Genomic DNA, 54,123 nt, shown 5'->3' on the forward strand with positions numbered 1-54,123 from the left:
CAGGATTTCATCAAATAATGGAGTTATTATGCATACTATCCGAGTTTGGCTGAAAGCCTCTCGTCTTCAATCTCAAAGTTATATTTTCCTCCCTGTTTTGGTTGGTCAGGCTTTTTTTGTCTTTCAGGGAAGCCCATTGAACTGGCCTGTTTTTTTTATCATGGTTTTATTTGGGCTTTTTAACCAGCTTTATATCATTTTTGGAAACGATTATGCAGATATGGAAACAGATTGTCAGAATAAAACATTTAATATTTTTTCAGGGGGATCACGGGTTTTAGCTGATAAAGATCTTATGCCCGCTCAGCTTAAAACCGCTGCCATTATTATGGCTTTATTATGTCTTTTTTGCGGATTTTTTCTAACAGTTTTTTTTCACAGACTTTTTGCCATGCCCATTGTTGCAATTGCTCTGGTTTTTTTATGGTTGTACAGCTATAAGCCTGCAAAGTTGTCTTATCGGGGTGGCGGCGAATTTTTACAGGTGTTGGGCATTGGATTTGTGCTGCCGTTTTTTGGTTATTATGCACAAGCAGGTGATATTTCCGGGTTGCCATGGACCTTATTACTTGCAATGTTCCCCACACAGCTTGCCTGTGCCATGGCCACTTCCCTGCCTGATGAACCCTCGGACAGATTAAGTGGTAAACACACAATAACTGTACTTTTAGGGGAGAAAACAACCAAGAAGCTGATTATTATTTTGAATTTTATCAGTATTGTTTTTTTTGCCTTTGCAGGCCGGTTTTTAATAGGGAGACCAGCGGTTTATATCATTCTTTTGTTACCCTTTTTAGCCGAAATTGCACAATTTTTTTTCATGGACAGCAAACCCGGCAGTATCCGACTGACAGTTTTCAACTTTTTTTCTGTACTGATAACCTTGAGCTTAATGGGAGGGCTGGCAATTTTTTTGCTATGCTGATCTATGACCTATAATTTTTTAGTATTATCATTGTTTTTTCTTTTGCCCGGGATGATTATCTATTGGTTCAGAAAAGATTTGCGCAAAATGATTCATATCATGGCATTGTGTTCTATCCCGTTTGCTTTTACAGAACGTTTTTTTTATCCTTCATACTGGGAGCCGGTATTTTTGTTTAATTTGGTTAAAATACTTGGTTTTGGTATTGAAGATATTCTCTTTTTGGTAGGCTTGTCTGCCTTTACCTCAACTGTTTATGCTTTTTGTTTCAGGCTTTTGTATGTCGTGAAAAAAGGGAGAACTTTATTTAAAATTGTTTGTAGATTCCTGGGTGTTTTTAGTCTGACCTTTATTGGGATTGGCATTGCTGTTTTTTTTAACATTCAAATGATTTATGGTTCCTTTGGTATTATGTTTAGTATTGGACTTTTTATTGTTTTTTTACGTAAAGATTTGATTCTGCCCGGAGTAGCAGGAGGAAGTTTGTCTGTAATTGTTTATGCTCTGCTCTGTTTTTGTCTTCAATGGGTTTTCCCTGATATTTTTAAACTGACCTGGCATACAGAACAATTTTTAAATATTTTTATTGCAGGGATTCCCCTTGAAGAACTGATTTATGGTTTTGCAGCGGGTTGGGTTGCCACAGTTTTTTATCCTTTTGTTTTTTGTATGGGTTTTGAACCCCGCTGATTTTTTTCTAAAACAAAATTTGTAAAAAAATATTTTCCGGGTTTAATAATTCTATTTTTTATAAATCAGCAATTACAATTGTGTTTTATTATTTTGGATAAATCGGCAATTTTTTTATCAAGTTCTTTTAAACTAATTTTAACAGAATCTAAACTTTTATCACCGGTTTTTGAAAGTTCTTCTCTTTTTAAAAGGCCTTTTTTTATGGTATCTTTAAAAGCTCCTGAGCAACAATGGCCTGTAGGGTTGTTAATTCTGCAGTTTTCTCCAAGGGAGTTTTTAAGGTAAAAGGTTATTTTGTTTATTTCATCAAGGCCTGTTTTAACAACAGTTTTTATAATATCTTCTTCTTTTATGTTTTTGCAATAACATATAATTACAGGATCTGCTCCTGTTTTAAACCAGATTGGTCTTTTAAAATCGTTTTTGTGGATTTTTGTATTTATATCATTATTAAAATAGCCGGTTTCACAATCAGGGTTTCTGCATAAAGAAAAATCTTTTTTTCCTATTTTTTCTTTGAAACTTTTTTTTACTGCAAAAAGAACAGTTTCATTTTTTATTTTCTGGCCTGGCTCACCGCAGTCCGGGCATTTGTCTATTTTTTGAAGAATCTGCATTAAATAGTTCCTTTTAATTTTTTATTGTAATAAAAGTCCTTTTATTCCTTCGGCAATAAACTGGATTGCAAGGGAAGCAAGGAGTACTCCAAGGAGTCTTTTAAATATATTGTTTATTGTCTTTCCTGCAATCCTTACAATTGTTTTTGAAAAAATAAATGAAAAAAAGGTTATAAGATAAACTGTAAGGATGGATAAAACTATTGGAAGATGATTTGCTCCGGTATCTTTTGCATTGGAAAAAATAATTACTGTCATGGTAAGACATCCAGGACCGGCAATAAGAGGAATTGTCAGCGGAAAAACAGAAATATCTTCATATTCTTTTGATTCTATGTTTTCCTGATTTTCATCGGGTTTGGTAATCATGCCAAATGCTGCATAAAAAATAAGAATACCGCCTGCAATCTTAAAAGATTCCATTTGTATTCCAAGGTTTTCTAAAAGTCCTATTCCCCAGAATCCAAAAACCAGAACAAGAAATGTGGATAAAACAACAGAACGAAGAGCCATTTTTTTTATATAGGATCTTGGCTTGTCATTGGTTAATGCATTAAAAATCAATGAAGTTCCAATTGGATCGACAATAACAAAATATGCAATAAATGTATTAAGAATTGATTCCATAATAAACCACCTATTTTCTTTAAAGAAATTGGATGATTTATATAGTCTTGTGTAAAAAAATGAAATATAAAGTTTTTTAATTTTTCAATATCGATAAAGGAGTAACTATGCCAGAACTGGTGTTTATAGTGGCAGGATGGTTTGCAGGTGGTCTTATTAACGGTGTTGCAGGCTTTGGAGCTGCCATGATTGCAATGCCCCTGATTGCACCGTTTATTGATTTGTCGGTGGCAGTGCCAAGCTGTACCTTAATTGTACTGACTTTAAATTTTCAGGTTGGCTGGACATTTCGAAAATATATTCAATGGCGTTATGTCAAAGGGATTTTTATCGGGGCAATTCCCGGTGTAATTTTAAGCGTGTTTATCCTGGAGTATGTTTCTGAAACCTATCTTAAAGCCGGGATGGGGGCATTTATAACGCTCTACGCACTTTGGGGGTTGTATTCAGATAACCGGGGTATTAGGATCCTCAGTCCTGTATGGGGTTATCTGGCCGGCCTCTTGTCTTCTGCCCTGGGCATGGCGTTTGGCTTTAACGGACCGCCATTGGCTGCCTATATTGCCTATAGCGGCTGCTCGGCACAAGCTGTAAAGGGAATTCTTGGTGCAGGCTTTATTATCACAGGCACTTTTATAGTAACAGCCAAGGCAGTGACAGGTGAAATGACACAAACTGTTTTGCTCACCTACGCTTTTTCTACCCCGGCGGTGATAGTGGGCAGCAAACTTGGCATATGGGCTTCATCATATTTGAACGAGACTTCTTATCGCAAAGTGCTGTTTGTGGCTCTTGCTGCAATGGGACTAAAAATTGTGTGGTCTGTTTTTTTCTAAGAATTTATTACCAACTAACCCGTCAAGTCATCCAGGCCCTTTAATAAAAAGGATCATCAGTGAGATTACTCTGACTTATTTTGAAATTAAAGCAAATTTGTTTAGCTATACCCCAATCAATCTCTCCAAAAAGCAGGAACAAAAAGAATAATTACAGTATAAATTTCAAGTCTTCCAATAAGCATACAAATTCCAAGAAGCCATTTGCCAGCATCGGGAATGGAAGCATAACTTTCTGTAGGCCCAACATATCCAAAACCAGGGCCGATATTTCCTATGGCGGAAGCTGAAGCACTGATTGTGGTAAGAAGATCAACACCCATTGAAGCAAGAAGAATTGCTGCAATTACAAAAATCCCAATATACAAAACCATAAATCCCAAAATGCTGTGAACAACACCATCATCAAGGGATTGACCACCGATTTTAATCTGGCTTACAGCCCTTGGGTGAATAAGTTTAAAAATTTCTTTATAACAGTATTTGGCACAAATCATTATTCTTATAAACTTCATACCTCCGGCTGTTGAGCCTGCTGAAGACCCCACAAAAAAACAGAAAAAAATAATCACCTGGGACATTCCAGGCCAAAGCTCATAATCTGCAGTTGCATATCCTGTTGTGGTAATTATTGAAACAATCTGGAAAGAACCATACCTGAAAGCATCAAAAACATTGTCATAAACTGAACCAAAAAGATTGAAGGTTACAATAAGAGATAAAATCAAAATAGTAATAAGAAAAACTTTGGCTTCAGGATCGTTAAAAGCAGTTATTTTTCTGCCCCTGAGAAATTGAAAATGAAGAGTAAAATTAAGACCGGCCAGAATCATAAAAAATATAAGTACAAAATCTATATAAGCACTGTCATAATGGGCAATAGATGCGTTTTTTGTTGAAAATCCGCCACTTGGCAGGGTTGTTAAGGCATGACATAAGGAATCAAAAAAAGTCATTCCACCCAATTTTAAAGCTATAACTCCCAAAAGAGAAATTAAAGCATAAACCCACCATAAAAGTTTTGCTGTTTCCTGAAGCCTTGGCTTGAGTTTATCTGGCAAAGGAGTTGGAACTTCAGCTTTAAAAAGGGCCATTCCCCCAATTCCAATAAAGGGAAGAATTGCAATTGAAAACAAGACTATTCCCATTCCTCCAACCCATTGAAGAAAACTTCTCCAAAAAAGCAAAGATTTGGGCATGGCTTCAATATCAGTAAGAATTGTTGAGCCTGTGGTTGTAAGACCTGAAACAGACTCAAAAAAAGCTGAAGAAAAACTTGGGATTGAAGATGAAAACCAAAATGGCAAAGCACTGAAAAAAGATACTGCAGCCCATCCCAAAGTAACCATTGCCATTCCTTCTCTGGCACTCACAGGTCTTTTTGTTTTTCTCCTCAATCCAAACCTTAAAACTGCACCCATGGTTACTGAAAAAAGCATTGAATACAAAATTGAAACAGCTATTCCATCATTATAATATAGAGACCATAAAAGCGGAAAAATCTGGGCAAGCCCAGCAAAAACTATAAGAACTCCGCAAACCTCAAATACAAATCCCCATCTCATTAAAAGAACTCCAGTTTTACGCTTAGAATTTTTTCAATTTTTGAAACAGCTTTTCGTTCAGCAAAAATTATCACCCTGTCGTTTGGATAAATTATACTTGAACCTGTTGGAATTTCAATTTTATCCCCATGGATTATTCCTATAATCAAAGCTCCTTTTGGAAAGTCAATTTCATGAATAGGCTTATCTACAATTCCAGAGGTTTCAAGAGCAATTGCCTCCATTACTTCTGCCTGTTCGCCATTAATTGAAATAGCAGACAAAACCTTTCCCCTTCTAATGTGCTGTAAAAAAGAATCAATGGCTGAAAGTCTTGGATTTACCACTTTTTCAAGTCCGATAGCAGGCATTAATCCAAAATAACTAAATTTTAAAATTTTTGTTATTGTGCTGCCAGCACCCATTTTTTTTGCCAAAAGAGAAGAAAGAATATTTGTTTCCTCATCTCCTGTAAGACTTATCACCATATCCATGCTACCAATATTTTCTTCAAGAAGAAGAGACTGATCAGAGCCATCTCCATTTAAAACAATGGCTTTGTTTAATATATCTGCAAGATAAAGACATCGTTGCTTATCTATTTCAATGATTTTTGTGTTTATATTTTTTTCTTCAAGCTCAATGGCAAGTCTTCTTCCAAGCTCCCCTCCTCCCACAATCATTGCTTTTTTAACAGGTTTGTGTTCTTTCCCAAAAGCTGTAAGGGCAGGTCTTAAATTTTCCTTATCTGTAATAAGATAAATCAAATCACCTTTTTGCAAAGGGGTTTTACCCTGGGGGATAATAAGTTCTTCATCCCTGACTATGGCTGCCACAAGAGCCCTGGTATTTCCTAAAATGTTTTTCAAATCAAAAAGTTTTACTCCGTCCATGACAGAATCTTCATCAAGACGAAATCCAACAAACTTAACCCTTCCACCTACAAATTCTCCTGATTCCACAGCACCGGGTACATTCATCAGCCTGACAATTGATTTAACTGCTTCCATTTCAGGGTTAATTATTGCTTCAATAAAAGGAGGGCTTTCTTTTAATGCTTTATGATAATTATCAAAATCAGGGTTTCTTAATCTTGCAAACTTTCTAGTATTAGGTGAAATCATATTGGCAGTAAGACATGCCACAAGATTAACATCGTCTGAATCAGTTACCGCCAAAAGGGATTCCGCACCTTTAATCCCGGCTTCTTCAAGAACAAGAGGACTATTTCCATCACCTATGATTCCCTGAACATCTATTTTATCAGAAAGTTTGTTAATTGCCTGTGGGTTTTTATCTATGACCACAACATCTTTGTGCTCATTGGCAAGCCGGCTTGCAATATGGAATCCAACCTGTCCTGCACCCACAATAATGATTTTCAAAAGATTCTCCTGATATATTTTAGTTTTTTATTTTTTTACCGAATTAGACTATAGTGTTTTAACTACAATATTTCTTTTTACAAAATATAAGATTGACTTGCAACTTATATAAATTTTCACCGGAGGAACCTGTGGAATCAAATAAAATTAAAGTAGAAACAACTCGTTTTGGAGAGGTTGAAATTCTAAAAGAAAAAATATATTCTTTCCCTGACGGAATACCCGGGTTTCCAAAATGCAAAAAATTCTGCATTTTAGACAACAATAAAAATACTCTTTTCAAATGGCTTCAGTCAGTAGAAAAGCCTGAACTTGCCTTTGTTATTTTCGACCCTTTTCTTTTGAAAAAAGATTATGATATTTTTATTGATAATGAAGCCCTGAAAACACTTCAGGTTGATAAAAGAGAAGAAATAATTGTTACTGTAATCCTTACAATTCCCAAAGGAAAACCAAAGGAAATAACAGCTAACCTCAAAGCTCCTCTTATATTTAATATTGTCAAAAAAATTGGAAAACAAATAATTTTAAATGATTCTAAATACCCTCTTGAATTTCCTGTGTACAATTCTTTATCAGAAAATTCGGAAAAAGGAGATAAATAATGCTTGTCCTTGCCAGGCAGAAAAATGAAGCTATTATGATAGGGAATAATATTGAAATAAAAGTTGTTGAAATAAAAGGCGGCAAGGTAAGACTTGGAATATCTGCACCCTCAGATATCCCTGTTCACAGGAAAGAAGTTTTTGAAGAAATAATGGAAAAGAACCTTAAAGCAGCAGAGTTTGATATGGCCGATTTTGAAATTACTTCAGTACAAACCAAAGGAGAAATGGACAAACTTTGACCTGGGTCAAATTGTTTTAAATCAAACTTCTTTACTTAAAATAACACCTTCAAGACTGCCGTTTACACGAAATTTTTCCATAAGTTTTACAAGATGTTCTGGTGGAAGTCCTCTTATCACCTCTCCTGTAACCCTATCTTTAACCTGGACCATCATTTGATTTATTGTCTCATTAAATGAAAATTCAATTGAAGTATTTTGGTGTACCAGGTCAGAATTAATAAACTTTAAAACTTCCTCAAGAGTTTCTTTATCTTCTACCAGATTTTTAAAATAATCCTGGACATCCTGAGCAGTTTTTTCAATATGCTCAGTTTTTTTAACCAAAAGCTCAGATCTGGCAGTTTCCATATTTTTTACTGATGGATTTGAACTTTGAAAATTTTTTATATCGGCAACCTTAGAAACTTCAATAGGTTTTTCTGTTATTTTCATATTTACCCTCCCTAATTATTTGCCCAGGCTTTTCCATAGGCATTCAGGGCGTTTTTCCCCTGTCTCATTTTTCCAAGACGAGTGGAAAGAAGTTTTTTATATTCGGTTAAAACCTCTTCAAGATCGTCCTCTCTTTCAATAATAAACTTAAGCTTTTCAACCATTTCTTCAAGATAAATTTTATTTTCCAGATTAATTTTGCTTTCTTCAGAAAAGATATTGTCAAAATAACTTTTAATTTCCTTAAAAAACAAATCTCTTTCAATTCTTAAAACTTCAACATCAGTTAAAAAGCTTTTACCATTTTTTAACATAGAAATATTGTTTTCAACAGTTTCTCTGTGAACATCCTGCATTGATATATATCTATCAAACAATTCTTCCATGATATCTTCTTTCATAAAAACCTCTTTTTTAAATTGCAACGGAAAAAGACTTTCTTTCCTTAAGCTTTTGTGGAGCAGCCTCTTTTTTTTCAGAGGAAACATCCTTATTTATTCCCATGACTCTTTCTTCCCAGAGTTTTTTAAGCTCTTTCATATAATTCATTGAGCGTACAATAATTTCAGTATCATGGGTAAGATTAGCTTTGGGAAGCTCTGAAAGCATATAAAGATAAAGATCTCTTAAGTATTGAGCTGTTTCTCCGCCTTTTTCAATATCAAGGCAAGAATTTAATTCAGTTATTATGTTAAGGGCTTTGCCAAGATTTTCACCCCTTAATTTGGGATCTTTTCTTTCAGTTCCTATTCTTGCTTTTTCAAGAAACCTTAAAGCCCCGTCATAAAGCATCTGAATAAGTTTATTTGGATCTGTTACTGTGCTTACCTCTGTTTTTCTATAAGCACTCGCTCTATTTTGATAAACCATAAAAGCCTCCGGATTATTTGTCTTTTGCAGAATTCATTGAATCTATCTGCTGTGAAAGATATGAAGACATGGAGCTCATTCTGCTCATATACTTATCAAGCTCAAGAAATTGCTTTGCCATTATATCATATCTTTTATCAAGTCTTTCCTGATCACTTGCAACTTGAGCTACAAGCTTGTCATACATTGACTGAGCTGAATTTTTTTCAACAAAAACTATACCGTTTGCAGCACTTGTTGCAGTTCTAAACCTGTCATTGACTATATCTGCCCAGCCAGTGACATCATTTTCACTATCTCCAAGAAGAAAGTTTTTTAAATCTTCAAAGTTATTTTCAATTGCATTTTCAAGAGTGCTTTCATTGATTATTATCTCACCATCTCTTGTGTATTCAATTCCAAGATCAACCATTGAAGTTATACTTCCATCAATATTTATTGGATTTATAACATCGTTTATCAGCTGGGATCTAAAGGTTCTTAAAGAAGAAAGATTGTAAAACGAGCCTTTTTCATTTGTTTCTGTATTGTAATTGCTGTTTATTTTAATTTCAGAAAGAGATTCCTTAAGGCTTTCCACAAAAGATAAAATCTGATCTTTAATTGAAGATTTGTCAGTTTCTATTTCAAAAGAAGTTTCACCAGATTTCTGAAGATTTAAGGTTGCTCCCTGTATTATGTCACTTATTGAATTAGAAGCCCTTTTATAACTGACTCCATCAACTTCAACTTCAGCATCAAGACCTGACCCGCCTGCTCCGGCTTCCTCTGCAAGTTTAAATCCTGAAAGTTGATCTAAAATAGTAATTCTTCCTTCTTCACCTATTGTTTCAGATCTTAAAAGAAGCTTGTAAGAATCTGCTCCGCTTCCGTCTTTTATAACACTTGCCTTTACTCCGGGATTATTTGAGTCTCCATTTATCATTGAAGCAAAACCAGAAAGCCTGGTTCCACTTGCCACCTGAAGGGAAACAGATTTTCCATTCATTTCATAGGTAAATGTTTGAGCTGAACCAGTATCATTTACAAAGGAATCTCCTGAAGCCATTCCTGATTCTGATTTCCAGGAGCTTTTCTGGGCAAGGGAATTGACTTTTATATTGTAAGTTCCAAGTTCTGCACCTTCAAGGGTGTTTACACTTAAAACAGAAGAGTCTGATAAATTTGACTCTCTTCCCATATAGGTTGACTGAAGACTTAAATTAAGGGCAATATCTTTTGTTTTTAAAAACTTTGATTGCAAAACATCAAATTTTTCAATTCTCTCTTTATATTCTAACTGCTTTGATTCTTTTTGTCTGATGGGAATTCTGTCCGCTTCTTTAAGCTGATCAAGAATATTTTGAAGGTCAAGACCAGAGCCTATTCCCAATGTTGAAATTGAACCTGCCATTTTATGCCTCCTTTTAACATCCTGCATCAGGTTTTAAGATAAACTCAAAACCTGAAACTGAATGTTAATTATGAGGGGATTGAATCCCCCCATTTTTAGTTTAATTTACTGAAGCAGTCTCATAACGTTCTGAGCTGTAGCATTTGCCTGTGACTGAGCATAGGTTCCTGCCTGCATCAATACCTGCATTTTTGAGAACTGTGTACTTTCAGCTGCAAAGTCAACATCTCTCATTGCACTTTCTGTTGCCTGTACGTTTATTTTTGTAACAGAAAGGTTTGCAATTGTACTTGTAAGCTGATTTTGAGTAGAACCAAGTCCTGATCTTATTTCATCAAGACGCTCAAGAGCATAGTCAGCAGTACGGATTGCCATTTCTGCACCTTCCTGAGTTGTCACATCAACATAAGCAATGGCTGTAGAGTAGTTAAGACCGGCAAGAATTGTACCGTCGCCTTTCAGGTCAGATGTGGCTTCTGTTGAAGCACCACCGCCTGCAAGACCTACTTTACCAAGACTAAGCTCTCTTTGACCGGCATTACTTCCTGCACCATCAACTGTGAAAGCTTCATTGGCTACAAGACGTATATTACCCATGTATACTGAATCCTGAGCAACACCTACGTTACCGAAATCAGAAGCAAACTTAACGTTTTTGTTTCCTGTTGCTGTTGACTGAACATGAATATTTCTTCCGTCACGGGCATTAAGAACAAGAGCTCCGTCTTTATCAATGCTTGCCATTACACCTGTTTGATCTTTATATTCATTTATTGCATTGATAAGAGTATGGTCGGCATCGCCGTTTTTAAGCTGCATTCCGTTTCCACCGGTATTATCTCTAACTATATCAACACCGTTGATTTTAAGGTCACCCTGCTGAAGAATACCAGCAGTTACAGTACCTGCACCTGTTTGCTGTGCCTTGATAATATCAGCTTCAACACCTGTGTGCTTTGATATACTGTTAATTGCTTCTGCCCAGGCAGCAGCACTTCTGTCACCTAGAGCATGGGAAATACCATCATCTGAAGGCTGACCTATGTTATAGCCGTTTATTGCTATATCCCCGGAATCATAGCGCATACGATCATTTCCAAAGATAAGGACATCGTTTCCACCGCTGTTTTCTGATCCGTCAGCTTCTGAAGTACCGTTAATACTTCCTGAAAGCCCTATTTTACTCAGGTAGTTATCATTACTCTTATCTGAATCAACAGCAGCTCCTTCAATCCTCATTTCAGTTGTAGTTATACCTTCTGTTGTGCCTTTTACAAAGTTAAGCTTGGATGGATCAGTACCTGAAATTGTTATATCATCATTGGCTGAAATAAGCCTTATCCTGTTTGATACTCCGTCATCTGTACTATAGTATTCTGCACGGATTCCCATCTGCTGGAGTTCTGTGTTGTCATTAATTGCATTAAGAAGGGTGTGATCGTTATCATTGTCTTCAATGTTAAGAGCTCCTCCTGATGCAATATCAACACCGTTAATTACAAAATCTCCACTATTAACGGCAACTTTTTCTATTTTATCTTCCGAACCTACCATTGCTCTTGCGTTGGAAAGGGTTAAGGTCCCCTGGGCTTTAAAATCTGAACCACTAGCATGCTGCCCATTTACTAGAATAGAACCTTTAGCATTTGAAAACGTAACTTCCTGACCATACATACCCACTACTTTTAAAGCACCGTTAGTAGTACCATTGGCTATATATTCAGCTCTGATACCAAGTTGCTGTGCAGAAAGATTATTATTAATGTCATTAGCAACAGCTTGAGCACCACCTGAAGTTGTAAGACTAACTCCATTGATCTCCATATAACCATTAGCATCACCGAATGTGAATATTGTTTCTGTTGTTGCCTTTGCCTGAACACCGGTTTCATTTACCTTGGCGTTTATTGCTGCTGCCTTTGCAAATGCTGTTGTTGATGTTGTTACTGCTGTTGCTCCTGAATGAACAAATTGTCCTCCAGCTGCACCAATTTCAATACCATTTATTCTGATATCACCTTCTTCAAGCTTAGCTGTAGAAACAGCATCGGTTTTAAGATATGCACCTGAAAGAACAAGCAAATCGTTTCCAGATTGATTACCAACCCCACTTGGCTCAAAAGAACCATATTGAGCACCTGAAAAACCTATTTTACTCAAATAGTTATCATTAATTTTATCAGTATCTGTTGCAGAACCTTCAAGAACAATACCATTTGTCTGGATTCCCTGGGTTGCACCTTTTTCAAGGTTAACTTTACCAGGATCTGCTCCTCCAATAACTATTTGATCATTTTCTGATATAATTCTGATTCTGTTGGCTAAACCATCATCCATACTTACATATTCGGCTCTTACACCCATTTTCTGGAAAGTGGAATTATTGTTTATTGCATTTAAAAGAGTGTGATCGCTGTCATCTTTTTTAATAGAAAGAGCACCGCCTTGAGCAACATCAATTCCATTAATGGTTAAATCACCTGCACTAAGTGAAACTTCAGATATTCCTTCAGTTGACTGAGTCATTGCTCTTGCGTTGGAAAGGGTTAAGGTTCCCTGGGCTTTAAAATCTGAACCACTAGCATGCTGCCCATTTACTAGAATAGAACCTGTAGCATTTGAAAACGTAACTTCCTGACCATACATACCCACTACTTTTAAAGCACCGTTAGTAGTACCATTGGCTATATATTCAGCTCTGATACCAAGTTGCTGTGCAGAAAGATTATTATTAATGTCATTAGCAACAGCTTGAGCACCACCTGAAGTTGTAAGACTAACTCCATTGATCTCCATATAACCATTAGCAGCACCGAATGTGAATATTGTTTCTGTTGTTGCCTTTGCCTGAACACCGGTTTCATTTACCTTGGCATTTATTGCTGCTGCCTTTGCAAATGCTGTTGTTGATGCTGCTGTAGTACCAGTAAAAACAAACTGGTCACCAGCTTTTCCAATTTCAATACCATTAATTCTTAAATCACCTTCTTCAAGTTTATCAGTTGTTACTGCATCACCCTTAAAAAAAGGCTTGGAAACAGAAGCTTCAGCCTGTCTTGCAGTATTTGCATAAGCCATGGCACCAACAACTTTACCACTTGCATTTCCAATATTTACATTGGCGGTTTCATCTTTGTAAGCACCAATATGAAACTGCTTGTCAGTAAAAGTGCCGTCAAGAAGATTGATTCCATTATATGCTGTTGTTTCAGCAATCATATTAAGTTCTTCAAGAAGCTTGGTAACGTCAGCCTGGATGGCTTTTCTTGAAGCAGCACTTTGGGCGTCTGAAGCTGCCTGAATTGCCTTGGTTCTGATTGTGTTAACTATATTTGTTGATTCTTCAAGAGCTCCGTCTGCTATCTGAATAATGTTAACACCATCACTTGCGTTTGAAATAGCCTGACCAATACCTGTATGCTGAGCTTTCAATGTATTAGCAATAGCAAGCCCTGAAGCATCATCAGCTGCCTTGTTGATTCTTAAACCACTGGAAAGCCGCTCTAATGATGAACTTAGTGCATTATCAGTTTTGATAAGGTTTTTGTGTGCATTCAATGCCTGAATGTTTGTATTAATTCTTAGACCCATGAGTTTCCTCCTTGAAATTGATTAAAATAAATGCATCCTTGCATTTGGCTTTGAGTTGTCTGACTTAAAATTTAAGTTAATTTGAGCCATTACCTCCTTTCACTTAATGTTTTAATAAGCTTATCGGAGGCAGACTGAAATGACTTTAGGAAATTTTATTTTTTTACTACCTGGGGAAATTTGATTTTAATATTTTAAACATTATATTTTTCAATCAATTTTTTAGCTCTATCTGCAGCTTCATAATTACCAAGCTTTAAATTACAATTATAAACACCTTGAAGAGCTTCAAGATCGCTTCCATTAATTTTTAAGGCTTCCATATAATAATTTAAAGCCTGGGAATCCATATTATTTAAAATATAAACTTCAGCCACAGCTTTTTTTATTTCAGGAAGGTTTCCAGCCATCTTATCAGCCTCAATAATCTGATATAATGCTTCTTCATAATTTCCTTGGGACTTATTAATTAAAGCTAGGTGAATATAAGGTGAAGGCGAGTTGGAAATAGAAGAAGCCTGAATAAGATAAGTTTTTGCTTTTGAAATTTCGTTTTTATTAAAATGATAAATACCCATCAATTCAAGAATATTGGGATTGCCCGGATTCTGTGCTAAAAGTACATTTAAAAAATCTATGGCCTTATCCAAATCATTTTGAGAAACTTCTTCTATATATAATAAAGCTTGATTTAATTCTTGGGTTATTATGGGAAGATATTCTTTATTTCTGTCTTCTAAATATTCAAGCCACTCTTCTCCGGCTTTTTTAAGTGTTTGTGCTTTTTCATTTTTTGGATCTAATTCTAAAATTTCTTTACAAATTTTTATTGCCCAATGGGTTCTGTTGTTTGAACCATAAACATTAAAACCTTGGTCAAGATAAAGCTTAGCTTCTGAAAGTCTTTCTTCTGAAATATTTTCTTCCTGGATAAGAAGTTTTTTAATTAATTTATTTTCAGGGGATATTTCTTTTGCTTTGTTAAAACATTTTAACGATTTTTCTGATTGTAAAAGCCTGCTAAATACTTTTCCAAGTCCTGAATAGGCCAAAAAATTATTTTCATCATATTCAATTGATTTTTTATAAACTTCTTCAGCGCTTACAAAATCCATAAAACTAAAATATTCATCACCAAGGCTTGTTAAAAGACTGCTCTTTTCTTTGTCATTATTTGAAAGAAAAATTTTATCTTGTAAATTAATTTCATTTTCTAACCTTGATTTTAAATCTTTATAAATATTAAGAAGTTTTGTTATTGATTTTTGTCTTGATTCAAACCATTTTTTTATAAACCCCATTTCCTTTAAAACTTTTTTATTATTGGAAATTTCTTCCATTTCAAGATTCATCTTGTATTCAAGGCATCTTAATTCAAGTTCATCTTTTGCAAGAAGCTGGGTAATTGATGCTACAGACAAAGGAAGATTAGACTCATTATCAAAATAATCACAAACAGCTCCAACTTTTTGGGAATGATTTTTTATTTTTTGGGGTGAAATTTTTTCTGTTTTTTCAGCAAGCTCTTTTCCTTTACGAAATTTTTTTCTTAATTTTTCAAGCTCTTCAATTTCTTTTTCTAAAACTTGAACCAGATAATTTTTATCGGGTTTTTTACTTTGAGAGTATGCTTTAAAAAGAATATCTTTTTTGGGAATTATACTTAAATTAAGAGCTGTTAAAAAAGAATCCAGGTCTATTTTTTCAGCTCCCTTAATTTTTACTCCTTTACTGGAGTTGTAAAATTTGACATCTGAATTTTTAATATAATCTTCAATTATCATTCTTTGGGAAACCATTTGGGTTGCAGTTGCAACAGGCTCGTTATCATATCCTTTTGCCCAGACTATTGATTTAAAATCAAGGGTTGCTGACATTGAAGCACCATCAGCGTAAGATTTAAAACCAACATATCCAAGATCAAGGCCTGAAAAAACAATCGAACTTCCACCTGAATACAAAGCTGCAAAAAGCATTAAGTGAGGTACACCATCCATTTTAGGAGGATCAATCCAACCGTCCCAGCTATCTTCCAATAAACTGAAAAGCCCGTATTTAGTGGTAACAAAAAATTTAACAGGAGATTTATAAGGCTTGATTATCATACTTGCGCATTCATTATGATACAAAAAAGGAACATCTTTGGTTTGTTCAAGATAATCTTTATATTTAGTATAAGATATTGAATGAAAATCCACTGCTCCTGCAAGATCAGGCTTTATTCCATTTTTCAATAATACAGGCAAGGCAGTATCAACTGTAAAAATTGCCATATAATCCTGATATTTTTTAATTATTTCTATATCATCTTTAAGTGAAGGACCTGCACCTACTACCATAACAGGCTTGTCTTTAAAAATGTCTTTAAGAGAATAAAGATTGGCTGAATTAATTGTAGTTGTAAGGTTTTTCATTGAGTTTTCAAAAAACACAGGACCTGTTCCAGCGACAGTATTAACCTGCATTTTATATTGAGTTACCTGTTCCTTGACATTATCTACAATACTACTAAAAAGTTCGGGATTTATTTTTCTTTCTGGCTCATAAAAGCTTATTTTTAAACCTTTAACAAATAAAGCTGTGTCAAAATTACTTTGTGAGAACACCAGGCCAAAATTAAAATCTTCACCCAAAAGAAAATAGACATTATCACTAAATATTTCTTCTGAAAGGTCAATTACTTCCAATGCTTTTTTAAAAATAGATATATAAGGTTCTATAATAACAATTTTTAAAAACTTAATTTCTCTTTTTGAAATTTCTTTTAAAAGATATCCAAGTCCCATTCCAACTATAAATCTAAGTTCACCAGTCTCAAGCTCAAGATTATCAACTATATCGTTGGCTTCTTCTTCTGGGGCAAAAAAATTATTTATATTTACAATGCCTCGTCCTCTGACATTAGCATCTAAACCATAATAATTTTTATTTTTTCTTAACTCTAACTCAACATCCTCTGACTGAAAATCAAGAATTTTTTTATAATAATTAGGATATTTTTGTTCCAGAGCTTTGATATTCTTTTGATATATTATTCTTTCCAAAAAAACTCCTTATCAGCAGTGTCAAACAAATCACTATACATTGTTTTTAATTTATTTTTTATGACAATACAGCCTAACCCTTTGTAAATAATTCATACGCTTTTAAAGCCTCTGCCAAAACAAAGTCTCTTTCTGTGTCAATATCAATAATAAGCTCTCCGTTTAACCATGGCTTTATCTTTGTACCAAAGACTTCATACATTTTACCTGTTCTTGTATTTTGCATTTCATTATACTTTTGAATAAAAAACTCTGCTCTGGTTATACAGGTATGACCGTCATGAACCATGTATTGTTTTAAATCCTGACGCCTAAACCCTTTTTCATTCCAATCAGGAAGTTCATCTTCTGACAAGTCTATCATCCAGTCAGGATTGTATTTTTCAACATTTTGAAAAGATATAGCTGCATCATAACTTTTATTTTTTTCCAAAAACTCTAAAGGTTCATAAAAAAGGTTGTTATATCTGATAGGAATATTACCATATAAAAGACTTAAATAATCCCATTTACCTTTTCTTTTTTCAACTACATCTGCCATAACATCTTCAATTCTTACAGCATTACCAGCAAGGTTTTCATCTCTTTTCAGATAAAAAGCATTGTGTTTTTTGCAAATATCTTCAAGATCTTCAATATCTGTTGAAACCAGGGTATCAACAAAAATATCTTTTTTTGTATCTGAAAGACCGGTACTCCATTCAATAACATATTCAACCACAGGCTTTGAATTTATAGGAAGCATACATTTACTTTTAAGACCAAGGCTTCCTTTCCTTGCAACAATTATTGATAAAATTTTAGTCATGATTCTTCCAATAATAAAAGTTATTAAAAAAGATTGATGGCACCGTGCTTTTGACGGTGTTCTTTTTCTGCATCATCAAGATTTAAGTAATCTGATGCGAACTTTCCATATAAAGTTTTAATTTTTGTACTTACTTCTTCTATGGGCAAGGGGGTAAATTTTTCCAAAGTTCTTTTTTGCATTTCACCATATTGTAATTTAAGCTCTTCATCTGTAAATTCATCTGTTAAATTTATCACAAAATCCCTTGCATCGCCTAAACCAAGAACAAATTCATGCAGCTTGTTTTCATTTATTCTTTTTTTAGATAATGCATATTCAAAAATTTCTGTTCCAGGATAAGGTGTTGCAAACATAAGAGAACCAAGATGAAGATTATTTTCAATACAAAAATGAATTGTTTCTTCACAGGTTTCTCTTGTTTCACCAGGCATGCCTAAAATAAAAGAAATAGGAATTGGCAGCCCGTATTTTCTATTAAGATAAACTGCATTTGACATTTGCTCAGGGGTTATTGCTTTATTCATTTTTTTTAACATAAAAGGAGAACCAGACTCAAAGCCATATGAAACAGAGCAACAGCCAGAAGTTGTTACAACCTGCATTATATCATCATTTATAATATTGGCTCTTCCTGTTGAAGACCATCTTATATTGGGGAAATATTTGTTCCTTGCTTCGCAAAACTCATAAACTCTTTTGGGCTTTGCCATAAACTCATCATCCTGAAAACAAACAAAATCTAAACCATAAAGTTTATCAATATATTTTATTGAATCAGTAATAAATTCAACAGAATGACCTCTAAATTTGCGACCCCATGGCTGATAACAAAAAGAACATTTATATGGACATCCTCTGCTGGAAATAAAATCAGTTTCTCTTCCAAGCCCAATAATATTGTTTTTCAAATATATATCCATGGGAAGAAGATCATAGGCAGGCATATCACTTTCTAAATCAAGATCTTTTATAAGCTCCTCTTCCTCGGTTCTTATATAATTATCATCTTCAAGATAGGCCAAACCTTTTATTTTATTTAAATCAGGATTTTTTTCTTCTTTTAAGGCACGCAAAAGATTTACTATTGTTTTTTCACCCTCTCCTGTACAAACAATATCAACTTCAGAATTTTCCAACAAAAGCTGGGGAATGCTCATTGCAACACTTCCACCTGCAATAATTTTTGCTTTCTTTGAAATACTTCGTATCCATTGTGAAAGTTCAATTACAGTCTTATAAACAGGTACAAGCCCTCCTATCATAACAACATCATACTCAACTTCTCTTAAAATGGATTTCATTTTTTTATTACTGTATCTATTTGCGTTCCAGTCGATAAAAACCAAATCTACAAAATTTAATTTTTTCCTGATTATATTTGCCAAAATTGCAAGCCCATGGGGAATATGCCTTGGTTTATCGGTAACTCTTATGGGTGGATTGATTATAAGTAATTTCATTAAATACCTTTCATCATGAAGTGAAAATTTGAGCATATTCAAAATTAGCTGTTTCAAAATCCTGAAGTCTTCCAATATCAACCCAGTATTCCTTAATTGGAAAAACTCCGGTTTTCATTTTTTTTCCAACAATTTCCCTGAATAAATCAGTCATATCATAATAATCATTTTCAGGAATTATATCTTTAACATCATGATTTAATACATAAATACCTGCATTTACAAAAAATTTATGTACAGGTTTTTCCTCAATTGAATTTAAAGTTGAGCCGTCAATATTTACCACTCCATAAGGTATCTGCATTTCATAATTTCTTACACACATTGTTGCAGTATGGTTATTTTCTTTATGAAAATCGAGAAGCTGACTAAAATTAACTTTTGTAAGTAAATCACCATTCATTACAATCATTGGATTATCAAAAGTTTCATTCAAAAGAGAAAGGCTTCCGGCAGTTCCAAGTTTTTTATCTTCTTCAATATAATTTATTGAAACTCCCCAGTTTGAACCATCTTCAAAATAATCTTTTATCATTTGACCTTTATAATTTATTGAAAAATAAAAACTTTCAAACCCTTCACTTATAAAATTATCAAGAATAATTTCCAAAATAGGTTTACCGCCAATTTTAAGAAGGGGTTTAGGACAGTCATTTGTAAGGGGTCTAAGTCTTGTTCCAAGTCCGCCTGCCATAATAACAACAGGATTTTCTTTAAGGTTTTGTCCTAAAAACTCTTTTGATACTATTAAATCTATTATTTCTAAGTCTTTACCTACAATAGGTATTTGTTTTATTCCAAACCTTTTCATCAATGATTTAACTGCAAATTCATTCATTTTTGAAGTTGCAGTGTGTGGGTTTTTATTGGCGACCTCTTTAATTTTTCCATCCAGGCCAATACCTTTTAAAAGCCCTCTTCTTATATCACCGTCTGTTACAGTTCCAAGAAGCCTGCCGTTGTTGTCTGTAACAAGAGCAATTTGTAATGCTGATTTGTCTATTATATCCACTACTTTTTTTATTGAATCATCTGGTTTTACAGCTACTTTTTTCCAGTCTGCCATGATAATTTCCTTATAAAAATAAAACATATAAAAATGAATCGACAACAAGGGCAAAAGGCTTAAGCTAAAAAACATCTCTTAAAAGCATAAAAGCTTCTGCATAATAAGCAGAAACAGAGGCACCTCTAAATCTTGCAAGAGATTTGATATTTTCAAGACTCCTTGGGTAAGGAGGCTGCTGAACCTCAGAACTGTAAATTTCCATTATTTTAATTTTATCATCAATAAACTCTGTTATATCTGAATATGAGTTTGGAATAAAAACATTTTCAGGCAAAGGGAAAGCAATTTCTGTTTCAGAAAGACATTCATACATAAGCAATCTCTTAACAAAAGCAGCTCTGAAACTTTTCAATGAACTCATTACTGCTTTTGCAGCAATTTGATGATCTGTATGAATATCTGACCTGTTTACAGTGTAAACTGTATGGGGTTTAATTTTTTGAATGGTTTCAGAAATTTTATCAAGCAAAAGACTAAAATCTACATTATAAAGTTTTGCGGCAGGAAAATTCAAATTTATTACATCTTTAAATCCATAAGCTTTTGACACATCTAAGACTTGTTTTTTTCTTTTATCTATAAAATCTTTTGAATACCCAAGTTCAGTTGAAACACCTGTGATAATAAGCCAGTACATTTCATCATTGTTTTTTTTATGTTTTAAAATTGTTCCACCACAGCCTAATGTTTCATCGTCTGGATGTACTGAAATAACCAGCACTTTCATAAATACATTCCTTTTTTAAAAATAAACTCTGGTTCAATTTCAAGAATTTTGATACTTCCGTCTCCGGTTTTTACACAAGGTATATTTTCTTGAACCTCAATAACTTTGCCTGGTTCAATATTTACAGGCAAATCTTTTAAAGATTTTTCAACCTTCCAAACTTTATAATTCTTATCTTTAATTTTTATTTCTGCTCCCGGGTATGGTTTATAAAGAGCCCTTACAAGGTTTAATATTCCATTTGAAGGCATTCTCCAGTCTATAATTCCATCTTTTGTACTTCTTTTTCTCAAATAATTTACCTTTAAATTATCTTGTAAAGTCAATTTATAAGTATTTTTTTCGAGATGAGGCAAAAATTCTTTTATCTGAAAACAAGCAAGTCTCTTTATTTTTTCATATACATCGGCAGCATTATCAGTTTCTGAAATTTCAAAACTTTTTTGAGAAAGAATTGGACCAGAATCAGCACCTTCATCCATAAAAAAAAATGTAAGCCCGCTTTTTTTTAAACCTAAAACAATAGACCAGATTATAGGATGTCTGCCCCTGTTTTCTGGAAGTAAAGCAGGATGAACTCCAAGTATTCCCATTGGCGGCAAATTTAAAAGTCTTTTTTTAATAAGATTTGACCAGCCGAAACAAAAAATAATATCTGGTTTTTTATCAGCAATCCACCTTTCTGTATCAGCACTGTTTATATCTTTTGTAAGTAAAAAAGGAATACCAACTTTTTCTGCAATATCAGATAAATCTGAATAATCACTATTAAACCCTGAATTTTCAGAACTTATAATTCCAGATATTTTCCCATTATTTTTTAAAATCTCAACCAAGCAATGACGGCTGAAATCTACAGTGCCTATAAAAACAATATTCATAAAAACTTCCTTAATTTAAATCATAAAATCCTTTTTTAATCAGGCTTTTATCTTTAAAATCAATTTCCTCAAGCTTACTTGCTATTTTAGCAGATGCAGTTCCATTGCCATAGGGGTTGTCCATGTTTTCAATAAATTTTCTAAAATCAGAAGACAAAGCTTTTTCAATTACTTTTTTGATGCTTTTACTGTTACAATCTGTGTCTAAAATATTTTCTGTTTTGTATCTTCCCCCTTGTCTGTCTCCAATATTTACCACAGGAAGTTTAAAAAACGGAGATTCAATAATTCCACTTGAAGAATTGCCTATCATTAAAGATGAATGTTTCATTGCTCCAAGATAAGCCCTTTGACCAAGATTTTTTACAAGAATTAATTTTTGAGGATATTTTTCTGAAAATACTTTTAAGGCTTGATATATGGCATTATTTCCTGAATCAGCATTTGGCATGGTTGCAAGAGCACAAATTTCAGAACTCCTGACTGCTTCAAGAATTTCACTAATCTGTTTTTCAGGACTTGTATAATCAAGTGTTACAGGATGATAGGTCAGCAAACCAATTTTTTTTCTAAAATCTGCTCCTGTAATACTGTTTAATTCATCAACTTCAGGTAACTGAATATTTTTTATATTATCAATGCCTATTGCTCCAACATTAAAAACCCTTTCAGGAAATTCTCCCATTTGAATGATTCTTTTTCTATAAATTTCTAAAGAGGCAAAATGAAGTGAAGACATTTTTGTTACTGAATGACGCACAGGGTCATCAATAAGTCCTAAAGTTGATTCCCCCCCATGAATATGAGCAATAGGAATTTTATGAATAACCGATGGAATTGCAGCACAAAAAAGTTCATATCTGTCACCCAGCAAAACAATTAGATCTGGTTTCTTTGCTGTAAAAATTTCTGAAAACCCCTGAATACCTATTGATATAGAATTGCAAATATCTTTTTCTGTATCTGAACCAAGTTTTAAATCAACTATAAAATCAATTGATATTTTATCTTTTTTGATTAAATCCAGCGTATAACCGTGAAATTTTGAAAGGTGGGAACCTGTGGCACACAAAGAAAGGCTTAAAAGTTTACTTTTTTCAATTGCTTTTATCAGTGGGTATAAAAGACCGTAATCAGCTCTTCCTGTTGTGACAACCATTACGTTCTTCATTAAGATCCTTTAAATTTCTATTTGTTGGTCTTTTTTATAATTTTTTGAAGACTTTTTACCGATAAGCAGATTCCATAATACAGGAGAAAGCCCTGTTCCAGGTCTTTTTAATGTAATGTTTTCAAGAGTAAAAACTTCACCCTCTTTTATATCTTTTGATGCAGTAATACTTTTTCTGACTATTTTTATATTTTTTTTCTCAGATTCAGAAGGCTTCTTCACACCATCTCCAAAAGCAGCTTCAATATTTCTTACAGCATTTACCATTTCTTTCAGCAACTTAGGAGTAAGCGAAGCCTTATGATCAGGGCCTTCCATATTTAAATCAAGAGTAAAATGTTTTTCAATTACTTCTGCCCCAAGAGCCGCTGCTGCAATTGGAACTTCAATGCCAAGGGTATGATCTGAATATCCGACTTTTATTCCGGGAAATGCATTTTTTATGGTGATCATGGCTTTTAAATTTACATCTTCAAAAGGAGTTGGATACTCTGTATTGCAATGTAAAACTGTAATTTTTGAAATATCTGTCCCAGATTTTGTTAAAAGATTTAAAGCATCTTCAATTTCTCCAAGGGTACTCATTCCTGTTGAAAGAATAACTTCTTTATTAAGTCTGCCAATTTTTTCAAGATAGGGATAATTTACTATTTCACCTGAAGGAATTTTTAAGGGAAAAGCTTTAATTTCTGCAAGAAAATCTATTGAGTCATTATCAAAAGGGCTTGCCATGAATTTTATATTTTTTAAATTACAATAATTATTTAGTTCAATAAATTCTTTTTCACCAAATTCAAGTTTTTTGAGCATTTCATACTGGGTGGTATTTTTGTTTAGATTTCTTTTTTGATAATCAGCCATATCGGCATTTTTTGAAACAAGATTATCTGCCTTAAAAGCCTGAAATTTTACAGCATCTGCTCCGGCAATTGCGGCTTGATCTATCATTTTTTTTGCTGTTTCAAGGCTTCCGTTGTGGTTTACTCCGGCTTCTGCAATTATAAAAACTTTTGATTTTTTTGGCTTTGACATGATTAACAATCCGATTTTAATTTATTTGACTATTTTAATATCGGAATATCATATAATTTTTTAAGCTTTAATTCCAGATTCTAAAATTTGCAGCCTGATTTATTGTTGAAAATCTATATAAAAATTTAGATTCTGCCCCTATGCCTTGTCACAAGATCAATAAAAATTATTCCATAGTTTTTTATCGTTTAAATGATATACAACAATTGAAATATTTAATTAAAAATAAACTTTGAAAGCAGATTTTGATGAAAAAAAATATAAATATTGCAGATATTATAATAATCGGTGCTGGAGCATCAGGATTAATGTGTGCACTTCAAGCTTCCAAACGTGGAAAAAAAGTAATTATTCTTGACCATAATAAAATTGCTGGTGCAAAAATTCTTGTTTCAGGAGGGGGCAAATGTAATTTTACAAATAAAAATCTTGACCCTGAAAATTATATTTCAACTAATCCCCATTTTGTAAAATCAGCTCTTTCAAGATTTTCACAAAATGATTTTATATCCATGGTTGAAGGGCATAGAATTAAATATGAAGAAAGAAATCTTGGTCAGCTTTTTTTAAAAAAAAGTGCAAAAGAAATTTTAGATTTATTTTTAAATGAGCTTAAAAAGTACAAGACCCAATTTTTTTTTGAAACCAAAATAAACTCAGTTCGAAAAATAAAAGATTTCTTCATTGTTAAATCAGATTCGGGCTCATTTAAATCAAAATCTCTTGTTGTTGCTTCAGGAGGAATGGCTGCTCCCCAAATTGGAGCTTCTTCTATTGGATATGAAATTGCTGATAATTTTGGAATTGATATAATAAAGCCTTTTCCAGGTCTTGTTCCTTTGGCGTTTTCGCCTGAAGACAAGAAAAAGTTTTCCCTTCTTTCAGGAATTGCAGTAAACGCAATTGTAAAAACAAATAAAATTTCTTTTAAGGAAAATATTCTTTTTACCCATAAAGGTATCAGCGGCCCTGCAGGTTTACAGATTTCTTTATACTTAAAACCCGGCAATTCGCTTTTTATTGATTTTCTGCCTGATAAAAATATTGAAGGGGAAATAAAGAAAGACAATCAGTCAAATAAAATTGTAAAAAACTTTATTTCACAATTTTTGCCAAAAAATCTTGTTGAAGCAATGATTGAAAAAAATTTGGCAGCCAAAAGATTAAAATCATTGACTGCCGGTGACATAGTTTCAATTTTAAATACAATTCATAACCTTGAAATAAAACCATCAGGAAACCTGGGGTTTAAAAAAGCTGAAACAACAATTGGCGGTATTGATTGTAACCAAATATCTTCCAAAACAATGGAAGCACTAAATGTTAAAGGTCTTTACTTTACAGGAGAAGTACTTGATGTAGCCGGTTGGCTTGGGGGATATAATTTACAATGGGCCTGGTCTTCGGGTTGGTGTGCTGGGCAATATGCATAAACAGGGGATGTAAACACGAAGAGGCAGACTTTAAAACCTGACCCTTCGTATCCACAACCAGCTCACAAACTCGACTTACTCACCTGATTCTACCTTGGCAAGTTTTTTTTCAAGACAATCTTTTCTAGACGTTAGCGAATGTAAAGTATAAAGGGAATTAAAAACTTCACCTTCTACTATTTCTCCCGATGCCATGCGATCCTTAATATTCAGGATTTGTCTTTCACACTCTGAAAGCTCCATTTCAGCTTCAAGAATTTCTGACTCTCCTACAGGAATTACTAATTTATTTCCTGATGCAAAACTGCTTGAATTAGATTCTTCTGAAAAGGACATACAGCCTATAGTTGAAATAAGAAAGAGAGCTATTGTCATATTAAACATAAAACTCTTAATACTTGTTTTCATTTCTTTTTTTGTTTCTTTCATTTGTTGTGGTTGTTTAGTGGATTTATTGTTTTTTGCAAAAGGACTAGTACTGCTGTTTATTAATCTAATTATAATATTGGTTTTGATTACCTCCTTATATATATTGATAGTTTAAATTTTTATGGATTTTAACTGAAAAAAGCTGCTGTCTCCTGGAAGATCAGGAAAATTGCGACAACAACCAATTACATATATCAATAACACTAAAATTCAGCGTTGTCAAGTGGTATAGTTTTTTGACAGCCTCATATTAATGCTTTTTTCCTTGGAAATTTTAGAAATATCAGGAAAATATTCTTAAATTCAGTAACTTACAACTACCATGAAAAAAAACAATTGTAAATGGTCCAATTTGAAATAAAAATTAAAACCTGGAAATAGTTTTTGGAGCTGACTCAAAGTCAGACCAAAATTTCAATAAAAATATAAAACTTTTGTTAACTTTTTTTACTTATCAAAATTGTTAATTATTAAAAACTGTCTCTTTGCTTTTTCAGCTCTTTTTCCAGACGTATTCTATCTTCTGCTTCTGCATTTACCTCTTTTATAAGCTCCCACTTAGCATCATAAGATTGGGGTATTTCCCCTGGTTCTTCAATCCCGTAATCAACAGAGCGTTTAAGACACAAACTGCATAAATCATTTAAAAGATAATCTTTTTGTCTAAATTTTTTATATTCTTTTTTGTTCCAGATTGCTGTTAAGCTTTCATTGTAAACATTCCCAAAACTTTTATTTACAAGCTCCTTTTTAACCCCTCTTTCGTAAATATAACAACCTCTTGCAACTGGAACCCCAAGAAAAACACAGGGAAAAACACTTCCATCTGAACCTATAAACAAGGTTGTTTTTATATTTTCACTGCATTCTTCTTTTAGGAAAAAAGGGGAAACCAAATGACAATGGATATTTTGGCCTGTCTTATCTTTAAAGCATTGAAATCTTGACTTTACAATTTCAAACTCCTGTTCAGTATCTGCAAGGAATGCTTCTTTTTCCATTTCTTTTGTGCAACATAAAGAAACAGCACTTACAACAATTTGATCAGGATTTAACCTGGCTAAAATTTCGTCAGACAAGAAAAAACTCTCAACACTAGATTTAAAAACAATATTTGCCAAATGTATTTTGGGCAGCTTAGAATTTCTTTTCTTTTTCAAGATTTTAATTTTTTCAATTAATTCTGAAATCTTGGAAAAACTGGTTTTTTTTCTGACAAAATCATTTTCAAATTCACTTAAGCCAGCAGTTGAAAATGCAAGATAATCAAGTTTTAGATCCACAAGAGCTTCAAGGGTTTCATCGGTTAAAAGAGTTCCATTGGTTGTAGTTCCAGCTTTAAATCCCTTTGATTTTATTTTTTTTAAAATCTTTAAAAAATCAGGATTTAAAAAAGGCTCTCCCCAGCCCTGAAGATGAATATAGGTTTTTGGGGAAAGCTCAGCTAAAATTGAATCAATGGCTTTTTCATCAATAAAATTATTTCTGATTTTATTTTTAAACAAAGTCTGGGGACAATAACTGCAGGATGCATTGCATATAGAACTTACCTCAATTTGAACCCAGTCAAGCTTTGGCTGAAAAAAAATCTTTTTAAAAAAATTCACAAACCCTCCTTAAAAAATGGCGAATCCCGCCATTTTACAACTATGAGTTAAGGGATAAAATCATTGGAGGAATATGACTTTTGTCTTCAGATAATAAATCTAAATCCGGTTCTCTTGTTTTATCTTCACCGGGATAAATCCCAAGCCATTCATCACGCATTGACTTAAGCTTTTTAAATGCCCGGGAATCTAAATCAACAACAGCTTTTTCTATGACCAGATCAAGCTTGCCTTTTCTTTCCTCAAGATGCATTAAAGGTGCGATTGGAATTCCTCCAGGTTCCCAGCTGGAAAAATCTTTTTCAAGGTTTCTCACACAAGCCATATACCCGGTGCATCCGCTCAAAGCGAGAAAAAAAGTTGTTGCTCCAAGATTATATGTATAATTTGAATCAAAAGCTGTGGGGTCAGAACCTCTTCCGTCATATCCATAAAAATGAGTCTGCATTTTGAACTTAGGAATTGTTTTTTCAAAAATCTTTGAAACAGTTTTGGGAGGTTCTTCATCTTTTAAAATAAGATTTGCATTAACAAGAGCCTGTCTTAAAGTTTTTCTAGAAATTATATCCTTTTTCCTCAAAAGGAATAAATCATAAAAACTGTTTTCAAAAATAACTTTTGCATAGCGTTCAGGATCAAGTCCTGCTTCTTTCATTTTTTTTAAATACCAGTTTTTTTCAACTCCAAGCCTGTAAACTCCTCTATCCTTTAAAATTTTAAGGTAATCTCTAACAAGCTCCATTAAAACCCTGTCTGTTTCCACCTGGGAAAACTGGAAATTACCATGGTTATCCCTTTCGGTTAAAAGACCTTCCTTAAAAAAATCGGGAATATCATTAAAAAGATCATCATCCCTTGAAGTCCAGACAGTTATCAAATTTTCCTCCTGAGCCTGTCTTGCCATTCTTCTAAGATAATCAAGCTTTGAATCAAGGGAATTAAAATCGGTGTGAAAGCTATTGTCATGGGTTTTGTTATATTCAGAAATAAGAGAGCTGAGCTTTATTATAAAAGTTTGAATTTCATTAATAAATTCAAGAAGCCCTTCCGGGATAACAAGAACTCCATAATTTTTCCCCATTTCAGCTCTTTTTACAATAAGATCACAAACTACTCTTGAAAGATGACGAAGAGTCATTCCAAAAGCTGAATAGTCCATTTCTTTTCCCTTTGACTTTTCAATCTTTGACTGATCAACATAATCAGCCAACTCTTCCCCTATGAGAACCATATTGGGCTGGGTCTGAAGACCTACTTCAAGTGCAAGATGGCTGGCAACCCTTCCCATAACCTTGCAGATATGCCAATATTTTACATCTGAAGCAGCATCTGTCTGAAGCCCTCTGATATTTGAGGCAAAAGAGCTTGCTGCAGAATGAAACCCAAATGAAATAGGACACAAAACCTTTCCATTGACATCTTTAATCTGAATATCCCCATCAATGGTTTTAGGAACTCCAAGTACCTGAATACTCTGATTGTAAAAAGACTGGGCAAGAAAAGCAGCATTGGTGTTTGAATCATCTCCCCCGATAATCACAAGGGTATCCAGTCCCAGTTCTTTGCAATTTTTAAGGCATTTTTCTTTTTTGTCTTCTGTGTCTATTTTTGTGCGGCCTGTTTTAAGCATGGAAAAGCCGCCTTTGTTTCTATACTTGTCTACAATTTCAGAGTCTATCTCAATATAACTGCCTTCAACTATTCCCTCAGGCCCCCCTAAAAAACCTATAATTGTATTTTCAGGGTTTGCTTCTTTGGCAAAATCATAAAGTCCTGCTATTACATTGTGCCCCCCTGGAGCAGGTCCTCCTGAAAAAACCACCCCTATTCGTTTTTTAAGGGATTTGTCGATTTTACTGCCCTTTTTTTCTTTATTAAAAGACAAAAATCTGTTTTTACAAAGATCAGGAAGAAGCTTTGCAGCTTCAGGATGAATGTCAAAATCAATAGAAAGATCTTTTTCAATATAAAGATCTTTGTTTTCATATACCAAGCATCTTGGCGGATTGTAATTGCACCTGGTTTTTAAAAACCCGGATTCCTCATTTTTATCCTGCATTAAACCTCCGTTTTTATTTTACTGAAACCACTTTATTTCTTCCGCTTTCCTTAGCCTCATACATTGCCATATCAAGCCTTGAAAAAAGAGAATCATAACCAGAATCTTCTTCATTTATTTCACATACCCCAAGACTTACAGTTATTGTAATTTTTTCTTTTTTATATATAAAGGAAATTTCTTCAATAGTTTTTCTAATTTTTTCAGCTACTTTTACAGCTCCTTCAAGATCTGTTTCAGGAAGAAGAACTGCAAACTCCTCACCTCCATACCGTGCAAGAAAGTCTACTTCCCTTAAAAGAGGAGTAACTTTTTTTATTATTTCAGCAAGGCATTTGTCACCTATACCATGACCATAAAGATCATTTATTCTTTTAAAATGATCCACGTCAAATAAAATCATGGAAAACTTTGTTTTATACCTGAAAAACCTTTCAACCTCTTCTTTTATCCTTTTATCATATGCCCTTCTATTATAAGCACCCGTAAGAGAATCAAGAAGAAGATCCCTTTCCATTTCTCTGAATTTTTCTTCGGTTTCCAGTACTTCAGCCTTAAAGCTTAAAAGCTCCTCTTGCAACTTCGATATCTTTTGTTCTGTGTGCTCCTGATATTTTTTATCTTCTGAATTTTTCCTGTGAATTACAATTTTAATTGTATTTAGCTTGGAAACAACTGCATTTTTAACCTCTTCAAGGCTATTGCTAGCTAAAACATTTTCATTCAAATCATTCAAATGATTTTCAAGCATGGACGTAAAGCTGGTGTTTGAATCCTGAATATCCCGGGAATCATCTGTATATGATTTTAAAAGCTGCTCTTCCACTTCAAGAAGCCTTTTACCGATTTCCTTAATAAATTTTGCAGCTTCTTCCCTGTCATCATTAACAGACTTTAAATAAACTTTTAAAATATCCAAAATTTTCGATCTTGCCATAAAAAAATCATCAGCAGAGGAAAGCTCAGAAATTGTTGACCCAAACTCAGTGAGTTCCTCAATAAATTCTTTTCCCACAGCAAGATTTAATTTTTCAACAATATCCTTATAGGTTTCTCTCAGGATTTCAACATATTCGCTTCTTTCACTTTCATCCATCCCCTTTGCCTGGGCAAATCTGATTTTTTTAAAAAAACTCTTTTTTTCATCTTCCCTTGCACTGTCCTCAATTTCAGTTTTGAGCATAATATTTTTCAAAGTTAACAACTCAGAATCAAGCACCCCTGCTTCTGAATTGTTTTTTATAAACTTTCTAAATCTTTCAATATGCCCTTTTAAACTTTCAGGACCGGAGAGTTTGGCTAAATCACTTAAATATAAAACAGCTTTTTTAAAAATTTCCTGTTCTCTTCTTCGTTTATCAACAAGTTCCTCATAATCTCTGAAAAACTGGTTTTTTTTACTTTCCAAATCTTCGTACTTTTCCTGGAGTTCTAAATAGTCTTTTGAAAACTTTCCTGTCTTTCCAATCTTATCTGTAGAAACAAAAAGCTCCTTTTTTAAAAGAAGCTCTTTTGAAAGATTTCCAATATTCATTTCCACCTTTTTAGAAGCAAGACCTCTGATAACTTCGATTACTGTTTTTGCAATTTCTTCGGCTTTTTGTGAATCACTCATATTTAGAAACCCTGTGTAAAATAATTTGAATTAAAAGGCTTTTGGAGATATTTTGCCCTAAAAACATATTATTATCAACATTGAAGAGCAAGGAAAAGAAAAACTTAAAAACTGATTGGTTATTGACTTTCATTTAGAACTCAAAAGAACCAAACCCGAACCTAACTATTAAAAAGAATTAATCAAAAATCAATATTTCCTAAACTACCAAGTCTTCTTTTTATAAATCTAAAAAACCAGACTTATTAATTTTTAATTTATATGGTAAGTATAAACAAAAATTACAACTGAATTTAAACAACTTATACAGACTTAAGCCAAACTTAATATGGAGAATAAAAAATGTTTTTTGAATTAATAAGAAACAGAAGAAGTGTAAGAGTTTTTAAAAACAAACCTATAGAACCTGAAAAAATTGAAGCACTTAAAGAAGCGGCTTTAAGATCCCCTTCTTCAAGGTCTATCAACCCCTGGGAGTTTATTTTTACCACAGATAAAAATATCATTGAAAAGCTTTCCAAATCAAAACCCCATGGTTCCTCTTTTTTAAAAACAGCTTCCCTTGCTGTGACAATTATAGCAGATCCTGAAAAATGCGATGTCTGGATTGAGGACTCCTCAATTGCCTCAATTTACATTCAGCTTGCCTGTGAATCACTTGATCTTAAAAGCTGCTGGTGCCAAATAAGAAAAAGAGAACATAACGAAAATTTAGAGGCAGAAACTTATGTAAAAGATATTTTAAACATCCCAGCAAACTACAGGGTTCTTTCAATTATAGGAGCTGGCTACCCAGACTCTCTTCCAAAAGGACATGATAATTCCTATGTGAAAAACCAAATACAAAAAATTCATCTGGATAAGTTTTAAACAAAAAAAGGGCAGTAAACCTGCCCTTTTTTAAATGTAAATTTTGATTTGATAAAAACTAAATCATGGATTCACATTCTTCCTGAAAAATTTCTTCCTGCTCATCAAGAACTTCCCTTAAAATTTCTATACTTGTCAAAGGATTCATTAAAACAGCTCTTAAAACAACTATTTCCTCAGAATCTTCCTTTCTTTTCATAGCTGTACGGGATACAAAACTTTTACCTCTTTCCCTTTGAGTCCTCTGAATATTAAGATTGATCTCATTGAGTTTTTCCTGAATTTTGCTTCTTTGTTCACCGGTTTTGGAAAGGAGCTCACGCTTTACTTTAGTAGGACAATATCTATATGTGAGGATGTTTAGCTTGGGCGAAGTCACCAACTGAAAATTTTCCCTTTTTCTTATTTCTTCTGCAAATTCAATGGCAAGCTCAATTCCGTGATCAATAAGCATTCCATAGCCCCTTTTGCCAAGAAGCTCGAAAGCTCCGTGAAGAATAAGTGAGTTAGCTTCCTTGGAACCAGAAAGAGACTTTATTCCAAGATCAACAGAACCTTTTCTTATTATATAATTTGAATAATAAGCAATGGAATCCATATGTTTTGGATTTTTAAAAAAGACCATTCCACAGGTCATGGGCATATAGAACTGTTTGTGGCCATCTATTGTTACTGAATCTGCAAGCTCTATCCCTTTAAGAAGCTTAGCATACTTTTCACTTGTAAGAGTCGGCCCTCCCCAGGCTGCGTCCACATGAAAATGAATTTTGTTTTCTTTGCAAATGGCCGCCATTTCACACAAAGGATCAATATGACCTGTTTCTGTAGTGCCTGCAACTCCTACCACTGCAAAAATTTTGGTTTTTTTGTCTTTTTGCAAAGACTGAATTTTTTCCTTTAAGTCATTGATAAGAATAGTTCCATCGCAGTCAGAAGCAACTCTTATGATATTTGAATTGCCTATTCCAAGAACTCCTCCTGCCTTTATAAGAGAATAATGACCTCTTTGAGAAACTAAAACAACAGCTCTTTCAATATCGTAAGCTTTGTATGCACTGGGAATTCCCTCCATTTCAATCCCGGAAAACCCTTCCTTTGGACCAAGAGCAGTATTCCTTGCAACCCAAAGGGCTGTCATATTAGCTGCTGTCCCGCCTTCTGTAAAACAGCCTAAAGTAGTATCAACTGACTGGATATTTTCATCATAAAAATCTTCATCAAAGTCATAAATAAGCCTGTGAACCTTAGCTGCAAGCTGTCTTTCTATAACTGAAACGACTTTTGAAGTTTCAAGCTTTACAACATTTTGGTTTAAAGCTGCAACAAGAGCCTTTAAGATTACCATAAATGAAGGAATTGCAGCTGTCATATGTCCCACAAAATAAGGAGACGATACATTTACAGCATGGGGTGCGATTTCATCAATTATTTCTGAAATTACCTCTGTAAGTTTTTTCTGAGGAATATCGGATATTTTAGAATCTTTATAACACAAGGCAAGTTTTTTAAGATCTATGGCTTCTGTAACACCGACATGCTCATAAAGAAAATCCTGGAGACCAAATAAAATCTGCTGCATATAAAAAAAAAGTTTTTCCTTATCAGCCTCGGATTCATAACATATAAATTTACGAACCAGCTTATCCCACTCAGTTGCGGTTTTGCTGAAATTTTTTGCCTGCTTTAAATAATTCACCAAAATTTTGCTCCCACCCAAAAGTTGCTTCATTACTCAGACCGAATTAATTAAGCACTAATTTAAAAAAAACACAATATAAAACCTTGAGATTTTTTAAGCTTTGCTAAATCAAAAAAACAATTCACCTAAAAAACCCAAATAAAACCTAAGATAATCAACCTCCAGCCCCTGGCAATCTTTATAAACTCTTAATATCCGATTTTATTTACCCCTTCACCTCCATTAACTTGACATAAGCTGATTATCATTCTATTAAATTTAGGTTATACAAATAATAATAAAAAATTTAGTCTAACCTTAAAAACCTTATCATCAGGCTTAACCGGGGTAAATTTTTTTACGATTAATATTTTTGTAATCCAAAACTTTTCGGGCTGAACAAATGAAACTCTCAAAAAAAACAATTATTATTTTACTCCTGATTCTTTTAACAATAAGCACTGCTTTTATTTTACTAAAAAAAGACAAAGGTTTAGAACAGAAAAAAACCTATAAAATCGATCTTCCTGATAAACAAATTCGAGGCAAAGAAGTGTTTTTATATTTCACCAATTCTGAAAATTCAGCACTTAAAGCTGAAAAACACAGGGTTGAGTTTAATTCTGATACCAGAAAATTTGCCCAGGAACTAATTGAAACTTTGTTAAAAGGCCCTTCCGATTCAAGCCTTATGAGTGCAATGCCTGAAGGAACCAAACTTTTATCATTATATATTCAAGACAATCTTGTGGCTGTAATTGACTTTTCAGAAGAAATTAGACAAAATCATCCCGGCGGAAGCCAGGCAGAGATATTGACAATATATTCCATAGTCAATACCCTCACCTTAAACATAGAAGAAGTTAAAGAAATTAAAATTTTAATAAACGGAAATGAAGCTGAAACCCTTGCGGGTCATATAGCTTTAAGTTTTCCACTAAAAGAGAATTTGGCAATAGTAAAATGAGCAAACAGCAAAAAAACATAGAAAATTTCCGTAATATCGGAATTATGGCACATATTGATGCCGGTAAGACAACAGTTTCAGAAAGAATTTTATATTATACAGGCCGCTCCCATAAAATAGGGGAAGTTCATGACGGTGAAGCTGTAATGGACTGGATGGAAGATGAACAGCAAAGAGGGATAACAATCTCCTCGGCTGTTACCACCTGTGATTGGAAAAACCACCAGATTCAGCTTATAGATACTCCTGGTCATGTTGACTTTACCATTGAAGTTGAAAGAGCACTAAGGGTGCTTGACGGAGCAGTTGCAGTTTTTTGCGGGGTTGGAGGAGTTGAACCCCAGTCTGAAACAGTATGGAGACAAGGCGATAGGTACAAAGTTCCAAAACTTGCATTTATAAATAAAATGGACAGGGTTGGAGCAAATTTTTTAGGCGCTGTCGAAATGATGAAGGATAAGCTAGGTGCAAATCCTGTTATAATGCAGCTTCCTGTGGGAAGTGAAAATAATTTCGACGGAGTTATAGACCTCCTTAAAATGAAAAAAATAGAATGGAGCTCTGATGAAATAACAGCAGAGTTCTATGAAACGAAGATCCCAGACCATATGGAAGAAGAAGCTTTAAAATACAGGGAAGAACTAATTGAAAAGGCTGCTGACTTTGATGATGAAATTATGGAAAAATTTTTATCTGAAGAAGAAATTTCCTCAGAATCCATTTCAAAAGCAATAAGAAAAGCTACAATAAGCCTTGAACTTGTTCCTGTTTTTTGCGGTTCAGCTCTTAAAAACAAAGGAATTCAGCCTTTGCTTGATGCTGTAATCGACTATCTTCCAGATCCTGTTGAAGTTGAGCAAACAGGGGGGATTGATCCTGAAACAAAAGAAATCAAAAAATTTGAACCAAAGGAAAAATCTCCTCTTTCAGCCTTAGTTTTCAAAGTATCATATATAGATGGAAGAAAGCTTTCCTTTGCAAGAGTTTATTCAGGAAAACTAGAAGCAGGAAAGGAAATTTACAATCCCTTTCTTAATAAAAAAGAAAGAATTTCAAGGCTTCTTTTGATGCACGCCAACAAAAGAACAAGAATTGACTCAGCAGGGCCAGGAAGTATAATTGGAGTTGTAGGCCCTAAATTCTCTTCTACAGGAGATACTCTTTGCAGTGAAGAAAACAAAATTCTTCTTGAACGGATTGACTCCTATGAACCAGTTATTTCAATAGCAATAGAACCAAAAACCCATGGAGATCAAGACAAGCTTTATGAAGTGGTTGAAAAGTTTGTTTTTGAAGACCCTACCCTTAAAACAAAAACAGATGAAGACACAGGTCAGATAATTTTATCAGGGATGGGAGAGCTCCATTTAGATATTATTATAAGAAGGATGATGAGAGAGTTTCATACTGAAGTAAGTGTGGGAAAACCCCAGGTTGTTTACAGGGAAGCCATTGCAAAAGCTGTTATGGAAAAAGCTGTTTTTGACAGAGAAATAAACAATGTAAATCATTATGCTGAAGTTGAAATCAGGGTTTCCCCTCTTCAAAGGGGAGCTGGTAACAGATTTGAGTCAAAAATAAAACTTGAAGATGAAAAACTCCAGTCTTTTGTAGTTGAGCATATAGAGCAGGCTCTTACCCAGGCTCTTGGAAGCGGGGCTTTAATGGGATATCCTGTTGCAGACACTTTAGTTGAATTAAGACAATTTAAGGGAAAAGATGAGTTCCCCACAATAATTTCGTTAAAAGCAGCCTCTTCAATGGCCCTAAGAAATGCTCTTTCAAATGCAGAGCCTTTTCTTTTAGAACCTATAATGGACGTTGAAATTTTTGTACCTGAAGAATTTATGGGGGATGTAATAGGGAACTTAAATTCAAGAGGCGGAAAAATTGAAGCTATAAATCCAAAAGCAGGAATTCAGGAAATAATGGCAAAAGCTCCTCTTTCTTCACTTTTTGGATATTCAACTGATTTAAGATCCTCTTCCCAGGGAAGAGCTACATTTACAATGAAATTTTCACATTTTGATAAAATTTAAATTATTATTGCCATCTGGGGGGCGGACTATTATCCGCCCACTCAAATATCCGCAATTTCAAATTATTTAGAAAAAGGGCAGAAACAGATTATGCCCTTACACAACTCCACGATACAAAATTCCATTGTTTTAAATAATCAAATTCCCAAACACTCCATCAGGTAATGAATTCAATCTAATTGATTTCTTAATCAATCGAAACTGAGCTTTTTCTTCACCATCTTCTTTTTCAGACTTTTTCTTTTTCTTTTTTCCCCTGTTCAAAAAAGCCTTCAATCTTTCATCTACCTCTGATTTTTCTTTTCCATCAAGAAGAGAGGCTGCTTTTTTATAATGAAAAACAGTTAAATCATTATCATTTCTAAGCTCATGATATCTTCCAAGATAATAATGGGAAAGCCCTGAATAACCAGACTTTTCATTTGCAACAGCATTGTAATACCAAAGATAGAGTATCTCAGGATGTTTAAGAGTGAGAATATCAAAAAGCTCCTTTGCCCTTTCATAGTTTTCAAGCTCAAGATAAGCTCTCCCCCTGAAAACTTCTATTTCTAAAAAATCAACCCCATGGGCTTTTATTGTATTAAATTTTTGCAAAGCACTCTTAAAATCACCTTTGTAAAACAAGGTTTTTCCATAATCAAACAAAAGCTCACTGTCCAAGGCATTATATTTCAGGGCTTTTAAAAAATAGTATTTTGATTTTTCATATTCTTCGTTTTTCATGGCAAGAAGAGCAAGGCCATAATATGCTCCGGGTTTTTTTTGAGGATCTTTTTCCATTTCTTCAAATCTTTTAAGGGCAAAGTTTTTTTCTTCATAAAGTGCTGTTATTTTAATTTTTACTTTGTTAAATCTGCTGAACACTCCTTTTTCACCTCTGGTGCAGGTTTCAACCAGCTCTTTATTGTTATCTATAAATGAAGAAATATATTCTATTCTTTCCTTGGTTCCCGGATGGGTTCTCATATAAACAGGAGCATGTTCTTCTGTGAAATATTCCTTTGATCTCATTGTTTTTAAAATTTCAAGTAAACCTTCGGGCGAATAACCAGCCTTGGTAAGGTAAATCAGTCCCTTTTTATCAGCTTCCCTTTCATGCTCCCTGGAATATGAAAGCATGGCTGACTGGCCTAAAGCCTGGGTGCCTGCTATAAGACCCATTACAGCATCAGGATCTCCCCCGCTCATTCCAAGGGCTATTCCCGCTGCAAGGCCAGCAAGTGTTCCAAGGGAAATTTTCTTGGAATCTTCTACCTGCTGGGCAATATGTCTTGAAGTTACATGGGCTGCTTCATGGGCTAAAATACCAACAAGCTCACATTCTTCTTCCATGGCTGCAATCAAGCCCGTATGAACAAAAATATAACCGCCTGGAACTGCAAAAGCATTGTACTCTTTGTTTTTTATTATATGAAAACTAAAATCAAAAAGCCTATTATCTGAATTATCAACCACAACCTGACCTATATCATTTATGTATTTTACAATATAGGGATCTGTAACCACAGGGTAAGCCCGCTTTATTTGATTTAAAACTTCTCTTCCAATAACTTTTTCTTCTTTTACACTGAGCGAATATGAAAAATCAGGGATAATAAAAATTGAAAAAATTATTAGAAAAACTGAGACAAAAGAAAAATAAAATCTCATCATGATTCCTTTTTACTTGAAATAGACAGCCTAAATCTTATACTGCAAGCCATTGAGTTAATTATTTCAAAAATACAATATTTATGCTAGAGGAAATTTACTATGGCACAGGTTATAGCAATAGCAAATCAAAAGGGAGGTGTGGGCAAAACTACAACATCTGTAAACCTTGCAGCAGCATTTGCCCTTTCAAATAAAAAAACACTGCTTGTTGACTGTGATCCTCAGGCAAATGCAACTACAGGCTCAGGAATTGACAAGTTGGAGCTTGAAAACACACTTTACCAGCTTCTCATAGGGATGGCAGAAGCTAAAGAGGTTGTATGTGAAACAGAAACAAAAAACCTTTATATTATTCCTTCAAAGGTTGAACTCATAGGATTTGAAGTTGAAATTCTTTCTGAAGAGGACAGGGAAACTTATCTAGGATCAGCTTTAAATAAAATTAAAAACGATTATGAGTATATTATTCTTGACTGCCCTCCTTCATTAAGTCTTCTCACCTTGAATGCCCTTGCCTGTGCTGATACTGTACTGATTCCTCTTCAAAGTGAATTTTACGCACTTGAAGGTTTAAGTCAGCTTTTGCAGACAATAAAACGGGTTAAGCAAAGCATTAATAAAAATTTAAAAATTTCCGGCATTCTTTTAACAATGTTTGATAAAAGAACAAATCTTTCTGCCCAGGTTGAAGAAGACGCCAGAGCACATTTTAAAGATCTGGTTTTTAAAACCAAAATCCCTAGAAACATAAGGCTTTCTGAAGCACCGAGCTATGGAGTTCCTATTTTTTCATATGATCCGTCTTCAACAGGGGCAAAAAGTTACCTTCAGCTGGCAAAAGAAATAATTAAAAAAAACAAATAAAAATTACTGGCTCAAATAATGGAAAAAAAGAAAAAACTTGAAAAAAGAAGAGGCCTTGGAAAAGGCCTTGGAGCATTGCTCCCTGACATAGAACCTGAAATTGAAAAAGAGGAGGATGAAAAAGAATTTGTTAAAATTTCTATTAATCATCTTAAACAAAATCCTTATCAGCCAAGGAAAAAGTTTAGTGAAGAAGAAATTGAAGAACTGAGTCAGTCCATCAAAGAATATGGAATTCTTCAGCCCGTCCTTGTAAGACAAAGTCATGATAACAATGATGAATTTTACATAATTGCCGGAGAAAGAAGAGTAAGGGCTGCAAAACTTGCAGAACTTGAAAAAATTCCTGTGCTGATAAAAGAAATAACTGATGAACAAATGCTTCAAATTTCAATAATTGAAAACATTCAAAGAGAAAACCTAAACCCTGTTGAAGAAGCAAAAGCATTTAAAAGACTGATAAGCGAGTTTAATCGTACCCAGGAAGAACTTGCAAATATTGTAGGAAAAAGCAGACCAGCCATTTCAAACACATTAAGGCTTTTAAAACTTCCAGAAAACATTCTTGATTCTTTGTCAGACTCCCTTATTTCAGGAGGTCATGCAAGGGCACTTCTTGGAGCAAAAGACGAATTTATCCAAAACAAGGTCTTCTACGAAATCCTGGATAAAAAACTAAGCGTAAGAGAAACAGAACATCTTGTAAAAAGGCTCAATGAAAATGATATCAATTTAAGACCAAAACCAGCATTACCGCCTGAATACAAAACCATGGCTGTCAAACTTTCCCACCTAATCGGAACCAAAGTAAATATTTCAGCAAAAAAGAACAACACTGGAAAAATTGAAATAAACTTCAGGGATGAAAATGAATTAAATAAAATTTTTAAGCTTTTAAATTCAGTTGAAAATGAAAACCAGCAGGCAGGATAAAATGAAAGATGATATAATTATTGCAAAAACCTCAGGTTTTTGCATGGGTGTAAGAAGGGCAGTTGAAATTGCCCTTGATGAGGCAAATACAAAAAAAGGGGGGAAAATTCACACTTTCGGCCCTCTTATCCATAACCCCCAAGTACTAAAACTTCTTGAAGATAAAAAAATAAAATGCATAGAAAAAATTCCAGAAAAAGGTGAAGGCACTATAATCATTAGAGCCCATGGAATTCCTCCCCAATCAAAGAAAAAACTCAAAGAAGCAGGATTTCAGGTAGTTGATGCAACTTGTCCAAGGGTGATAAAAGTTCAGGCGATTATAAAAAAGCATTCAGCACAAGGCTATGAAGTGATAATTGCAGGAGATCATGACCATGCAGAAGTTATAGGACTTCTTGGGTATTCAGGCAAAAAAGGCCATGTAATAAACTCAATTGAAGAATTTGAAGCTCTTCCAGTATTTGAAAAAGCAATTATTGTTGCCCAAACAACCCAGAATACAAAATTTTACAAAAAACTTGAAGAAAAAATATCCAAAGATTTCCCTGACTATAAGTTTTTCAATACAATTTGTGATTCAACAGAAAAAAGACAGGAAGAAATAAAAAGAATTTCAAAAAAAGTTGATGCTGTGATTGTTGTTGGAGGAAAAACAAGCGGAAACACAAAAAGACTAAAAGAAGTTGCTTCCCAGGAAGGTAAAACAGCTTTTCATATTGAAGACGAGTCAGAGCTTGATATGGATTTTATTGCCTCCCAGAAAAAAATTGCAATAACAGCGGGAGCTTCAACTCCAAACTGGGTAATTTCACAGGTTTACAAAGCAATAAAAACAGCAAGACTTAAAAAGAATAAAAGCTCATTTTTATTTTGTTTTGTAATTCTTAAGTTTCTGCTTCGTTCAAATATTCTTCTTGCACTTGGAGCTGGAGCACTTTCAACTGCAGCTGCAGTTCTTCTTGATCTTTCTCCTATAAAAATAAGTACAATTCTTTGTGTATCCCTTTATATTTTTTCAATCCATACAATAAACAACCTGACCCTTATAGATTCAGACAGATTCAATGACCCTCAAAAAGCAGACGTTTATGATAAATTCAAAATTCCTTTGTTGTTAATGGCCCTGGTTGCCGGAATTTTATGTGTATGGATTTCATTTCATCTTGGTATTCTTCCTTTTTTGACAATTCTTTTTATGTGTGCTGCCGGACTTTGCTATAAGCTGCCCATAATAAATATTCCTGGAATTACCAAAGGATTTGAACCATTAAGTAAAATAAAAGGCTCAAAAGCAATTCTCATTGGAGGAGCCTGGGGAACTCTTTGTACAATTCTGCCTGTTTTTTCTGCAGCAAGCTTTGGCTTCTCAAAAATACCCGGAGTTTTTGTTGTTTTTGTTTTTTGTGCTTCAATGGCACTTTTCAGAACAATGTGGGTTGATATTATAGAAATCCAGGGAAACAAAATTGCTGGAGAAATTACAATCCCAATTTTATACGGAGAAAAGAAAACAGCTGAGTTTATAAAATATCTTCTTTTAGCCATGATTTTACTTTTATTTATATCCTCTTTTTTGGGAATAATCACAAAATTTGGATATCTTCTTATGATTTATCCTGCTCTTTCGCTTGGATTTATAATTTCAAGCAGTAAAAAAGAAATTCAGCCAGGATTTTTTGATGATATAATCACAGAAAGTATATTTATTACAGCGGGAGTACTTGCTCTTTTATGGAAGATTTTTACCTGACAAAACCTGTTAAATTAGAAATAACCAATGAACTTGATCTTCACAATTTCAAGCCCGGGGAAGTAAAGGAACTTATTGAAGAATATATTTATCAATGTATAAAGATAAATATATTTGAGGTAAGAATAATTCACGGCAAAGGCAAGGGTATTTTAAGAAAAAAAGTGGAAAGTGTTCTTAAAAAAAACACCTTTGTCAAAAGTTTTAGCACAGCCTCCCCAGGATCCGGTTTCTGGGGAGCCACAATTGCCGTTTTAAAAAAACCTGATGAGGACAAAAAAATGAACTCTGATAAATGCCTTATAATAGTTGATATGCTCAATGATTTTATAGATAAAAAAGGAGCTTTATTCAGCGGAAAAACTGCACAAAAAGCTTGTGAAAAGATAAAACTCAGGCTTGATGAATTCAGAAAAAACAATCATCCTGTAATTTTTCTTAAAGACAGCCATGATCTAAATGACAAAGAATTTGAAAAATTTCCAAAACATTGTGTAAAAAACACCTGGGGATCTAAAATAATTGATGAACTCAAGCCCCTTGAAAATGAAATAATAATTGAAAAAACAAGATACAGTGGATTTTACAATACAAGGCTTGACCAGGTTTTAAGAAAAATCAACCCCAAATCAATTTATCTTTGCGGAGTATGTACTTCAATTTGTGTAATGGATACAGCAGGAGGACTTGCAAACAGAGATTACAAAGTAATTATCCATGAAAATGAAACAGCTGACTTTGATGAAGAAATGCATGTTTTTTCAATCAAAAGAATGAAGAACATATATGGAGTAGAAATAATCTAAAATGATTTTAAAAAATTCCATCTCCCCTCTTTTCACAGATTTTTACGAACTCACCATGATGGCCGGCTATTTTAAAAACAAAATGAACAAAGAGGCTGTTTTTTCTGTTTCTTTAAGGCTCGATGAAAAAAGAAATTTTTTTGTTTTTTCAGGCCTTGAAACTGTTTTAAACTGGATTTTAAACTTAAAATTTTCTGAAGAAGAAATTGATTTTTTAAAATCTATGGAAATGTTTGAAGATGATTTTCTTGACTGGCTTAAAAACTACAAATTTACCGGAGAAATTATTTCCATGGACGAAGGGGAAATATTTTTTGGAAACGAGCCTGTAATGGAAATCACAGCTCCCATAATGGAAGCCCAACTTCTTGAAACAATGGTTGTAAATGCAATAAATTTTGAATCAATGATCGCCACTAAAGCGGCAAGATGCATTTTCAGTTCAAAAAACATCCCTATTTCAGACTTTGCCTCAAGAAGAACCCAGGGAATTGATGCAGGGATTAAAACTGCCAGATCTTCATATCTTGCAGGATTTACGGGCACAAGTAATGTGCTTGCCTCAAAACTTTATTCAATTCCTGTTACCGGAACAATGGCCCATTCATTTGTAACTGCCTTTGAAAATGAAAAAGATTCCTTTTATGCATTTTCAAAAACATTTCCTGATCACAGCGTTTTACTTATAGACAGTTATGACACAATAAAAGGTGCAAAAACTGCTGTTAAAATAGCAAAAATCATGGAATCAGAAGGCAAAAAGCTGGTTGGGGTAAGGCTTGACAGCGGTGACATGGCAAAGCTGAGCAAAGAAGTAAGAAAAATTCTTGATAAAAACAATCTTTCCTATGTAAAAATTTTTGCCTCAGGAGGATTTGATGAATATAAAATCAAAAAAACAATTGAAAGCAAAGCTCAAATTGATGCCTTTGGAGTTGGAACTTCAATGGGAGTTTCAAGCGACTCTCCATACCATAACACAGTATTCAAACTTTGCAGGTTTGATGGAAGAAATGTAAAAAAGCTTAGTAAAAACAAACAAACCCTTGCAGGAACCAAACAAGTATACAGATTTTTTGATGAAAATTTATTTATGACAAAAGATATAATAGGAACAAGGAATGAAAACTTTGAAAATGCCTCAAAGATTTTAAAACTCAAATTAAAAAATGGAAAGCTTATTGAAAAATTAAAAGGAGTTGAGCATTCAAGAAATAATTTTAAGTTAAATTTTAAAAAGCTCCCCTGCCAATATAAAGAAATAGATTCTAAATCAAATTTTCCTGTAACCATAAGTGAAAACCTTAATCTTCTTCAATTATAAAGTTTTTTCACAAAAAAACTTTAATATTTTCATTTGACCAAACCTAGTTTTTCTCTTAAGTTCCTCTAAAATATTTATCTTAGTTAAGGAGAAAAATGGAACCGGAAATTAAAATTAGAGGATACCACACAGATTTTTACAACCATGTAAACAATGCCAGATACCTTGAATTTCTTGAAGAAGGAAGATGGCAGCTTTTTGAGGACTATCTTTCTGGAAGTGAATTTGCAACAGGGCAATATTTGTTTTATGTGGTAAACATAAACATTTCATATTTAGGCCAGGCAAAAATAGATGATATAGTAGTGGTCAAGTCAGGGATGCTCAGGTTTGGAAATAAAAGTGCGGCATTCAGGCAGCAGGTTGTAAATAAAAAGACAAATCAGGTTGTTGCAGATGCTGAAGTTACTTTTGTTATTGCTGGAACAGAAGGCAAGGCTCTTAAAATTGATGGAGAAATAAAAGAACTTCTTTCAAAAATCCCTCCATTTAAAAACTGATTTTTCATCAACACCAGAGTTTGATATTTTAATTAATTAAAGTATAATAGCTTACTTCTGAAAATATTGTTTATTTATAAAAATCCTGCCTTGGCAAAAGGCAGGATTTTACCCCCTGGTCAATAGAAGTTAAACCCAATTTTTTACGGAGCAAATATATCTTGAAAGATAAAATTATTGGCAGCAACGGTGAATTTATAAATAAAAAGCTTGAGAATAACTTCATGTCTGAAACCTGGCCAGAACAGATCAAACCTGTGATTTTGATAACTCTTTTAATTATTATTGGTTCTTTTTCTATTGATACTAAAAAAATTATTCTATTTAATTTTACAAATGATTTAACTATTCTTCTGGCCTTAAAATCCATGGTTTTTCTCACAGGAATTTTTCTAATCCTATTTAATCTGACTCAGTCACTTATAAAATCTTCTTCTCTTATCACATTTGTGTTCATTGTCAGCTCAGGCCTATATCTTACTGGAGAAACCATTATAAAATCAGAAACAATCACTATAACTTTTTCTATTCTTATACTTTTAATTTTCCTTTTTTATTTTTTTTATAATTTCAAAGTTTTTTATATAACCCTGGGATGTATTTTAACTTCAGTACTATTTGTATCTGGTAATTACTATTACAATAAAATGGAAATAACCTACCTTATTGTCATCTCAATTATTCTTTTGATTGCCAATCTTGGAGGTTTTTTTTCTTACCTCAAAATTTCTCAATTAAAAAGAAAAGCATATTTCCTTGAAATCAAAAAGAACAAGCTTAGAAACAATGTTTTAAAATATAAAATGGAACAAAAATCCAAAGAAAATGAGCTTTTAAATTACAATGAGGAAAAAAAAGAAACCAATAGCCAGTCAAATGGTTTTTTTGAAAAGCTTGAAGAAGAATTTTTAAGGAGCAAAAGATATTCAACAGAATTGTCTGTTCTTATAATAAAAATCAATAAGTTTGATATGATAATTAATAGACTTGGAGAAAAAACAGCAGATTTTATTTCAAAAGATTTTCAAAAGACCTGCAAACAAGAAATCAGGCCAGCAGGAGATTTTTTTGAACAAACATCAAAAAATGAATTCAGCTTTCTTCTTCCTTCAACAGATGAGTACGGGACAGTTTCCCTGTTAGAAAGATTAACTGATAAGACAAGCAAAAAAACATACAAAATTAAAGATAAAAAATTTAAAATAACCATAAATTCAGGAATAGCCTGTCTTGCCAATGAAAAAGATCCTCTTGCTCTTTTTGAACATGCAAAAACTGCTTTGTCTCAATCAAAATATAAATCAACAAAGGAAGCAGTCTTTTTTTAAAAAAGTTTAATTATTCAGTTTAAATTGGAACGAACGCTGCATTATTTATTCAATACTGTTTTTTTTATTATTTTTAGCTGAATAGTTACAAAATTATAAGTATTGGCTTCAGCTAAAAACCGGGATTTTGGTTTCATTACAGAACTGATGCTTATTTTTTCTTTTACCCTGGAGTATAAATTAAATCGAACAAAGCCTTTTATTGACCTTGTTCGATTTTTAAAAAAAAATTACTCAAATTCAACTCCTATTCTATATCTTGGATATCTTGAAGAAAAAGGCTGATAAAACTTTGCCCACACAACACTTCCTTTTTCATAACTTTCGGCATTTTTATCGCCGTTGGATAAATAAAGTGTAGTTCCTCTTACAAAGGGATAATCCGAAATAAAACTCATCCCATGATTTGAAACATCAAAAACTTTTGCTTTATATGCCTCACCGTCGGGTTTTCTCTTGTAAGAAAAAGACTCATGGAAATTCATCCTCCTTTTATCCCTTTCATCGTAAACAAAATAACCACCCTGCTCATTTCTAAAACACACTTTTTTTCTTTCATTTCTTTCATGATGCTCTAAATTCATAATGCCCTCCTTTTTTAAGTAAAAAGTAGTAACTTATGGTTTGCTCACATGAAAATTAAAAAAATGATTTATATATATAATACATTGTCTATCTACCTAAAATCAATATAAATTTTTATGTAAACTTAGTTTACATAAAAAAATAGAAATATTAAAACACCTTAAGATTTCAAATCAAATTGATACATTTAATCTCAGAATTTAAGCGATGTTATTATTCAATTATCATTTAAAACTTTGTAGTAATTGTTGTGTTTAATCTGGAGGTACTGCTACATTCTTTCTAAGTCTGATTCTAGCTTTAACTTTAATGCAGGAGATAAAAAAATATCTCCTGAAAGGTGTTTTCACAAAACTTATACTGTCCATACTTTCATCAGACTTTTTTTCAGTTTTTTAGCTGAGTAATCAGGCCTTATCTGAATCTAATTTTTTTAATAAACGGATAAATAATCAAAAAAGATAAAATCATTGTTGAAATCAACTTGATATAAAAACCTGGTTCTGAAATTATTTCAACTGAAGAAGGCAATATTTGAAACGACCAGTTAAAATAAATCCAATCAGTTACGATCCCGGCAATAACAGATGTCACTATTATTCCCAACAAATAAATAATGGCTGATCTTTTTCCTATTATTTTACTAACCATACTAAATGATGCTGCATTGGTAGCAGGCCCTGCAAGTAAAAAAATCATTGCTGCCCCGGGAGATACTCCGGTCATTAAAAAAGCTGCTGCAACAGGTGTTGAGGAAGACGCACACACATATAAAGGAACAGAAACTCCAAGCATGGCCCCCATTACCAAAAATCTGTTTTTATCTGAAACAGCTGCAACCATTTCAGGAGTAATAAATACTGCAATAATTGCTGCAAAAAAAACTCCAATTATAAACCATAATGAAATATCAGAAATCAGATCAATAAAAGCAAACTTCATTCCTTTTTTAAATTTTAAAGATAAGGAATCAGGGCCTTTTTTATTGTTTAAAGAAAAAATTTCATGGGGGTGGTTTAAAACAAAAGAATTTTTCTTTTCATGGTCCAAAGAACTACAACACCCACTGCTGCAAGTTGTCTGAGTTATCGTCTCTTCTGTTAGATCATCTTTGTTGTTACCTAAAAAATGAACAAGAAATCCTGTTACCAATGCTGAAAAAAACGCAGCAACAGGTCTAATTACAGCCATGACAGGGCCAAGGAGAGCATAGGTTATTGCAATTGAGTCAACTCCTGTTTCAGGGGTTGACACTAAAAAAGACACAACAGAGCCTTTCCCTCCTCCCTGTTTTCTTATTCCTGCAGCCGCCGGAACTACACCACAGCTGCAAAGAGGTATTGGAATTCCAAATGCAGAGGCTTTTAAAATACCCGATTTTTTGCCTGATCCAATATGTTTTTTTACCAAATCATCCGGAAGAAAAGCCTTTAAAAGTCCAGCAACAAAAAAACCAAGAAGCATATATGGCGAAGCTTCCATTAAAAAATAAAAAAATTCTTTTATAATATCCACAATTAAATTCATAACCCACCTATGTATTATCATTTGAACACTTATTCATATATAAACAAAAAAAAAGACAACTTCAATAAAAAATATGCTTTTTTTAATGATTCTTAATTTAAAAACTTAATTTTGAATTTAAATATTTTAAAAATTACCGCATACAAGAAATATTTACTTCAAGGTTTCTTTTTACTGAGATGATGTAAGCAAATGATGCAGATACAATATCTTACCTCAAAACCTTTACAATAAAAAAGCTTTGAAGATGCTACATCATATATATGGAGAGGATTAGTTGATATTAGAATTAAACTCTAAATCTCATGTCACAATGAATAAAAAGACTATTTTAGGTACGATGCTAAATAAAACAAATTATTCCTGAACATGTTCAAGACCGGTTTTAATAAGAAAACTAACATGGTCATCATCAAGACTATAAATGACATTTTTACCATTTCGCCTGAATTTAACTATTTTTGCAGCTCTTAAGACTCTCAGCTGATGAGAAACAGCAGAAGAGCCCATTTCCATAATTTCTGCTATATCGCATACACAAAGTTCTGAATTTGATAATGCATCAAGAATTTTTATTCTTGTGGGATCTCCCAATACTTTAAAAAGCTCAGCAAGTGAAAAAAGATCTTCAGTGTCTTTTAGTTTTGATTTGACTTTTTCTATAATTTGGGGATTTGAACACAAACTGAGACACGCATCATTAATCATTTTTTCTCCGGATGTTAAGTCAGTCAAACAATAAACTCCCTGAAATTAAGATGGATAGCTGCTGAACAAAAAATTTTAGTTTTTAATCAAAAAACAAAGTAACTATTCAGCTAAAAAACTAAAAAAAATCCAGTTTGCTGAAAAAAACGGATGCTGCATTTTTTCTGAACCGATTTCAGGAAATAGTTTTTTATCTCCTGTCTCGGAGCTTAAGCGAGAATGAGGCTAAAAAAGAATGCAGTATTCGTCCCAATTTTAACTGAATAATTATTAAACAAATAACAGTCTCATTTAGACTAACAATAAATATCATCAGTACATTTTAAAGTCAATCAGGTCAAATCTAAATTGAGGGTTTCATATTTTGAGAGTGATTATCATTTTATGAAATAAAAAATCCCCTCCAAGACTAAAGTTTTGGTGGGGATTCTATTATTTAAGACCTGTCATTACCAGTATTACAAAAACTAAACTAGACTTTAAATCTACCTACAATAGCATTTAGCTGGCCTGACATTTTACTTAAAAGCTCGGAGCTTGTTTTTATCTGGCTTATTCCAGCTGAAATTTCATCTGTTTCATCACTTACCATGGCAATATCCGAAGCAATTTGATTTGATACATGGGCACTCTCATTTATCCGCTTATTAACATCTACTACAGCCTCGGAAGCTTCACTTATATTTCTGGTAATTTCAATTGTTGCAGAAGACTGCTCTTCTACTGCTGCTGCAATTGTTGAAACAATGTCATCCACGTCTCCAATTACCTTTTTAATTTCACTTATATCTTCAACACTTAAATTAACAGAGCTTTGAACCTCTTCAATTTTTTCTCTAATATCAAGGGTTGCTCTTGCTGTTTGAATTGAAAGTTCCTTAATTTCATTTGCAACAACTGCAAATCCTTTTCCTGCTTCCCCTGCTCTTGCCGCTTCTATTGTTGCATTAAGAGACAAAAGATTGGTTTGTTGGGAAATATCTGTGATTACTTCTGTTACCTCACCAATTGACTGGGCAGCTTTGCCAAGTTCTTCCATTCGAGAGGATGCATTTTCAGACTTTTCAACAGCATCACGTGCAATTTCACTTGCCCTTTCAGTACTCTGGGCTATTTCACTTATTGTAGAATTCATTTCTTCTGCAGCTGAAGCGACCATATTTACATTTGTTGATGTCTCCTCCATTGCAGCGGCAACATCATTTGTATTTGCAGTCATTTCTTCTGCTGCGGCTGATACATCCATTCCTTTTGAAGAAACTTTTTTTGCCGCCTCGGTCATTTCCGAAGAAACAGCAGACAATTCAGTTGAGGAATTTGCAACTTCATTGGAATTTTGGCCTATCTCCTTAATCATTTCCTGCATTTTCCCCATAAAAACATTAAACCAATTGCACAACTCTCCTATCTCATCCCTGGTTCTTACTTCAAGACGCATGGTTAAGTCACCTTCACCTTCTGCAATATCTTTAAGCCCCTTAACTGCCTTGTTTACAGGGTTTACAATTGACTTGGAAGCAATTAAAATTAAAAAGATTGCAATTATAGAGGCAATTAAGCCCAAAATTAAAATAGAATTTCTTATCAGCCTGGGAGCTGAAAGGAATTCATCTGAATCCTGGGTAGTTGCAATATACCAATCATTAACTCCAACAGGAGCATATCCTGCAATTTTATCCACTCCGTAAAAAACATATCCATCAGCCCCAGCACTTCCTGAAAGCATTTTTTTTCTAAACTCTTCCATTTCATCAAGCTGGTTCATATTAAGGGTTAATATATGTTTTTCCACAGGATGAGAAAGAACAAGACCATTTTTATTAGTCATATACCCATAACCTGTTTCACCTATTTTTCTGCCTGAAATTAATTTTGCAAAATAATTCACCCTGATTGTTAGGCACAATGCACCTAAAATTTTACCATTGTCATTTTTTACAGGAACAGCCACAACACCTACAACTTCAGATGAAACTCTTGAACGTATAAGCTCTCCCATTGAAATTTCACCCGTATTCAAAGCTTGTTTAAAATATCCCCTGTCCGAAACGTCATACACCCCATAAAGTTCTCCAGAACTTTGCACACCAAAAAAAACCTCACCTTTAGAATCAGCCAGGAAAATTCCTTCATATTTTTCTCCCATAGCTCTGATAGTCAAAAAAAGATTATCATTTAAAACCTTTAAAACCTTATCAAGCTCTGAGGTATTTCCTTTATCTTTTGAATCAAAAGTCCTGATAACAAGATTTTTATCAGCCAGGATCTTTGCAACTATCATTTCTGCTTCAACAGCATTTCTAGTCATGGATGCTAGATCATTTGCAATTCCTTCAGCTTGATTTTTTGATATTTCAGTAATTGCCTCTGTAGATTTATTTACAGAAAAATAACCAAGAATGATTATTGGCAGAAGTACAATAATAAGACCTCCAACCATGAACTTAAAAGCAAGTGAATCTTTTTTCTTCATAACTCCTCCTTGGGAAATAATATATTAGTCATTTTATAATACTTATAAGTCGAGTCTTTAAAGAATACTAAGCCAATATAAACCTAGTTTTGGCAAACATTTTAAAAGGATTAAGCTGAAATCTTTTTTATTTTACCCTAAGATCTGAAATTTAATATTTTTATTTTCTAATACTCTTGAGATTGAACTTAAAGTTTCCAAAACTGAAATAAACCCTGGCTTTCTGCAATCAGCCAGGTATTCATTTTGTTAATTTTTCACAAATCCAGCTAAAAACCACTCACCAAATAACATTGTTCTCACAAAATAACAACACTTCCCATGTTAAACTAATTCCAAAAAAAAATCCCGTAATTTTTAAAATTACGGGATTTTTGAAAAACAAATTTTATTTATATAAAAGTATCAATGTTATTTTATAGTAAGATTAATTTATTCAAAATTACAGATGTTTCCAGGACAAACTATTCTCTTTAGCAAAAAACCAATCCGGTATTATTACTACCTACCAAATATTTATTCTTCTAAATCTTCCACAAGAAAATAAAAAACTGATTTTAAAAAATAATTATAAATTTTCTTTATAAAACTTTCCACGTCTATATTGGAAAAAATATCTCATTCTATGACTTTTAACTTCATGTATTTTTAATTTATCCGCCTTAAAATAAGCAATAGATTCTTTATCTTCAAGGCAAACATCTTCAACTTTACCAGAAGGGGAAACAAGGAAGGAAACTCCGGGGAAATAAAGATTGTTTTTATTTAGACCAGATTGATTTACAGGGATTACATAAACACCATTATCATAAGCTCTTGCAAGAAGATGTCTTTTCCAGGACTCAAACTTTTCACCTGGAGTACCCCTGGGAGATGCATGGGGCATTATTAAAAGCTCAGCACCTTTTTTTGCCATTATGGTTGAAATTTCAGGAAAATGAGCATCAAAACAAAGCTGAATTCCAAACTTCCAACCTAAAAAATCAAAAACCGGAAAATCATTTCCCGGAGTAAGGTGTGAAAGCTCTGGCGGACCCGGTTGAATTTTTCTATAAACTCCTTTTAGCTTTCCATTACTGAAAAAACCATGACTGGCAAACACCTTGCCTTCTTTTTTTTCAGCAAATCCGCATAAAAAAGAGATTCTATAATCCAACGATAAAAATTCAAGCTCTTTTATCAAATAAAAATCAGATTGAACTGCAGTTTTACAAACTGTTTTACCAGTAACATAACCTGTCAAATTAAGTTCAGGAAAAACAAGAAGATCGCATTGGGCCTTAGCAGCTTTTTGAATAAAAACCTTTGTCTTCTCAAAATTTTCCAAAATTTCACCAGGTTCAAATACTGATAATACTGCCCCCAGTTTTAATTTCTGCTTCATACCTTAAATTTTGCTCTAATTTTAAAAACATCTGTAGCCGGGAGATTAAGTATTTTATCAACTCCTGTTTTATCTGTTATTTCCTGAAGTTTTTTTTCAATTTCCTCCATTGATTGGGCTATAAAAGTAAACCACACATTAAATCTGTTGTTTCTTATATAATTATGAGTTACCCCATGGTAAGAATTGACTGTTTTAGAAAAAACATCAATTTTATCTTCACTTACTTCAGCAGCACAAAGAGTTGAAACAAATCCAAGTTTATCTGGAAAAAAATTACCCCCGATTCTTCTTATTATATCGCTTTTTCTTAAACTTTGTATTCTTTTGATAACTTCTTCTTCATCCAGTCCAAGTTTTTTTCCTATTTCTCTATAAGGCCTTTTTGAAATAGGAAAATCAGACTGAATTGAGTTAATTATCAATCTGTCTGTCTCATCCATTCCCATCAGTCTGCATTTAAAATGTTTATCCAAACTTTTCTGGTTCTTGGCCCATCAAACTCGCAGAAAAAAATTGCCTGCCAGGTTCCAAGTGCAAGCCTACCGTTATTTATTGCAACAACCTGACTTGCGCCAATAAGTGACGACTTTGCGTGAGCGTCTGAATTACCTTCCATATGTCTATAAGCAGGATCGTTTGGAACAAGCCTATTAAGTATCTGAATTATATCATATTCAACATTGGGATCTGCATTTTCATTTATTGTTACACCAGCAGTTGTGTGAGGCACAAAAATATGGCAAAAACCGTTTTTTACACCTGCCTCCCTGACAGCCTCTGAAACACCAGCTGTTATATCAATAAATTGATTTGATTCTTCAGAATTAACTTTTAAAAGCATTTTTTCCACAATCACAACCCTTTGCATTAAAGGTAAAAAAAAGCCCTGTCACTAGGACAAGGCTCTTTCTAACTTTATTGTGATAACTTAAAAAACTATTATACACAACCTGTCGGCTTTGGAAGTCCAGCCATTTTACAAGCTCCTTTTCCTGGTCCTGATGGAAACAGCTCGTAAATATACTTAAGTTTAAAACCAGTAAGTTTTGAAAGAACACGTACCATTGGAGCAATACCATTCTTCTTGTAGTAGTCCTGAAGAACTTCGATTACTTTCCAGTGCTCGTCTGTTAATTCTGCAATACCTTCTTCTTTTTTAACGTGCTCAACCCAATCTGGATTATAGTTGTTGAAATCGTCAAGAAAGCCGTCTTCATCAACAATAAATGTATGTCCATTAAATTCAACTTCTGCCATCACTTCCTCCTGTAAATATGTTTATAATTCTCTATTTTAGGCTTTTGCCCTTTTTTCCTGAATAAAAAAACTATTTAAAATACCAACTTGCTAATCTTAATAACCAAATGCAACTATATTGTCAATAGCCAAATTCCCATAGAATAGCAAAACAACTAAAAGCCCTTTAAATTTTCGCAAGAAATATGACCCAATAATGCTTATGCTAAAAGACAACCGGGCCTATGAAAGACCCGTACCGATTTTAGTACTCTCTTGGAGTCTTGTTAATCTGCTCCAGAGTAAAAACAGGGCCGTCCTTACAAACAAGCTCTTTTCCAATATTGCAGCGGCCGCACATTCCTATTCCGCACTTCATTCTGTTTTC

The 54,123-nt window shown here is 33.5% G+C and carries 48 protein-coding genes; 16 read left to right on the plus strand and 32 right to left on the minus strand.

From position 1 onward, the window contains the following. Both RBR53_10630 and RBR53_10635 read left to right on the plus strand, forming a co-directional pair. Positions 1–925 (plus strand): prenyltransferase (locus tag RBR53_10630; protein ID MDY0133108.1); only part of this gene is annotated, 925 nt, incomplete at its 5' end. A 171-nt stretch (positions 926–1,096) separates the two neighbouring features. Next, positions 1,097–1,615: a lycopene cyclase domain-containing protein gene (locus RBR53_10635; GenBank protein MDY0133109.1), complete on the plus strand. Its 519-nt coding sequence runs from the start codon at positions 1,097–1,099 to the stop codon at positions 1,613–1,615. 65 nt (positions 1,616–1,680) lie between these two features. Here the strand turns inward: RBR53_10635 and RBR53_10640 are convergent, their stop codons facing one another. Together RBR53_10640 and RBR53_10645 are read right to left on the minus strand one after the other, a co-directional pair. Further along, entirely contained in the window at positions 1,681–2,235 is a 555-nt protein-coding gene (locus tag RBR53_10640; protein ID MDY0133110.1) for a (2Fe-2S)-binding protein, read from the minus strand. A 21-nt stretch (positions 2,236–2,256) separates the two neighbouring features. Continuing rightward, positions 2,257–2,862 (minus strand): MarC family protein, encoded by a 606-nt coding sequence (locus RBR53_10645; protein ID MDY0133111.1) that lies wholly within the window; start codon positions 2,860–2,862, stop codon positions 2,257–2,259. 107 nt (positions 2,863–2,969) lie between these two features. On the opposite strand from RBR53_10645, the gene RBR53_10650 reads away from it, so the two are divergent. After that, the gene (locus tag RBR53_10650; protein ID MDY0133112.1) at positions 2,970–3,698 is read left to right on the plus strand and encodes a sulfite exporter TauE/SafE family protein; all 729 of its coding nucleotides are present in this window, start codon (positions 2,970–2,972) and stop codon (positions 3,696–3,698) included. Between the two features lie 116 nt (positions 3,699–3,814). On the opposite strand, the gene RBR53_10655 is transcribed toward RBR53_10650, so the two are convergent. Together RBR53_10655 and trkA are read right to left on the minus strand one after the other, a co-directional pair. After that, complete coding sequence (locus RBR53_10655; GenBank protein MDY0133113.1) at positions 3,815–5,263, minus strand: TrkH family potassium uptake protein; 1,449 nt, start codon at positions 5,261–5,263, stop codon at positions 3,815–3,817. Beyond that, positions 5,263–6,627, minus strand: coding sequence for a Trk system potassium transporter TrkA (trkA, locus tag RBR53_10660; protein ID MDY0133114.1), 1,365 nt, complete (start codon positions 6,625–6,627; stop codon positions 5,263–5,265). The genes RBR53_10655 and trkA overlap by 1 nt, the downstream gene beginning before the upstream one ends. Positions 6,628–6,758: 131 nt before the next feature. Between trkA and fliW the strand changes: the two genes are divergently transcribed. Further along, complete coding sequence (gene fliW, locus RBR53_10665) at positions 6,759–7,232, plus strand: flagellar assembly protein FliW (protein ID MDY0133115.1); 474 nt, start codon at positions 6,759–6,761, stop codon at positions 7,230–7,232. Beyond that, a complete protein-coding gene (gene csrA / locus RBR53_10670) occupies positions 7,232–7,474 on the plus strand; it encodes a carbon storage regulator CsrA (GenBank protein MDY0133116.1) in 243 nt (80 codons plus the stop codon). Before fliW ends, csrA begins: the two co-directional genes overlap by 1 nt. A gap of 21 nt (positions 7,475–7,495) precedes the next feature. Here the strand turns inward: csrA and RBR53_10675 are convergent, their stop codons facing one another. The 13 genes from RBR53_10675 to neuB all read right to left on the minus strand — a co-directional run bounded on the left by RBR53_10675 (position 7,496) and on the right by neuB (position 23,958). Beyond that, positions 7,496–7,909, minus strand: coding sequence for a flagellar protein FlaG (locus RBR53_10675; protein MDY0133117.1), 414 nt, complete (start codon positions 7,907–7,909; stop codon positions 7,496–7,498). 11 nt (positions 7,910–7,920) lie between these two features. Next, entirely contained in the window at positions 7,921–8,310 is a 390-nt protein-coding gene (locus RBR53_10680) for a hypothetical protein (GenBank protein MDY0133118.1), read from the minus strand. Between the two features lie 13 nt (positions 8,311–8,323). Next, positions 8,324–8,779 carry a flagellar export chaperone FliS gene (gene fliS, locus RBR53_10685; protein ID MDY0133119.1) on the minus strand — a complete coding sequence of 152 codons (456 nt, stop codon included), beginning with the start codon at positions 8,777–8,779 and terminating at the stop codon, positions 8,324–8,326. Positions 8,780–8,792: 13 nt separating this feature from the next. Further along, on the minus strand, positions 8,793–10,172 hold the full coding sequence (gene fliD, locus RBR53_10690; protein ID MDY0133120.1) for a flagellar filament capping protein FliD: 1,380 nt from the start codon (positions 10,170–10,172) through the stop codon (positions 8,793–8,795). 105 nt (positions 10,173–10,277) lie between these two features. Beyond that, positions 10,278–13,763 (minus strand): flagellin, encoded by a 3,486-nt coding sequence (locus RBR53_10695; GenBank protein ID MDY0133121.1) that lies wholly within the window; start codon positions 13,761–13,763, stop codon positions 10,278–10,280. A 194-nt stretch (positions 13,764–13,957) separates the two neighbouring features. Next, positions 13,958–16,807, minus strand: coding sequence for a DUF115 domain-containing protein (locus RBR53_10700; GenBank protein MDY0133122.1), 2,850 nt, complete (start codon positions 16,805–16,807; stop codon positions 13,958–13,960). A 73-nt stretch (positions 16,808–16,880) separates the two neighbouring features. Further along, positions 16,881–17,615 (minus strand): hypothetical protein, encoded by a 735-nt coding sequence (locus RBR53_10705; protein MDY0133123.1) that lies wholly within the window; start codon positions 17,613–17,615, stop codon positions 16,881–16,883. 23 nt (positions 17,616–17,638) lie between these two features. Next, entirely contained in the window at positions 17,639–19,078 is a 1,440-nt protein-coding gene (locus RBR53_10710) for a radical SAM protein (protein ID MDY0133124.1), read from the minus strand. 13 nt (positions 19,079–19,091) lie between these two features. Then, positions 19,092–20,144 carry a nucleotidyltransferase family protein gene (locus tag RBR53_10715; GenBank protein ID MDY0133125.1) on the minus strand — a complete coding sequence of 351 codons (1,053 nt, stop codon included), beginning with the start codon at positions 20,142–20,144 and terminating at the stop codon, positions 19,092–19,094. A 64-nt stretch (positions 20,145–20,208) separates the two neighbouring features. After that, on the minus strand, positions 20,209–20,874 hold the full coding sequence (locus RBR53_10720) for a PIG-L family deacetylase (GenBank protein ID MDY0133126.1): 666 nt from the start codon (positions 20,872–20,874) through the stop codon (positions 20,209–20,211). Beyond that, a complete protein-coding gene (locus tag RBR53_10725; protein ID MDY0133127.1) occupies positions 20,871–21,755 on the minus strand; it encodes a formyltransferase family protein in 885 nt (294 codons plus the stop codon). The genes RBR53_10720 and RBR53_10725 overlap by 4 nt, the downstream gene beginning before the upstream one ends. Positions 21,756–21,765: 10 nt before the next feature. Continuing rightward, a complete protein-coding gene (gene neuC / locus RBR53_10730) occupies positions 21,766–22,926 on the minus strand; it encodes a UDP-N-acetylglucosamine 2-epimerase (protein ID MDY0133128.1) in 1,161 nt (386 codons plus the stop codon). 9 nt (positions 22,927–22,935) lie between these two features. After that, entirely contained in the window at positions 22,936–23,958 is a 1,023-nt protein-coding gene (gene neuB, locus RBR53_10735) for an N-acetylneuraminate synthase (GenBank protein MDY0133129.1), read from the minus strand. A gap of 248 nt (positions 23,959–24,206) precedes the next feature. Here neuB and RBR53_10740 point away from each other — a divergent pair, with 248 nt between their 5' ends. Further along, positions 24,207–25,391 carry an NAD(P)/FAD-dependent oxidoreductase gene (locus RBR53_10740; protein MDY0133130.1) on the plus strand — a complete coding sequence of 395 codons (1,185 nt, stop codon included), beginning with the start codon at positions 24,207–24,209 and terminating at the stop codon, positions 25,389–25,391. Between the two features lie 75 nt (positions 25,392–25,466). Here the strand turns inward: RBR53_10740 and RBR53_10745 are convergent, their stop codons facing one another. From RBR53_10745 to RBR53_10760, 4 genes are all read right to left on the minus strand, one after another. Further along, positions 25,467–25,820, minus strand: coding sequence for a hypothetical protein (locus tag RBR53_10745; protein ID MDY0133131.1), 354 nt, complete (start codon positions 25,818–25,820; stop codon positions 25,467–25,469). 470 nt (positions 25,821–26,290) lie between these two features. Further along, positions 26,291–27,427, minus strand: a complete 1,137-nt coding sequence (locus RBR53_10750; GenBank protein ID MDY0133132.1) for a radical SAM protein — start codon at positions 27,425–27,427, stop codon at positions 26,291–26,293. Positions 27,428–27,467: 40 nt separating this feature from the next. After that, complete coding sequence (locus RBR53_10755) at positions 27,468–29,486, minus strand: 6-phosphofructokinase (GenBank protein MDY0133133.1); 2,019 nt, start codon at positions 29,484–29,486, stop codon at positions 27,468–27,470. A gap of 13 nt (positions 29,487–29,499) precedes the next feature. Further along, positions 29,500–31,101 carry a diguanylate cyclase gene (locus tag RBR53_10760; protein ID MDY0133134.1) on the minus strand — a complete coding sequence of 534 codons (1,602 nt, stop codon included), beginning with the start codon at positions 31,099–31,101 and terminating at the stop codon, positions 29,500–29,502. Positions 31,102–31,443: 342 nt separating this feature from the next. On the opposite strand from RBR53_10760, the gene RBR53_10765 reads away from it, so the two are divergent. Next, the gene (locus RBR53_10765; protein MDY0133135.1) at positions 31,444–31,971 is read left to right on the plus strand and encodes a nitroreductase family protein; all 528 of its coding nucleotides are present in this window, start codon (positions 31,444–31,446) and stop codon (positions 31,969–31,971) included. A 58-nt stretch (positions 31,972–32,029) separates the two neighbouring features. Here the strand turns inward: RBR53_10765 and panP are convergent, their stop codons facing one another. Beyond that, positions 32,030–33,667 carry a putative pyridoxal-dependent aspartate 1-decarboxylase gene (panP, locus tag RBR53_10770; GenBank protein ID MDY0133136.1) on the minus strand — a complete coding sequence of 546 codons (1,638 nt, stop codon included), beginning with the start codon at positions 33,665–33,667 and terminating at the stop codon, positions 32,030–32,032. Between the two features lie 385 nt (positions 33,668–34,052). Between panP and RBR53_10775 the strand changes: the two genes are divergently transcribed. Together RBR53_10775 and fusA are read left to right on the plus strand one after the other, a co-directional pair. After that, on the plus strand, positions 34,053–34,616 hold the full coding sequence (locus tag RBR53_10775) for a GerMN domain-containing protein (protein MDY0133137.1): 564 nt from the start codon (positions 34,053–34,055) through the stop codon (positions 34,614–34,616). Then, a complete protein-coding gene (gene fusA, locus RBR53_10780) occupies positions 34,613–36,655 on the plus strand; it encodes an elongation factor G (GenBank protein MDY0133138.1) in 2,043 nt (680 codons plus the stop codon). Before RBR53_10775 ends, fusA begins: the two co-directional genes overlap by 4 nt. 129 nt (positions 36,656–36,784) lie before the next feature. Here fusA and RBR53_10785 read toward each other — a convergent pair whose 3' ends face one another. Then, entirely contained in the window at positions 36,785–38,308 is a 1,524-nt protein-coding gene (locus RBR53_10785; protein ID MDY0133139.1) for a M48 family metalloprotease, read from the minus strand. A gap of 102 nt (positions 38,309–38,410) precedes the next feature. Here RBR53_10785 and RBR53_10790 point away from each other — a divergent pair, with 102 nt between their 5' ends. From RBR53_10790 to RBR53_10820, 7 genes are all read left to right on the plus strand, one after another. Next, positions 38,411–39,175: a ParA family protein gene (locus RBR53_10790; protein ID MDY0133140.1), complete on the plus strand. Its 765-nt coding sequence runs from the start codon at positions 38,411–38,413 to the stop codon at positions 39,173–39,175. Between the two features lie 18 nt (positions 39,176–39,193). After that, positions 39,194–40,108, plus strand: coding sequence for a ParB/RepB/Spo0J family partition protein (locus RBR53_10795; protein ID MDY0133141.1), 915 nt, complete (start codon positions 39,194–39,196; stop codon positions 40,106–40,108). Between the two features lies 1 nt (position 40,109). Beyond that, positions 40,110–41,861 carry a 4-hydroxy-3-methylbut-2-enyl diphosphate reductase gene (gene ispH / locus RBR53_10800; GenBank protein ID MDY0133142.1) on the plus strand — a complete coding sequence of 584 codons (1,752 nt, stop codon included), beginning with the start codon at positions 40,110–40,112 and terminating at the stop codon, positions 41,859–41,861. Further along, a complete protein-coding gene (locus RBR53_10805; GenBank protein ID MDY0133143.1) occupies positions 41,843–42,667 on the plus strand; it encodes an isochorismatase family protein in 825 nt (274 codons plus the stop codon). Before ispH ends, RBR53_10805 begins: the two co-directional genes overlap by 19 nt. Before the next feature lies 1 nt (position 42,668). Then, positions 42,669–43,991, plus strand: coding sequence for a nicotinate phosphoribosyltransferase (locus RBR53_10810; GenBank protein MDY0133144.1), 1,323 nt, complete (start codon positions 42,669–42,671; stop codon positions 43,989–43,991). A 95-nt stretch (positions 43,992–44,086) separates the two neighbouring features. Further along, on the plus strand, positions 44,087–44,491 hold the full coding sequence (locus RBR53_10815; protein ID MDY0133145.1) for a thioesterase family protein: 405 nt from the start codon (positions 44,087–44,089) through the stop codon (positions 44,489–44,491). 161 nt (positions 44,492–44,652) lie between these two features. Then, positions 44,653–45,819, plus strand: coding sequence for a diguanylate cyclase (locus RBR53_10820; protein MDY0133146.1), 1,167 nt, complete (start codon positions 44,653–44,655; stop codon positions 45,817–45,819). A 230-nt stretch (positions 45,820–46,049) separates the two neighbouring features. On the opposite strand, the gene RBR53_10825 is transcribed toward RBR53_10820, so the two are convergent. The 9 genes from RBR53_10825 to RBR53_10865 all read right to left on the minus strand — a co-directional run. Then, positions 46,050–46,403, minus strand: coding sequence for a PilZ domain-containing protein (locus RBR53_10825; protein MDY0133147.1), 354 nt, complete (start codon positions 46,401–46,403; stop codon positions 46,050–46,052). A gap of 415 nt (positions 46,404–46,818) precedes the next feature. Then, entirely contained in the window at positions 46,819–47,931 is a 1,113-nt protein-coding gene (locus RBR53_10830; protein ID MDY0133148.1) for an SO_0444 family Cu/Zn efflux transporter, read from the minus strand. Positions 47,932–48,288: 357 nt separating this feature from the next. Next, positions 48,289–48,639, minus strand: coding sequence for a metalloregulator ArsR/SmtB family transcription factor (locus tag RBR53_10835; protein MDY0133149.1), 351 nt, complete (start codon positions 48,637–48,639; stop codon positions 48,289–48,291). Between the two features lie 472 nt (positions 48,640–49,111). Beyond that, entirely contained in the window at positions 49,112–51,112 is a 2,001-nt protein-coding gene (locus RBR53_10840; GenBank protein ID MDY0133150.1) for a methyl-accepting chemotaxis protein, read from the minus strand. 568 nt (positions 51,113–51,680) lie between these two features. Next, entirely contained in the window at positions 51,681–52,439 is a 759-nt protein-coding gene (locus RBR53_10845; GenBank protein ID MDY0133151.1) for a nitrilase-related carbon-nitrogen hydrolase, read from the minus strand. 53 nt (positions 52,440–52,492) lie between these two features. Further along, the gene (locus RBR53_10850) at positions 52,493–52,945 is read right to left on the minus strand and encodes an AsnC family transcriptional regulator (GenBank protein MDY0133152.1); all 453 of its coding nucleotides are present in this window, start codon (positions 52,943–52,945) and stop codon (positions 52,493–52,495) included. Beyond that, complete coding sequence (locus tag RBR53_10855; protein ID MDY0133153.1) at positions 52,945–53,340, minus strand: secondary thiamine-phosphate synthase enzyme YjbQ; 396 nt, start codon at positions 53,338–53,340, stop codon at positions 52,945–52,947. The genes RBR53_10850 and RBR53_10855 overlap by 1 nt, the downstream gene beginning before the upstream one ends. 98 nt (positions 53,341–53,438) lie before the next feature. Next, on the minus strand, positions 53,439–53,756 hold the full coding sequence (locus RBR53_10860) for a TusE/DsrC/DsvC family sulfur relay protein (protein MDY0133154.1): 318 nt from the start codon (positions 53,754–53,756) through the stop codon (positions 53,439–53,441). A 244-nt stretch (positions 53,757–54,000) separates the two neighbouring features. Continuing rightward, a partial coding sequence (locus RBR53_10865) for a heterodisulfide reductase subunit F (protein ID MDY0133155.1) occupies positions 54,001–54,123 on the minus strand: 123 nt, incomplete at its 5' end.

Source organism: Desulforegulaceae bacterium (assembly GCA_034006035.1).
Taxonomy (GTDB): domain Bacteria; phylum Desulfobacterota; class Desulfobacteria; order Desulfobacterales; family JACKCP01; genus JACKCP01.

Coding starts and splice junctions, on each gene's coding strand:
- RBR53_10640 (MDY0133110.1), bottom strand. CDS start 2,235: ATGCAGATTCTTCAAAAAATAGACAAATGCCCGGACTGCGGTGAGCCA.
- RBR53_10645 (MDY0133111.1), bottom strand. CDS start 2,862: ATGGAATCAATTCTTAATACATTTATTGCATATTTTGTTATTGTCGAT.
- RBR53_10650 (MDY0133112.1), top strand. CDS start 2,970: ATGCCAGAACTGGTGTTTATAGTGGCAGGATGGTTTGCAGGTGGTCTT.
- RBR53_10655 (MDY0133113.1), bottom strand. CDS start 5,263: ATGAGATGGGGATTTGTATTTGAGGTTTGCGGAGTTCTTATAGTTTTT.
- csrA (MDY0133116.1), top strand. CDS start 7,232: ATGCTTGTCCTTGCCAGGCAGAAAAATGAAGCTATTATGATAGGGAAT.
- RBR53_10675 (MDY0133117.1), bottom strand. CDS start 7,909: ATGAAAATAACAGAAAAACCTATTGAAGTTTCTAAGGTTGCCGATATA.
- RBR53_10680 (MDY0133118.1), bottom strand. CDS start 8,310: ATGAAAGAAGATATCATGGAAGAATTGTTTGATAGATATATATCAATG.
- fliS (MDY0133119.1), bottom strand. CDS start 8,779: ATGGTTTATCAAAATAGAGCGAGTGCTTATAGAAAAACAGAGGTAAGC.
- fliD (MDY0133120.1), bottom strand. CDS start 10,172: ATGGCAGGTTCAATTTCAACATTGGGAATAGGCTCTGGTCTTGACCTT.
- RBR53_10695 (MDY0133121.1), bottom strand. CDS start 13,763: ATGGGTCTAAGAATTAATACAAACATTCAGGCATTGAATGCACACAAA.
- RBR53_10705 (MDY0133123.1), bottom strand. CDS start 17,615: ATGACTAAAATTTTATCAATAATTGTTGCAAGGAAAGGAAGCCTTGGT.
- RBR53_10710 (MDY0133124.1), bottom strand. CDS start 19,078: ATGAAATTACTTATAATCAATCCACCCATAAGAGTTACCGATAAACCA.
- RBR53_10715 (MDY0133125.1), bottom strand. CDS start 20,144: ATGGCAGACTGGAAAAAAGTAGCTGTAAAACCAGATGATTCAATAAAA.
- RBR53_10720 (MDY0133126.1), bottom strand. CDS start 20,874: ATGAAAGTGCTGGTTATTTCAGTACATCCAGACGATGAAACATTAGGC.
- RBR53_10725 (MDY0133127.1), bottom strand. CDS start 21,755: ATGAATATTGTTTTTATAGGCACTGTAGATTTCAGCCGTCATTGCTTG.
- neuC (MDY0133128.1), bottom strand. CDS start 22,926: ATGAAGAACGTAATGGTTGTCACAACAGGAAGAGCTGATTACGGTCTT.
- neuB (MDY0133129.1), bottom strand. CDS start 23,958: ATGTCAAAGCCAAAAAAATCAAAAGTTTTTATAATTGCAGAAGCCGGA.
- RBR53_10740 (MDY0133130.1), top strand. CDS start 24,207: ATGAAAAAAAATATAAATATTGCAGATATTATAATAATCGGTGCTGGA.
- RBR53_10745 (MDY0133131.1), bottom strand. CDS start 25,820: ATGAAAGAAACAAAAAAAGAAATGAAAACAAGTATTAAGAGTTTTATG.
- RBR53_10755 (MDY0133133.1), bottom strand. CDS start 29,486: ATGCAGGATAAAAATGAGGAATCCGGGTTTTTAAAAACCAGGTGCAAT.
- RBR53_10760 (MDY0133134.1), bottom strand. CDS start 31,101: ATGAGTGATTCACAAAAAGCCGAAGAAATTGCAAAAACAGTAATCGAA.
- RBR53_10765 (MDY0133135.1), top strand. CDS start 31,444: ATGTTTTTTGAATTAATAAGAAACAGAAGAAGTGTAAGAGTTTTTAAA.
- RBR53_10775 (MDY0133137.1), top strand. CDS start 34,053: ATGAAACTCTCAAAAAAAACAATTATTATTTTACTCCTGATTCTTTTA.
- fusA (MDY0133138.1), top strand. CDS start 34,613: ATGAGCAAACAGCAAAAAAACATAGAAAATTTCCGTAATATCGGAATT.
- RBR53_10785 (MDY0133139.1), bottom strand. CDS start 38,308: ATGAGATTTTATTTTTCTTTTGTCTCAGTTTTTCTAATAATTTTTTCA.
- RBR53_10790 (MDY0133140.1), top strand. CDS start 38,411: ATGGCACAGGTTATAGCAATAGCAAATCAAAAGGGAGGTGTGGGCAAA.
- RBR53_10795 (MDY0133141.1), top strand. CDS start 39,194: ATGGAAAAAAAGAAAAAACTTGAAAAAAGAAGAGGCCTTGGAAAAGGC.
- ispH (MDY0133142.1), top strand. CDS start 40,110: ATGAAAGATGATATAATTATTGCAAAAACCTCAGGTTTTTGCATGGGT.
- RBR53_10805 (MDY0133143.1), top strand. CDS start 41,843: ATGGAAGATTTTTACCTGACAAAACCTGTTAAATTAGAAATAACCAAT.
- RBR53_10810 (MDY0133144.1), top strand. CDS start 42,669: ATGATTTTAAAAAATTCCATCTCCCCTCTTTTCACAGATTTTTACGAA.
- RBR53_10815 (MDY0133145.1), top strand. CDS start 44,087: ATGGAACCGGAAATTAAAATTAGAGGATACCACACAGATTTTTACAAC.
- RBR53_10825 (MDY0133147.1), bottom strand. CDS start 46,403: ATGAATTTAGAGCATCATGAAAGAAATGAAAGAAAAAAAGTGTGTTTT.
- RBR53_10830 (MDY0133148.1), bottom strand. CDS start 47,931: ATGAATTTAATTGTGGATATTATAAAAGAATTTTTTTATTTTTTAATG.
- RBR53_10835 (MDY0133149.1), bottom strand. CDS start 48,639: ATGATTAATGATGCGTGTCTCAGTTTGTGTTCAAATCCCCAAATTATA.
- RBR53_10840 (MDY0133150.1), bottom strand. CDS start 51,112: ATGAAGAAAAAAGATTCACTTGCTTTTAAGTTCATGGTTGGAGGTCTT.
- RBR53_10850 (MDY0133152.1), bottom strand. CDS start 52,945: ATGGGAATGGATGAGACAGACAGATTGATAATTAACTCAATTCAGTCT.
- RBR53_10855 (MDY0133153.1), bottom strand. CDS start 53,340: ATGCTTTTAAAAGTTAATTCTGAAGAATCAAATCAATTTATTGATATA.
- RBR53_10860 (MDY0133154.1), bottom strand. CDS start 53,756: ATGGCAGAAGTTGAATTTAATGGACATACATTTATTGTTGATGAAGAC.